The following is a 57671-nucleotide window of genomic DNA, read 5'->3' as shown; positions in this document are numbered from 1 at the left end:
GAGGCGGCGATCGCCGCCGCCCAGCAGGGCACGGTGCCGGTCGCCAAGGACATCAAGCTCGCCGCGGCCCTGCCGACCTACGAACCGGCGACGACCGTGGAGGCCGTGACGGTGGTGAGCGCCGCGCCGGCCGGCTCGGTCGTCGTGGAGTGCGTCCAGGAGGGCGGCAGGACCCGGGTGCACGTGATCTCCGAGGGCTACGAACCCTCCTGGAACGTGCAGTTCCCCCGAGCGATCCGCGAGGCCGGCGCACGGTACGTGGTCGATGCCCTGCACCCGGCCTCCGGCGGCTTCTACCGGGTCCGCGGCGACATCCGGCGCCTGCAGTGAGCGGCGGGGCGTTCGAGGCGGCGACGGGGGACGGCCCGCCGCCGCCGGCCGAGGAGGCCGAGCAGCGGTCGCGGGAGGTGCGGGCGGCCTGGGAAGGGCTGCTGCAGATCCGCCGGTTGAGCCGCCGCGACGGCGGCGAGCCGGGCGCCCTGCCCGCCGAATGGGAGCGAAGACAGCCCGTCCGCGCGATCGCCCTCGCCCTGGAGGCGGCGAAGACGCCTCCCTCGGCCGTCGACCCCGCCGGAGCGCGCGTGGCGACCGGCTACCGCGTCACCGCGGGGGAGCGGCCGGGCACGGCCGTCGTGGAGTGGCTGGGACCGCCGGCCGGCGGCGCCGCGGGAGAGGCGGAACCCGCCCTCACCCGGCTCGTCCCCGCCCTGGAGCGGTGCGGCTGGGAGGCGCTTCTCTACCGGGGACCGCGCGGCCGGCGCTTCCTGGAGGTCGAGCCGCTCGGCGGCTGACACCGGCGGAGGTGGGCGCGTCTCCCCGGCCACGGGCCGGGCGCGGGGGTCAGGCGATGGAGGCGGAGAGGATGGCGGAGACCGCCAGGTTGCACGAGGCCGTCACCCAGACCGCCGGGTGCGGCTCGGGGTCGACGAGGGTGGCGCCCAGCTTGCCGGGCGTGACCAGGTCCACCACCAGGAACGCCACGGCCATCATCACCAGACCCAGCAGACCGAACGCGGCCGTGGAGGCAAGCCCCTTGCCGAAGGAGTCGTAGGTCGTCCAGATAGACGTGAAGACGATCCCGCCGATGCCGAGCAGCGCCGAGCTGAGCAGGAGCGCGGCGTTGCGGTTGCGCTCCTCCCAGATCTGCCGCCCGAGCTTCCCCGGCGTCAGGAGGTCCACCAGGACGATGCCGAGGATCAACAGCACCACACCCAGGGCGCCGTAGGCGGTGGCCCGGCCGAGGCCGTTGACGATGTCGCTCATGGGATTCCGGCTCCGAACAGAAGTGATCGCGGATGATCGAGGGGCGGGGGACCGGCAAAATGTAGCGCACGACTCCGCCGGGCGGACCGGGCGGTCGGGAACGGACGGACGGGACGGCGCGGGCCGGGCAACCGCGGGGCGGCGTACCCCATGTGGCGCAACAACGCAGAGGCCCCGGCTCCCGGGGCGGCGAGAGTGGGTCACGGAGGGCACGCCGTACGCCCGCCCCGACCCCAGCGACCGGGAGACCCCTATGACCTGCCTCAACCGACGCGACCTCGGGCTGCTCGTGCTGCGGGTCGGCACCGGCGCCGTTCTCGCCGCGCACGGAACCCAGAAGCTCTTCGGCTGGTTCGGCGGCGGCGGGGTCGAAGGCACGACCCACGCCATGGAAGCCATGGGCTTCTCCCCGGGCCGGGAGAGCGCGATCGCCGCGGGGGCCGGTGAGACCGGCGGCGGAGTCCTGCTCGCCCTCGGCCTCGCCACCCCCGCCGCCGGGGCCGCGGCGGCCGGCGCCATGGCGGGCGCGGTCGCCGTCCACGCCCCGGCCGGCTTCTTCGCCCAGGCCGGGGGCTATGAGTACCCGGCCTTCCTCGGCTTCACCGCCGCCGCCATCGGCGTCGCCGGTGCGGGCCGCTACTCCCTCGACCACGCCACCGGGCACGTCGTCGACCGCCCCTGGGTCGTCGCCGTCGCCTTCCTCGGCAGCGCCCTCGCCGCCGCGGCCGTCGTCGGACGCCGCGGCCGGATCCAGTCCGCCCGCTCGGCCGCGGAGCCCGTGCTCGACCCGGGCCCCGACGAAGCACCCTGAGCCCGGCCGGGCGGACCCGGATGCGCGGACCCGACGTACGGGGCCGGTCCGCGGCACTCGACCCCCTTCCGCCGCTCCCGGCTGGCCCCGTCGCCCTCGCCGTCTCCGAGGAGAGGGCGGGGGAGTCTCGGACCGCCCGGGCCAGGGCGGTCGGCCGGGCCGTACGGGAAGTCAGCGGCTACCTCGGCAACACGCCCGCCGTCTGCCGCAGTTCGTACATCGACCCGACCGTCGTCGAACGCTTCGAGGCCGGGGATACGATCGCGTCCGCCCTGGACCGCCTCGGCGAGGACGGGGTGTTCGGCCGCCCCGCCACCCAGGGGGCGGTGGAGCGGGCGGTCCTGCGGCTGCTCAACTGAGGCTCGCGGGAGGGAGGTCGCGCGGGGCGGGCGCTCCTGCCGCGGTCGACCGTACCTCCGCTGTCAGGACGTGCGTCGCGGCCGTCGTCCGCATGGCCTCCAGGGCCTGGGACTGGCGCCGGGCGCGCTGGATCAGCTCGTCCAGGGCGTCCGGGTCGAGACGGGGATCCGTCCGGGCCAGCCCGCGCAGGGAGCGCCAGCAGTCGGCCTTGCCCTCGACGGCCAGCCGCATCGCCTCCAGTTCGAGGACGTCGCTGAGCGGGGAGCGGGTCAGCACCCTTCCGTTGAACTTGAACCGTCCGAGCCTCTCGGCCGCCCACCCCGCCGCGGCCCTGGAACGCCGCCGGGGGACGCCGAGCACCTCCATGAGCCGGCACAGCGTCCGGCGGTCCTCCCGCACCTCCTCGGCCAGCTCGGCGAGTTGCCGTTCGAAGGCCCTGCCGCGATGCGCCCGGGTCATCCGGCGCGCCAACTGCACACCCGCGGAGGCTCCCGCGAGGTGGTCGTTGAGATAGACGGCCACCAAGGGGGGTCCGGAACGCTTCCCGGCACCCCTGCCGTGCCTCCGCCCCGGCCCCCTCGGCTCTTCCGCTCCCGCCTCCGCCGTCGTCCTCGTGCTCGTCCTCGTCTTCACTTCGCCTCCGGCTCGTCCGCCCCGAGCGGCCGCCCGCGCGAACGGCGCGCGCGGCGTGTCCGCCGGTCATGCGGCGCGTACCCGCCGCCGTCCCGCCCAGACATCCCGTCGTCAGGGGCGCCGCCAGTCGTCGCTCTCCAGGTGCGAGCCCGCCATCGGCCCCATCCGCAGCATCCCGCCGTCCACCGACCACGAGGCGCCGGTGACGTACGACGCCTCCCGCCCCGCAAGCAGCGCCACCACGGCCGCCACCTCACGGGCGTCCCCCGGCCGGCCGAGCGGGATGCCCGGGCGGGACGCGGCGAGCACGTCGGCGTCCTCCTGGCCGGTCATCGGCGTGGCGATCTCGCCGGGCGCGACCGCGTTCACCGTGATGCCGTGCTCCGCCAGCTCCAGCGCCATGACCTGCGTCAGCAGCCCCAGGCCGCCCTTGGCCGCGCAGTACGGGCCGGCGCCGACCCGGGGCTGGTGCTCGTGCACCGACGTCACGTTCACGATCCGGCCGCCGCCACCCTGGGCGATCATGCGGCGGGCCGCGCGCTGCGAACACAGCAGTGGCCCGACGAGGTCCACGTCGAGGACGGAACGGACGGTCGCCAGGTCGAGATCGAGGAAGGGTGTGGCCGTACCGGTCCCCGCGTTGTTGACGAGGACGTCGACCCGGCCCAGCTCCTCCGCCAGCAGATCGACCACGTCGGCCGCCTCCGGCAGCCGCGTCAGGTCCATCCGCGCGACCGCCGCCCTGCGGCCCTGGGCACGCACCTCCTCGGCCGTGGCCGAGGCGCCCTCCTCATCGGTGTGCCAGGTGATGCCCACGTCCAGTCCCGCCTCCGCCAGCCGCACCGCCACGGCGCGGCCGATACCGGAGTCCGCCCCGGTGACGATCACCGTCCGGGGGTCGAAGCCGAGGGTGTCGGCCATGGCTCTCCTTCCTTCACGAGCGGTTCCGTCGGTCGGTCACGGCCCTCAGGGTTCCCCGGAAGCACGACCACAACCTCGGCGGCCGCGTCTCCCCGGCGGCACCGACAGCGTGGACCTCACCGTGTCCACCGGAGGTTCGGCCCGCGGGACCCGGCCATCGATACGGCCGGTCATGAGCGGACCTCCGCCCGCCGGGGCCCGTCCGGAGCCGTCGGGTGGAGGGAGGGCGGGCCGGCCGGGCCGCGTGGGCGGGCGGCGCGGTGGGCGACCAGGCCGCGCGCGCGGTGCCAGGTGGCGGCCGCGGGGATGACCGTGCTCGTCAGGAGCACGGTGGTGATCTCCTCCCGCGTGCGGGGGCCCGGGGCGATGCGGGCGAGAGCGAACTCGGCGGTCCCCGCGAGCCAGCCCGCCGCGCACATGGCGGCGGCGCCCCGGCGGCCGAGTGCCGCGCAGCACAGGGCGGAGACGCCGACCGCGGTCACCGCCAGGTGGCGGGGGATCCGGCCGCGGGGGGCGTCCGCGCGGGTCCACCAGTCGGGGCCGTGCAGCCGCTCCATCAGGATGTCGTCGGCGTTCCCGGCTTGTTGGCGCAGGGAGACCCAGCGGTCGGCGGGGCGTACGGGATGAGAGGTCCTGCGGGTGCCGGCCGCGAGGACCCAGCCGCCGTCGAGAAGCCGCAGCGCCAGGTCGGTGCCCTCCCGGCAGGCGCGCCGGAAGCGTTCGTCGAAGCCGCCGGAGGCAGCCAGCGCCTCGCGGCGGAAGGCCATGTCGGCGGTGATCCAGCGGGCGATGGAGAGGTCGGCCGTGCGGCGTTCCCAGTCGGTGGCGCGGCGGTCCGCCGGCAGCGGTACGTCGATGCGCGCGGAGACCGCCGCCGTGTCGGACGACGCGGTGGCGAGGTCGCGGGCCAGGTCCTCGCCCCAGGTGGCCGAGGGGATGACGTCGTCGTCGAGGAAGACGATCCACGGGGCGGAGCCAGCGGCCGCGGCGCCGGTATTGCGGGCCGCTGCCGGGCCGCGCCCTCCGCCGGGCACCAAGACGGTCCTGGCCTTCAGGGCGTCCGGGATCCGGAGCCCGGGGATCGCTCCGCCGCCCGGCCGGTCGTGGACGATCAGCACCTGGGCCGGCCCCGGCCCGGGGGAGGCGGCCAGGGCGTCGAGACAGCGGCCGAGGCTGGGCCGGCCGAGGGTCGGGATGACGACGGCGTACGAGAGTGGGGGGCGGGTGTCGTTCACCTGGACCCCCCGCCCGCGAACGGCCGGACGGAGCCGGTGCCGCCCGTGACGACCGCGTGCTGCCTGCGGGGCGCGGATGAAGGCGACATGGGTGATCTCCTCCGACGGGGTGGGGAAGACGGGCCGCGGCGCCGGTCCCGCCGGGGTCGGCGACGCCCTTCCGCCCCGGGGAGGGGGCGGTGGTCCGGCTGACCGGAGCGGAGCTTCAGCGTCCGTCATGGGGGTGCGGGCCGCCAGACGGGACAGCCTGTCCGAGTGGTCTGCGACGGTGAGCGGGACGCGGCGGCATGGATGACGGGGCGGTCCGCGTGGCGGCCCAGGACAGACGGGTCCACGCCCTCGCCGGTCGGCGTCGGACGGGCGTCGGTCACAGGCCAAAAGGGAGACCGCGAGAATTCCCGGGGTACCGGAAAGAGCAGTCGGGAGGGGGCTCGGGTCGACGAGCTGAAGGCATTCCACATCCTCCGCCCTCCGGGCCGCCCCCGTTTCCGGCCGTCCTCGCCCACCGAGCGGAGCGTGCCCCGATCCGCCCCGGGCGCCTCGCCCGTCGCAGGGGTCGCATTTCTGCCCACGCGCGGGGTGATTCTCGGGCATGCCTTTCTCCGGCCGCGGCGCTGTCCCCTGGAGCGCCGTCAGAGGCCCATGGACGCCCGGCCGCGCCGTCGCGGTGGCCGTGGGGCGGAGGGCCGCCTCGGGGGAGCCCATCGGGAAGGGGAGCCTCTTTCGCTTCGGCCCCTCTGCTCTCACCCGTTTCCCCCGACACAAGAGCACCGGCGGGGGAAAGGAATATGCCGCCACCGTGCATGAATTCGAGCAATAAGCCAGCCTGTTGGACATTTTCGAGAACCACCGGGGCACCACCGATCTGAAGGCGATCGTCGACTTCCGGAACTACGCCCACCGTTTTCCTGGTGTGCCTGGACCGAGTGATCTCCCGAAAGAGGGCTCCGGATGGAAGAGCTGCACAAGAACGGGCTGCGCGGCAACGGGCCGCACCGGAACGGGCTGCACCGGAACGGGCCGCGCGAGGAGGGGTCGCCGGGAAGCGAGTCGTCGGCAAACGGGTCGCCGGGAAACGCGTCGAGGGGGAACGAGTCGCAGGGAAGCGGGTCGCCGGGGCACGGAACGCCGTCGGCCGGAGCCGGGCTCGTCGTCGTCGCCAACCGGCTTCCGGTGAGCCTGGAGCGGGGCGCGGACGGCGCCGAACGGTGGCGGCGCAGCCCCGGCGGTCTCGTGAGCGCGCTCGAGCCGTTCCTCCGCGCACAGCAGGGGGCGTGGGTCGGCTGGCCCGGGGTCGGCGGGACGTCCCGGGGATCCTGGCAGGACGGCGAACTGCTTCTGCACCCGGTGGACTTGACCGCGGAAGAGGTCGACCAGTTCTACGAGGGCTTCTCCAACGCCACCCTGTGGCCGCTGTACCACGACGTCGTCGTGCCGCCGGAGTACCACCGCCGCTGGTGGGAGGCGTACGTCCAGGTCAACCGGAAGTTCGCGGTGGCCGCCGCCCAGGTCAGCGGGCACGGGGCGACGGTCTGGATCCAGGACTACCAGCTCCAGCTCGTCCCCGCGATGCTGCGCGACCTCCGTCCCGACCTGCGGATCGGGTTCTTCCTGCACATCCCGTTTCCGCCGGTCGAGCTGTTCATGCGGCTCCCTTGGCGCACCGAGATCGTCCAGGGACTCCTCGGCGCCGACCTCATCGGCTTCCACCGCCCGATCGGGGCACGGAACTTCCAGTGGCTCGCCCGGACGCTTGCCGAGGCGGAGACCGCACGGCCCGTGTCGGCCGTCGATGACGAGCCCGGCCTGCTGACGGTCGGCGACCGCACGGTCGGGGTGGGGGCCTTCCCGATCTCCATCGACGCGGCCGAACTCGACCGGCTGGCCCGCAGGCCCGACATCGAGCGCCGTGCCCGGCGGATCCGCGCCGACCTCGGCAACCCCCGGAAGGTCGTGCTCGGAGTCGACCGGCTCGACTACACCAAGGGCATCGACGTCCGGCTGCGCGCCCTGCACGAGCTGCTCGCCGAGGGCCGGATCTCCGCCCGGGACACCACCATGGTGCAGATCGCCACCCCCAGCCGCGAGCGCGTCGAGCACTACATCCGGATGCGCGAGGACATCGAACGCGCCGTGGGCCGCATGAACGGCGAGTTCGGCCGGGTCGGACACCCCGCCGTGCACTACTTCCACACCTCGGTCGACCGCGAGGAGCTCGCCGCCTTCTACCGCGCGGCCGACGTCATGCTCGTCACCCCGCTGCGTGACGGGATGAACCTCGTGTGCAAGGAGTACGTCGCCTGCCGCCACGACCTCGGCGGCGCGCTGGTCCTCAGCGAGTTCGCGGGCGCCGCCGCCGAACTCACCGACGCGCTCCAGGTCAACCCGTACCACCTGGAGGAGGTCAAGGCGCAGCTCGCCCGTGCCCTGGAGATCACCCCGGAGGAGGCGCGGCGCCGGATGAGCGCCCTGCGCGGCCAGGTCCTCACCCACGACGTGAGCCACTGGGCCCGCTCGTTCCTGACCGCCCTGCGCGGCGGCGCGGCGGGCGTCCCTCCGTCGGGCGCCGGCGCCGCGGTGGGCGAGCCGGTCGGCGCCGCCGGGCAGGCCGTACCGCTCTGACGCCGCCGCGCCGGCAGGTGAGGACCTCCGCCGCCCGTGCGGCCCCGGGAAGGTCGCCGTCCCGGTCGCGGGGCGGCGACCCGTCGTCGCGTAGGGGAGTACGGCGCACCCGGACGAGACCTGAACCGCGCCCGACGCCCGCGCTCCCGCGGCCCGGGCCCCGGGGCTCAGGGGTGCCCGCGCGGATCAGCCCAGGCGGACCACCGCACGGTGCACCCCCGCGAGGGTGCCCGGAGTGACGCGCAGCCTGAGGCTCGGACCGGTGGCCTGGACCGCGACCGTGGGGTCCTTCGACAGGACGGCCGGGACCGGCCGGTTCCAGGTCAGGTCGACGGCCGCTCCGTCCCGTAGGGGGCCGGAGACGCAGACGGTGGCGGTGGTGCCCGTCTCGCGGATCAGCACCGAGGCGGGCGCGCCGGCCGTCACGGCTCCGACCGTGCCGCCGAGCCAGAAGTTGATCCCGGTGAAGCCCAGGGACGGGACGCGTACGCCCTGCTGGTCGTTGCTGTTGACGAGCACCTGGAGCCAGGCCGGGTCGGCCGCGCGGGCCGCGGTCGCCGCGGTGCTCGCGCCGGGCATCAGGACGTAGGAGTACGCGGCCCAGGTCGGGTCGGTGCCGTGGTCGAACCAGAGGGTGAGGTAGCGGCGGGTGACCGGATCGGTCGCGGCGCCCCGGTTGATGTCCGACCAGGCGCCGGTGCGCGCCTCGCGCAGTGCCTTCAGCGGCGCGGCCGCGCCGCCCGGGAAGACGTACCCCGCGTGCCCGGCGAGGTGTGCCCACCGGGCGCCGGTGAGGGTGGCGCTCCAGCCGGGCGTGGTGGGCCGGGCCGAGCCGTCGACGGTGAAGGCGTGGACGCCGTTCGCGCCGAGGTTGCGGTTCTCGACCACCGACTCGACGCCGGTGCCGTCGCGGCCGTGGATCCCGGCGCCGAGACAGACGACCGCGTCGTCCAGGAAGAACCACGACTTCTTGGCGAGGAGGGTGGAGGCCGGCCCCTTGAGGTACTGCCCTACGGCCGCGTACGTGCCGTCGGTGGCCCCGCCGACCCAGCGCACGTCCGGCCGGGCGACGCCCCACGCGCCGCCCTGGCCGTCGGTGAGGGGCTTGCGGGAGGCGGTGGTGCCGGGCAGCCGGTAGGGGTCGACCGTGGGCCAGAAGTCGTCGCTGTACTGGCCGTTGGCGAAGTCGCCGCCCCACCAGTACAGCATCCCGGAGCCGCTGTGCCAGGCCCTGAGGTTCTCGCCGTTGCCGTTCTCGTAGTACGTGATCCGCTTCGACGCCATGGACAGACCGGCCGCCCAGCCCGGGCGGCGGTGCACGGCCCGGTCCATGCCGGGGAAGAGGCGGTGCCCGACCGGCTCGGCGGTCGCCGGCGCCGTACCGCCGTCGACGGTCTTCAGACGGGCGAGGGCGGCGACCCCCAGGGCGGGACTGGTGAGGAGCGGGCTGTAACGGTCCCGCGCGATCCAGCCCTTGACCATGCCGTCCCAGCGGGCCTTCTCCGCCGCGGACGCGCTCCGGGCGAGCAGGGCCACGCACGCGATGATCGCGTGGCCGCGCAGGTGGTCGTCCTGGCGGACGCCCCGGGTGTCCGCCTTCTGTACGCCCCGGCTGATCGCGCGGCCCGAGACGGCGTCCATGGCGAGGCCGTTGAAGAGGAACGGCGCGTACGCCTTCTCGACCGAGTCGAACACGACCTGCCGGCCGCTCTCCGTGACCTCCCACGCCGAGCCCTTGAGGAGGGCGAACAGCATCGAGAGGCCGCCGAGCATGACGGCGCCGTACGAGCCGGCGTACGGGACGTAGAGGTGCTGGACGAAGCTGCCGTCGGCGTAGAGCCCGTCTCCCGAGGAGACGTACGGGAAGACCGGCGACAGCGCGTCGCGCGCGAGGGCGAGCTTCGCCGGGGCCCTGCCGACGACACCGCGCAGCGCGAGGACCCGGCACAGGTCGACCCGGTTGGCGCCGGTGGAGGTGCCGGTGTAGGCCGCGACCGCGCTGTCGGGGACGAAGTGGTCGACGGCGGCGGTGTGTTCGGCGATACGGGACGCCCCGAGGTGCTCGTACAGCAGCACGTCGATGTCGAACAGGGCCTGGGGGATGCCGATCTGCCAGTTGTACCAGTTGCCGTAGCGGGCCCGGCCCGCGTGGAAGGCCTGGTCGTGGAGGTGGTCGAGCCCGCGGAGGACATCCGCGCGCAGGCCGGTGTCGCCGGTGAGGCCGGTGCCGGGCTGGGCGTACGCCTCGGCCAGGGTCCGCAGCCGGTTGAAGCCGGTGTTGAGGTTCCCGGAGTACGTGTACGACTCGGCGTCCGTGTCCGGCTCCGGGTCGAGGTAGGGCAGGTCGGGCCAGAGCGAGCCGTTCGCCGGGGACATGGCGGAGCGCAGGGCGCGGGCGGTCTCGCCGAGCGCGGCGAGCTTCGAGGCGAACGGTTCGGCGGCGGGGTCGAGGTCCGTGCCGAGGAGGAGGTCCCGCCAGGCGAGGCGGAGGGTGTCGTACGCGTCGGCCGCGGGGGCGGCCGCGGCGGAGGCGGACATCGCGAACGGCGCGACGGCCGCGGCGCCCAACGCCGCGCGGAGCAGGGCGCGTCGGGACGGCGACGCGGCGGTGACGGCGGCGGGGAGCGAGGCCGGAAGAGCGGCGGGGAGGGGTGGGCGCATGGCGAGGGACCCCCGGGAGGTGGGGTGGCGGTGCGGGAGGAACGCCCGCTAGTAAGCGGTTTCTCTCATGACGGCCGACGCGGAGTCAATGAGTCGTCCGCATGCGGGTCTTCCCATGTTTCCCGGTACCCCTGCCCGTGTCCCTCCTCGTGCTCCGCCCCGCCCTCGCTCCGGGCCGCGTGCCCGCGTTCCCCTCCGTCGTGAGGCGGGGTGGCGGCGGGCGGGCGGTCCCAGCGGCTGTCGTCGTACGGCGGCGTCGGCAGCCCGGTCGGTCCCGGCCGGCAGAGGAAGAGCCGGCCGGCGTCCGGTTCCGGCGGGCCGTCCGGAGCGGCTCGTTCCGTGCCGCGGCGCGGCCTGGCCGTGGTGATCATCAGGACGTCCAGGTCCGGGCCCGCGAAGGCGCAGCCGGAGACGTGGGCGGCGGCGACCTCCACGACGCCGGCCAGGGTGCCGTCGGGGGCGTACGCGTGGATCCCGCCGCCGCCCCACAGGGCCACCCACACCCGGCCGCCCGCGTCGACGGCCAGTCCGCGCGGTTCGGCCGAGTCGAAGAAGGCGAACGTCCTCCGGTTGGCCGGCCTGCCCGTCTCCGGGTCGTAGTCGAACGCGTCGATCCTGCGCGCGGCGGCGTCGGCCGCGTAGAGGATCCGTCCGTCCGGACTCCAGCCGAGGCCGCTCGGGGCGGAGACGTGGTGGACCAGGACGGAGACGGAGCCGTCGGGATCGAGCCGATGTATGGAGCCGCCGCAGGACCGGGCGTCGAAGGCCATGGTTCCGGCCAGCAGCCGTCCGCGGGGGTCGCACCGCGCCTCGCTCACCCAACGCCGCACGCCGTCGGGGAACGGCACCGGGAGGTCCACCCGGACGTCCGGCCCGGACCGGCTCCGGCGGACGAGCGCCGCACCTGAGCCGACGAGGAGGCCGCCCGAGGCGCACGGCACGACGGCCCCGCCCGTGTGGCCCGGCGTGAGCGTCTCCCGCAGGCGGAGGTCCGGCAGGCCGCTCGCGTCGCCCCGGCGCAAGAGGGACGCACGGCGGATGCGGCCCGCCGTGCGGTCCACCCACAGCAGCGTCTCTTCCTCCGCGTCCCAGACCGGCCCTTCGGGGAGCACGTCCGGACCGGGGGCGCACGCAACGGCCTTCATCGGCATCGGCTCCTCGATCTCCGGCTGTACACCGTCCGTCCTGACGCGGGCACCCGCCGGAAGCAGGGTTCAACATATTCCAACATTGGCGAGGGGGAGTCAATGTGATCGCCCTGCCTGGACAAAAGGTGCCAGGGCCCTGTGCGCGGCTGGACAATGTCTGTCCTTGGACGGTCGTAGAAAGCGTTTTCTTCGCACGCGGGGGCGGCGAGTGTCGGATAACAGGGGCGTATCGATCCGATACCTTCCGGCCATGCTGTTGACTTTTGATGGAAACGGCGATTTTCTGTGTCGCGTCGAGTTGATTAACGACTGACTGTGGTGACTTCAGTACCCCCCGAAGCGCCCCGGTCGCCCGCTCTCGTCACCGTCGTCGGACAGGACCGGAACCGTCGCTCCTCCCTCTCTCGACGGCCTGCCGCGAGTCCACCCGATGATCCTGTGCCTCACCGGTCGGCCGTGTGCGGCCCGTCCAAGCAAGGGGAATGACATGCTTACTGACCGAAACCGCCGACCGGCAGCGGTGGTCGTCCTGGGTCTGGCCTCCGTTCTCGCCCTGACCTCCTGCTCCAGCGGTCAGCAGGCGGCCGGTTCCGGAGGCGGTGACGTCGCCAAGGTGGACGGCAAGATCTCCCTGACGTATCTGCAGAAGCAGGGCGACCAGGAGTACTTCGTCGGTGAGGCGGCCGGAGCCAAGGCCAAGGCGGACGAGCTCGGCATCGACCTCAAGGTCGTCAACCTCGGAACCGACGCCAACAAGACCATCAGCGAGGCGCAGTCGGCGATCTCGCAGAAGAGCAACGGTCTGATCGTCGTCGTGCCCGACCCGGCCGTGGGTCCGCAGGTCGCCCAGATAGCCAAGGACGCCAAGGTCGCGCTGCTCACCTCCGACGACCAGATCTGCACCACCGGTCCTGACCCGGCCGGCTGTGCGGCCGACGCGCTGGTGCCCCGAATCGGCTTCAGTGGCGCCCAGATGGGCGGTCAGGTCGGCAAGCGCGCCGCCGAGGAGTTCAAGAAGGCAGGCTGGAACCCGGCGGAGACCCGCACCCTCTCCGCCTGGAAGCAGGACGTCACCGTCTGCACCGACCGCGTCAAGGCCTCCAAGGCCGGGTTCGCCGCCGCCGCCGGCGTCGCGGTGCAGAACATCGACGTCCCCACCGACAACAGCCCGACCGGTGCCCAGGACAAGATCGCGGCCACGATCACCGCCAACCCGGGCGTCAAGCACTGGGTGGTGTGGGGCTGCAACGACGAGAACGTCCAGGGCGGCGTGACCGCGCTGGAGAACGCCGGCTTCAAGGCCGACGACGTCATCGGGGTCGGCCTCGGCGCCTACCTCGCCTGCAAGAACTGGAGCTCCGGCAAGCCGTCCGGCATGAAGGCCGCCCTGTTCATCAACGGCAAGGACGTCGGCGCCCTGGCCGTCCAGACGATGTACGACAAGCTCAAGAACGGCAAGGCGTTCCCGAAGGAGGCCTTCGCCCCGACGAAGATGGTCGACGCCTCCAACTGGAAGGCCGCCGGCGTCACCTGCGGCTGAGCCGCGGCACTCGGCCCCGGTGCGGCGGACCGTCCCGCCCGCCGCACCGGCCCCTCCTCCCGCGCCGCGCGGCGCGGGCCCCCGGGGCCGCGCCGCCCCCGGCCCGGAAGCGCCCTCAGCCCGGGTTCCGGCCCGGAATCGCACCCGGCCCCCGGCCCGGTCTCTCGCTCGGGCCCCTGGTTCCGGCCCGGTCTCGCGTCCGGTCCCCGGTCCCGGTCCGGTGCCGCGCCGGCCCTCTGCGGCTCCCTCGCCGCCTCCACCCCGCCGGCGCTCCGTCGGCCCGTACCCGCCCCTCCAGTCCGTGAGGCCACCATGACCACACCCGGCACCCGACCCCCCGCGCCGGCAACACCCGTCCCTCCGCCAGGTGCCGGCGTCGCCGTCGAGAACATCACCAAGCGCTTCGGTGCCGTCCAGGCCCTCGGCGGTGTCACCCTGACCTTCCTCCCCGGCCAGGTCACCGCCCTCATGGGCGAGAACGGCGCGGGCAAGTCCACCCTGCTCAAGATCCTCACCGGCGACCACCAGCCCACGGAGGGGCGCGTCCTGCTCGACGGAGCCCCGGTCTCCTTCGCCTCCCCGCAGGACGCGCGCAAGGCCGGGATCCGCATCATCCCGCAGGAGCCGGAGATCATCCCGCACGTCTCCGTGGCGGAGAACGTGTACGCCGGGTCCCTGCCCCGCAAGGCCGGCCGGCGCCTCGACCGCACCGAGCTGCGCCGCCGGATCACCGCCGACCTGGCCCGCCTCGGCTTCGAGCGGGTCATCGACCCCGACCAGCTCGGCTCCGAACTGACGGCCGCGCAAAGGCAGTTGGTGGAGATCTTGCGCGCCCTCACCGGTGAGGCCAAGGTCATCGCCTTCGACGAACCGACCTCCTCGCTCGCCGAGAACGAGGCCGAGGCGCTCTTCGCCCTGATCGACCGGCTGCGCGCCCAGGGCATCGCGATCATCTACGTCTCCCACCGGATGAAGGAGATCTTCCGCCTCGCGGACCGGATCGCCGTCCTCCGCGACGGCGCCTCCGCCGGTGTGCTCGACGCCGGCACCACCAACGAGGGCGAAGTCGTCCGGATGATGGTCGGCCGTGACCTGTCCTCGCTGTTCGTACGGCAGGACGTGGCCCGCGAGGAGGTCGTCCTGGAACTGGACGGCGTCACCACCGACGACGTCAGCGACATCAGCCTCCGGGTCAGGGCCGGAGAGGTCGTCGCCCTCGCCGGGCTGATGGGCGCGGGCCGTTCGGAGCTGGCCCTCGCCCTCGCCGGCGACCGGCCCCTGCGCTCCGGACGGATCTCCCTCGAGGGCCGGCCCCTGCGGCTGCGCAGCCCGAAGGACGCGATCCGGGCCGGCATCGGCCTGGCGCCCGAGGAACGCAAGGCCCAGGCCCTCTTCCTGCAGCGCTCCATCCGCGACAACACCTCGCTCGTCAGCCTGGAGCGCCTGCGCCGGATGCGCTTCGTCCGCAGCGGCCAGGAGAAGGTCGTCGCCCAGGAGTTCTCCGACCGGCTGCGCGTCCGCACCCCGTCCATCGAGCACGAGGTGCGCAAGCTGTCCGGCGGCAACCAGCAGAAGGTCGTCCTGGCCCGCTGGCTGCTGCGCCGGCCCAAGGTCCTCATCCTCGACGAGCCCACCCGTGGCATCGACATCGGCGCCAAGGCGGAGATCTACCGGATCATCGCCGACCTGGCGCGGGACGGCGTCGCCCTGCTGGTGATCTCCTCCGAGCTGCCCGAGGTGCTCGGACTCGCCGACCGCGTCGTGGTGATGCAGAACGGCCGCGTGACCGGCGAACTCGCCCGCGCCGAGGCGACGGAGGAGTCGATCCTCAACCTCGCCATGGCCGACGACCTCGCCACCGTAGACACCGCCCCCACCCCGGCCGACCCCGCACGGCCCCGCACCGACTCCGCCCATGGAGGCTCCCGATGACCACCGCCACCAGCTCCCCGGCCGAGACCGAGAAGGCCCCGGGGCCCGCGCCGGCCCGCAAGCGCACGCCGCTGGCCGCCCTCGGCGGACAGAACCTCAGCCTCATCGGCGCGCTCGTCGTGGTGCTGGCGCTGTTCGGAGCCCTCAACGAGAACTACCTCAGCTGGTCCAACATCCAGGTCATCGGCGAGGCCGTCACGATCACCGGCCTGCTGGCCATCGTCCAGACCGTCGTCATCATCTGCGGCGGCCTCGACATCTCCGTCGGATCGCAGGCGGGCCTGGCCTCCGTGGTCAGCGCGATGGCGTTCACCTCCGCCGGCTCCAACCCGTACCTGGGGATGGGCGCCGCACTCCTCATCGGCGCCCTCGTCGGCGTCGTCAACGGCGTGGCCATCGTCTACGGCCGGGTCAACCCCACCATCGCCACCCTCGCCGGCCTCGCCGCGTACAAGGGCGTCGCCCAGCTCGTCTCCGACGGCCGCGCGCAGGGGTACGTCCTCAACGACCCGGTCTTCGTCTTCCTCGGCCGCGGCAAGATCGCCGGGCTGCCGGTGATGATCTGGATCCTCATCGTCGTCGCGGTCGCCGTGCACGTGATGCTCAAGTACACGGACATCGGCCGCAATCTCTACGCGATCGGCGGCAACGACACCGCCGCCCGCCTCGCCGGCATCAACATCAACAAGTACCTGGTCGCGGTCTACGCCCTCATCGGGGTCGTCGCCGCCATCGCGGGCATCCTGCTCACCGCCCGTACCGGTTCCGGCCAGCCCGTCTCCGGCAGCGAGGGCCTGGAACTCAAGGCCATCACCGCCGCGGCCCTCGGCGGCTGCGCGCTCAAGGGCGGCAAGGGCGGCGTCGGGGGCACGCTGCTCGCCGTCGCCCTGCTCGGAGCGCTCGAGAACGGACTCACGGTCGAGGGCATCAACACCTTCTGGCAGAACGTCGCCCAGGGCGCCCTGTTGGTGGCCGCGGTGGTCATCCAGCAGCGCCGCAGCGGCGAACGGGCCGTGGGACTGCCGCACTGACCCGGCTCCCCACCCACCGCGGCAGGACCGAGGCCCGTCCCCCCGAGGGGACGGGCCTCGCTCGTGTGCCGGACCCCTGCACCGCTCACGGACGCGACCCGAGGGTGGTCCGGGGTGGCACGGGGGACGGCCTGGGAAAGGCCCGCGCGGCGCCCACGGGAAACGCGGAGCGCCGCCGGTCTCCTGCACAGGAGACCGGCGGCGCCGAGGGGATGTACGGGCCCGCCCGTCCGGTTCAGTACGACCGGAAGGACGCCCCGACGACCGACGCCGTACGCGTCACCACTCCGCCTGGGAGCCGTCGTCGCGGCGCCACACCGGGTTGCGCCAGCGGTGGCCGGTCTCCGCGGCGCGCTCCACCGCCTTCTCGTCGATCTCGATGCCCAGGCCCGGGGCGGTGAGAAGGCCGACGTGACCGTTGTCGTAACGGAAGACGGACTGGTCCACGAGATAGTCGAGGAGGTCCGACCCCTCGTTGTAGTGGATGCCCAGGCTCTGCTCCTGGATGAGCAGATTGGGTGTGGCGAAGCCGACCTGGAGGCAGGCCGCGAGCGCGATGGGCCCGAGCGGGCAGTGCGGCGCCAGCGAGACGTCGTACGCCTCCGCCATGGCCGCGATCCGCCGCACCTCGGAGATGCCCCCGGCGTGCGAGAGGTCGGGCTGGGCGACGGCCACCCCCGCCTCCAGGACGCTCTTGAAGTCCCAGCGGGAGTACAGGCGTTCGCCGGTCGCGATCGGGATGCTCGTGGAGCGCACGATCTCGCCGATGCGGTCGCTCAGCTCGGGGACGACCGGCTCCTCGACGAAGAACGGCAGGTACTCCTCCAGGAGCGGTACCACCCGCCGGGCCATCGGGAGGGTGAGCCGGCCGTGGAAGTCCACGGCGATGTCGAAGCCGTTGCCGACCTCCTCGCGGACGCTCGCCACCCGCTCGACGATGTCGTGCACCGCGTCCGGCGTGTCGATCAGCCGCAGTTGCGCCGAGGCGTTCATCTTGATCGCCGTGAAGCCCTCGTCCCGGCGCGCCGCCGCCTCCGCGGCGACATCGGTCGGACGGTCGCCGCCGATCCAGCTGTAGACCCGGACGCGGTCACGGACATGGCCGCCGAGCAGCTGCCACACCGGCACGCCCAGGGCCTTGCCGGCGATGTCCCACAGCGCCTGGTCGATGCCGGCCACCGCGCTGGAGAGCACGGGACCGCCGCGGTAGAAGCCGCCCTTGGTGAGGACCTGCCAGTGGTCCTCGATCCGCAGCGGGTCCTGGCCCACGAGGTAGTCGGAGAGCTCCTCGACGGCGGCCGCGACGGTGTGCGCCCGGCCCTCGACGACCGGCTCGCCCCAGCCGGTGATGCCCTCGTCGGTGTCGATGCGCAGGAAGCACCAGCGGGGGGCCACCAGATAGGTACGCAGTGAGGTGATCTTCACTTGGACTCCTTCTTCACGGTCCAGCCGCCGTCCACGGTCAGGCTCGTTCCGGTGATGTACGAGGCCTCCTCGGAGGCCAGGAAAGCGACGGCGGCGGCCACTTCCTCGGGGCGGCCGAGCCGGCCGAGGGCGGTCGCCCGGGCGGACAGCTCGCGGCCGTCCTCCTCCACGCCGTCCCAGGTCTCGGTGAGGATCGGGCCGGGCAGCACCGAGTTGAAGCGCACGTCGGGTCCGTACTCGACGGCGAGCTGGCGGACGAGCGCGCACATGCCGCCCTTGGCCGCCGCGTACACGGGGTAGCCGGGCAGCCCGAACAGCGCGTGCACGCTGGAGGTGGCGATGAACGAGCCGCGTGCGGCGCGCAGATCGTCGATGAACGCGCCGACCGCGAAGAAGACCGCGGTGAGGTTGACGGACATCTCGCGGTTCCAGTCCGCGAGGGTCATCTCGTGCAGGGCCGCGTCCCGGTGGACGAACGCGTTGCTGTGCACGATGTCGACGGGTCCGAACAGCGCGTGCGTACGGTCGCGCAGGGCGGTCCAGTCCCGCTCGTCGGAGACGTCGCAGCGGCTGAACGCGGCCCGTCCGCCGACTCCGCGGATCCTCTCCGCGAGGGCCTCGCCGGGCTTCTCGGCGATGTCGGCGAGGACGACGGCCGCCCCTTCGGCGGCCAGGCGGACGGCGACGGCCGCGCCGATGCCGGAGGCCGCGCCGGTGACGACGGCGGTCCTCCCGTGGAAACGGTTCATGGTGAGGGTCCTGTAGGGGTGGGGAGAGAGAGGGGGAGGGGAGGCGAGGGAGGCGCCCGGTCAGCGGGTGACGTCCTCGCCGTGGACGAGGGCGAGTTCGGCGCGGCGGGGCAGACCCTCCCAGTCGCCCCGGACCGCGACCGTGAACGCGCCGCACGCGGCGCCGGTCCGCAGCCGTTCGCGCACCGGCGCGTCGTCGAGGAGGGCGGCGAGATAGCCGGCGACGAAGGCGTCGCCCGCCCCGATGGGATCGACCCGCGTGACGGGGACGATGTCCTGGAAGACGACCGCGTCGCCGACGGCCGCGAGGGCGCCGCGCGACCCGAGCTTGAGGACGGCCTCCCGCGGGCCGAGTCGCAGCATGGCCTGGGCCATGGCGGCCGCCTCGGCCTCGGCGACGACGAGCGTGGCCTCCTCCGGGCCGGCGAAGACGATGTCGGCCTCGGAGACGAGACGGGCGAGTTCGACGGCGGCCTCTTCGCGGGACCACAGCAGGGAACGGAAGTTGAGGTCCAGGGAGACCGTGACGCCGGCCGCCCGGGCGATCTCGACGGCCCGGCGCACCGCCGCCCGGGGGCCGTCGCCGAGCGCGGGCGTGATGCCCGTGACGTGCAGGACCCGCGCCCCGGCGACGAGCCGCTCGTCGACGTCCCCCGGCGAGAGGCGGGAACCGGCCATGCCGCGGCGGTAGTACGTGACGCGGGTGTGGTCGACGGTGCGGCGCTCCCGCAGCATGAGCCCGGTCGGGACGGTGTCGTCCTCGATGGCGCGGGTGACGTCGACGCCCTCGGCGCGCAGTCCGCCGAGGATCATCGCGCCGCCGGAGTCGGCGCCGACCCGGCCGGTCCAGGAGGCGGTGTGGCCGAGGCGGCGCACGCCGATCGCGACGGTCGCCTCCGCGCCGGCGAAGGCCAGCCGCAGCGGCGCGCCGCCGGCGAGCGGGCCGGGATCGGTCGCGGCGGCGACGATCATCGCCTCGCCGAGGGTGACCAGTGACGCCGGGGCCGGGCCGTCGGCCGCGTGCACGGGCGGGACCAGTGACGCCGGGGCCGGGCCCCCGGCCGCGCGGGCGGGCGGGACCAGTGACGCAGGGGCCGGGCCGCCGGCCACGCTGTCGGGCGCGACCAGCGACGCCGGGGCCGGGCCGTCGGCCGCGTGGGCGGGCGCGACCAGCGACGCGGGGGTCGGGCCGCCGGCCACGCTGTCGGGCGCGGTCACGAGCCGATCCCGTCCAGGAGTACGGCGGTGCGCTCGCGCAGGGCGGCCAGGCTGCCGCCCTCGCAGGCGTCGCCCACCAGGGGGCCGCCCATGCCGAGGGCGGCGGCGCCGGCATCGAGGTAGGCGGGCGCCTGGTCGAGAGAGATCCCGCCGGTCGGCACCAGGGGGATCGAGCCGAGCGGCGCGCGGACGGCACGGAGGTAGTCCGGCCCGCCGGCCGACGCGGGGAAGAGCTTCACCATGGTGGCACCGGCGTTCCGGACGGAGAGGATCTCGCTGGTCGTGAACGCGCCCGGCAGCACCGGGACTCCGAGCCGCCGGCCTTCGGCGACGACGTCGAGACAGGTCGCCGGGGTGATGAGGTACGTCGCGCCCGCCGCCACCGCCGCCTGTGCGTCGGCCGGGGTGATGACCGTGCCGGCGCCCAGCGCGAGCCCCTCGGGCTTGGCACCGGCGTACTCGCGCAGCGCGTCCAGGACGCCGGGGGTGGTGAGCGTGAACTCCACGGCCCGCACGCCCGAGTCGTGGAGGCAGTCGGCGACTTCGGGGAAGCGGCGGGGCGACGCGGAGCGGAGGATGGCGATCACCGGCGTGGCGGCGAGCGCGTCGGTCAGATCCGTCATGACGGGGTTCCCTGCTGGTCGGGGGCGGAGGTCGGGCAAGCGGAAGGGGCGGCGGAGGCGAGCGTGGCGGGGGTAGCCAGGGCGGGGCCCCCGCCCGCCGGGGAGCCGGCGGAGGCGGGACCGGGGACCGGCGCCCCGTCACCGGAGGTGTCGGCGAACGGCGCGACGGGCAGGCCCGTGGCGCCCGGGCGGCAGACGAAGAGCCGCCCGGCGTCCGGTTCGCCGCGCAACTGCTCCGGGCTGCGCCCCTCGGAGGCGGTGGTGATCACCAGCACGTCGAGCTCCGGTCCGATGAAGGCGCAGCTGGAGACGTGCGCGGCGGCCACGTCCACGACCGCGTGGGGCTCGCCCTCCGGCGTGAACGCGCGCACCTGGCCCGCTCCCCAGACGGCGACCCAGACCCGGCCCTCGGTGTCGACGGCCAGCCCGTCCGGCTCCTCGCCCTCGCCGAACGCGGCGAAGAGGCGGCGGCCGGAGAGGGTTCCGGTGGCGAGGTCGTAGTCGAAGACGTCGACGCGTCGCGTCGGGCTGTCGGCGTAGTAGAGCAGCCGGCCGTCGGGGCTCCAGCCGAGTCCGTTGGAGATGGTCACCGCGTCGAGCAGGGTGACGACCGTCCCGTCCGGATCCAGGCGGTACAGCGCGCCGGCGCCCTCGATGACGTCGTAGGCCATGGTTCCGGCCAGCAGCCGCCCCTGGGGGTCGCACGCGGCGTCGTTCATCCTGCGGCGCACTCCGTCGTCGGCGATGACCGGCGCGGCGAGCGGCCGCCGGCCGCCGTCCTCCGTGAGGATCCAGAACTCCGTCCCGGCGGCCGCGACCAGAGCCCCCGAGGCGCACGGCGCCACCGCTCCGACCGGCCGGTCGAGGGTCAGGGCGACCAGGGGGGCCACATCGGGCAGACCGCTTCCGTCGCCCCGGTCCACGAGGTCGCCACGGTGGACCAGGCCCGCCGTGATGTCGACCCAGAGGAGTTCCTGTCGATCCCTGTCCCAGACCGGCCCCTCGGACAAGTGTCCGGGCTCGGGGGTGCAGGGGACCGCGTTCCATCGCATGTCGTTGCTCCTTGTCGGGTCCCGCCCCTCGACTCTAGGACTTCGTATAACCCGTGTAAATACTCTTCCTCCAACGAATGGAATAAGGTCGGCCGCATCCATCCACCCCGACCAGGAGGACGCGACCGATGGTCAAGCGGACCGCCCAGGACATCCGGCGCGGCAACCGGTTCGACGCCCTGCGGCAGGTGTACGCGGCACCCGGGCCGGTGAGCCGGCAGGACATCGCGGCGGCCACCGGCCTCTCCTTCGCGACGGTGGCCAACCTCGCCGCGGAGCTGCTGGAGGCCGCCGTGCTCGTCGAGGCCGGCCACGAGGACTCCGGCGGCGGGCGCCCCCGGGCCCGTCTCGCGGTCAACGCCGGGCGCGGCGCGCTGCTCGGCATCGACATCGCCGAGACGGCGATCCAGGCACAGCTCTTCGACCTGGAGCTCCGGGTCCTGCACGGCGTCGAACTGCCCCTGCCCCGCGAGGAGGTCCGGCCCGCCGACGTCGTCGACACCATCGCGACCGCCGTCGCCGACCTGCTGGCGGGCTCGGGCACTCCGTCCTCGCGGGTGCTCGGTGCCGGCGTCAGCGTGCCCGGCCTGGTCGAGCGGGAGGGCGGCGTGTCGGTCTTCTCGCCGTACTGGTCCTGGCGGGAGGTTCCGCTGCGCGACCTGCTGGCCGAACGGCTCGGCATGCCGCTCTACCTGGACAACCCGCTCAAGGCCGGCACGGTCGCCGAGATGTGGTTCGGCGCGGGCCGGGACGTCGACGACCTTGTGGTGGTGACGTTGCGCGGCGGCGTGGGCGCCGGCATCGCCGTCGGCGGGGCGCTCTACCGCGGGGCCACCAACAGCGCGGGGGAGTGGGGCCACACGTGCCTCGTCCTCGAAGGCCGGGAATGCCGCTGTGGGAAGCGGGGGTGCGTCGAGACGTACGTCAGCACCTCCGGCATCGCCCGGACGGTGCGGGAACTGGCGCCGGACAGCGGCCCGCCGGGAGGCGGGGACGACGCGGCGGTGGTCGAGGCGGTCGCCCGCGCCGCCGCCGGGGGCAACCCCGCGGCCGTCGAGGCGATCGACATGACCGCCCGCTATCTGGGCGCGGCCGTGGCCAACCTCCTCAACCTCTTCAACCCCCAGGCCCTGGTCATCGCCGGGTCGACCGCGGAACGGCTCGGTGAGGGGTTCCTGAACCGGATCCGCGAGGCGGCGGCCGACCACGCCCTGCCGCAGTCCCTGCGCGCGGCGGAGCTGCGCCTGAGCACCGTCCCGGACAACCCCGTCACCCTGGGCGCCGCGACCTTCGCCCTGGAGGGGTTCCTCGACGACCGCGAGACCTTCGGACCGGTGAAGGCCGGCCGCCGCGCCGCCCGGAGCCGTACCCCTTCCTGACGGAACGCGGCGGCGAGGGCCTGCACCTGGAGGCCCTCGCGTCCACACGGGCGGCCCGGGCCGGGGCGTACGCCGGTTCCGTGCCCCGGCTCATGCGCCGCGTCTACTCCTCGGTGGGGCCCAGGTTCGCCGTCTCGCGGAAGTCGACGGTACGGGCCCGGTGCCCGGCGTGGAGTTCCAGGACGACGATCTCGTTCGTCCCGGCACGCAGGACGGGCGCGGGGACGTACAGCGAGCGCTGCGGGCCCCGGGACCAATAGCGGCCGAGCGCGAAGCCGTTGACCCAGGCGTTGCCCTTGGTCCAGCCGTCGAGGTGCAGGAAGGTGTCGGCCGCCTCCGCGATGTCGAACGTGCCGCGGTGGAAGGCCGGTCCGACGGGCGACGCCGTCGTCGTGGCGAAGGGGACGTCCTCCAGCACGGTGAGCGGGAGCGGACGATTCGTCCAGTCCAGGAGCTCGGCCCCGTCGAGGAGCACCGCGCCGAGCAGCCCCTTGCGGTCGTGGATCCCCTGGCCGTAGTTCACCCGGCCCTGGTTCTCCACCAGGATCGAGAGGACGCTGCCGGCCCGGGGGACCGTGAAGGCCAGGGCGTGCTCGTGGCTCTCCCGCTCCAGGACGCCCACCGGCTGACCGTCCACGAAGACCTGGGCGCGGTCGTGCACCCGGTCGACCTCGAGCAGGGCCGGACCGCGCAGCGGCAGGGTGGTCTCGTACAGGACGAAGCCGAAGTCCTGCTCCAGCTCCTCCATGGTCAGCGGCCGGCGGGAGGCGATCCCCGTCGCGAGAGCGGCCGCGTGCGGCAGCAGCTCGGCGCTCTCCGTCAACGCCACCGAGGGAACGGACAGTTTGGCGCCGGGGGAGGGGACGGGTCCGCTCGGTACCGGCGCGTACGTGGCGATGACGTCGCGGAAGGCGGTGTACTTCGCCGTCGGGTCCCCGGCCTCGTCGAGCGGGGAGTCGTAGTCGTAGGAAGTGATGGTGGGCCGGTAGGTGTGCTTGTCGTTGGCGCCGTTGGTGAAGCCGAAGTTGGTGCCGCCGTGGAACATGTAGAAGTTGACCGAGGCGCCGGTGGCGAGGAGTTCGTCCAGCTCGCACGCGGCCTGCTCCGGCTCCCGTACGACGTGGTGCGCGCCCCAGCGGTCGAACCAGCCGATCCAGAACTCCGTCGTCATCAGCGGCCCGTCGGGGCGCTCCGCGCGCAGGGCGGCCAGGTGGTGGGCCGAACGGCTGCCGAAGTTGGCGGTGGCGAGGACTCCGGGCAGGGAGCCCCGCTCCAGGTCGACCGGCTGGTCGCAGGTGAAGAGGGGGACGTCCACTCCGCAGCGGCGCAGGGAGTCGGCGATGTGCTCCAGATACGCGGTGTCGTCGCCGTACGCCCCGTACTCGTTCTCCACCTGGACGGCGAGGACCGGGCCGCCCTGGGAGGCGAGGTGGGGCCGGAGCGGGGTGAGGAGGCGGGTGAAGTAGTCGTCCACCGCCGCCAGGAACCGCGGATCGCGGGAGCGCAGCCGTATGTCCGGTTCCGCGAGCAGCCAGGAGGGCAGGCCGCCGCCCTCCCACTCGGCGCAGATGTACGGGCCGGGGCGGAGGATGACGTACAGCCCCTCCTCGTCCGCGAGTTCGATGAACCGGGCCAGGTCGAGCCCGCCGTCGAGGACGAAGCGGTCGGGCCGGGGCTGGTGGAGGTTCCACGGCACGTACGTCTCGACCGTGTTGAGCCCCATGAGCCGCGCCTTGCGCAGCCGGTCCCGCCACTGGTCCGGGTGGACCCGGAAGTAGTGCAGCCCGCCGGACAGGAACCGGAAGGGTTGACCGTCGAGCAGGAATCCGGCCTTGTCTGTCTGGAGAACGGGCATGCGCTGCTTGCTCCTGTACGTGAGGGTGGTGCGGATAGAGGCATCGCCACCCCCGTATGTTTGCGCAAACATACGGGGGAGGGCAAGCCCTTGCTGCGGAAGCCGGCGGGTACGGCTACTTGTTGACGCTGAAGCCCTGGTCGTTGCCGTACTTGACGGTGGTCTCCTGCCAGGTCTTCAGGCCGTCGGAGAGCTGCGTCGAGGAGACGTACGCCTTGCCCACGGTGTCGTTGAAGACCGAGTTGGCGTACACCTGGAAGGGCAGGTACGACCAGTCGGTGGCGACGTTGCGGGCCGACTCGGCGAAGACCTGGTTCGCCTTCTGGCCGCCGAAGTAGGGGAACGGGGTGTCGAGGAACGCCTTCGACTCGAGGTCGGCGCGGGTGGCGGGGAAGGCCCCCGCGGCCACGCGGGAGGTCGCCCCGGCGCCGGTGGTGGCGAACTCGGCGAAGGCGTAGGCCAGTTCCTTGTTCTTGGCGACCTTCGGGATGGCGAGGGAGCTGCCGCCGTTCTCGGCGCTCGCCTTGTCGCCCTTGGTCCACTGCGGCAGCGGTGCCACCCGCCAGTCGCCGGAGGCGGACGGGACGCCGGAGGTGAAGTTGGCGGGCATCCAGGCGCCGATGGAGAGGGTGGCGATGGAGCCGTCGGCCAGACCCTTGTACCAGGCGTCGCTCCAGGAGGCGACGGGCGCGACGAGCTTCTCGTCGAGGAGCTTCTGCCAGGTCTCCGTGTATGTGCGGGAGCCCTTGTCGGTGAAGTCGACGGTGACCTTCGTACCGTCCGTCTTGTAGGGGCGGCCGCCCGCCTGCCAGATGAGGCTGGTCGTGGCGCCGGCGTCGCCGAGGTCGTTGGTGATGAAGAGCTCGGGGTCCGCCTTGTGCAGGGACCGGGCCGCCTCCACGTACTCGTCCCAGGTGGCGGGCACCTTGATGCCGTGCTTGTCGAAGACCTTCTTGTTGTAGAAGAAGGCCATGGGGCCGGAGTCCATCGGCAGGGCGTGGATGGCCTTGCCGTCGGCGACCGCGTTCCACGGGCCGGGGGTGAAGGTGCTGCCGAACTTCTCGGCGCCGTAGTCGGCGAGGTTCTCGACGGAGCCGCCGATCGCGAACTGGCCGAGGGCGTAGTACTCGACCTGGGCCACGTCCGGAGCGCCGGAGCCGGCCGCCATCGCGTTCTGCAGGGCGGTGTACTGCTTCTCGTTGGTACCGGCGTTGACCAGCTCGACGTCGACCTTCGGGTACTTCTTCTCGAAGTCCTCCGCCACCTTCTTGAGCGTGGGCTCCCAGGCCCACACGGTGACCTTGCCCCCCTTCTCGAGCGCGGCCTTGACGTCCTTCGGGCCGTCCGCCCCGCCGCCGTCCGAGGAGCCGGAGCCGCAGGCCGTGGCGGTCAGTGTGAGCGTGGCGAGTACGGCGAGGGCGCCGATCAGTCTGCGGGAGGTGTGCGTTCGCATGGGAGGTGCTCCTGGTGGGTGGTGCGGGTGGGGAGGGACTTCCGGAGGAGGAGGTACGGATCGGATGGTGCGGATCGCGTCGTACGGATCGGATGGTGCGCATCGGGTGGTGCGGATCAGGGGTGGGCGGTCATTCCTTGACGCTGCCCGCGGCCAGGCCGGACTGCCAGTACCGCTGCAGCAGCAGGAACACGGCCACGATGGGGACGATCGTCAGCAGCGAACCGGTGACGATCAGGTCGAAGACCGCCTCGCCGCCGGCCGTCTGCGCCTGCGCGTTCCAGGCGTTGAGGCCGAGGGTGAGGGGGTACCAGTCGGGGTCCTTGATCATGATCAGCGGCAGGAAGTAGTTGTTCCACGTCGCGACCATCGAGAACAGCAGCACGGTGACGGTGCCCGGCATGAGCAGCGGCAGCGCGATCCGGAAGAAGGTGCGCAGCTCGCCGGACCCGTCGATCCGCGCGGCCTCCAGCAGCTCGGTGGGGACCGCCTCGGAGGCGAAGACCCACATCAGGTAGAGCCCGAAGGGGGAGATGAGGGACGGGATAATGATGGCCCACGGGGTGTTCGTCAATCCCATGTTGCTGAACATCAGGAAGGTCGGGACCGCCAGGGCGGTGCCAGGCACGGCCACGGCGCCGATGACGACCGCGAAGACCGCCTTGCGGCCGGGGAAGTCGTACTTCGCCAGGGCGTAGCCGCCCAGGACGGCGAGGACCGTGGCGCCGCCCGCGCCGGCGGCGACGTACAGCAGCGTGTTGAGCAGCCAGCGGACGAAGACGCCGTCGTCGTAGGTGAGCGTCCGGGTGATGTTGTCCCACAGGTTGAGGTCCTCGGCGAACCAGAGCCCGAAGGAGTCGAGGAGTCCCCGCTGGCTCTTGGTGGCGTTGATGACCAGCCAGGCCAGGGGGAGCAGGGTGTAGACGAGGACCAGGCCGGTGACGAGGGTCAGCGGGATGCTGGGGCGGGGGTGGAGTGGGGTGTGCGGGAGCCGCTTGCGGCGGCCGGCGCCGGTGGTGCGCGCGCCGCGCGTGGCGGCCGGGGCGCCGGTGGTGCGCGGCTGCGTGGGAGGCGTGGTGGGCTCGGCGGCCGCGGTGGTCAGGGGGGTGGTCATGGCTCAGCCCTTCCGCATGCCGCGCAGCTGCACCGCGTAGGCGATGATCGCGGTGATCACGCCCATCACGATCGCCACGGTCGCCGCGTAGTTGTGCTGCTGGCCCGCGAAGGACAGCGAGTACGTGTAGAGGTTCGGGGTGAAGTCGCTGGTGATCGCGTTCGGGGCGAGCTTCTGCAGGATGCTCGGTTCGTTGAAGAGCTGGAAGCTGCCGATGATCGAGAAGATCGTGGCGATGACCAGCGCGCTGCGGATGGCCGGGAGCTTGACGGAGAGCACGATCCGCCACTCCCCGGCGCCGTCGATCGCCGCCGCCTCGTAGAGCGAGCGGGGCACGACCTTGAGGGCGGAGTAGAAGATGAGCATGTTGTAACCGACGAACTCCCAGGTGACGATGTTGCCGATCGAGGCGAGGACCAGCGAGGGGGAGAGCGGATCGGGCAGGGTGACCCCGAGGGCGTCGTTGACGTTGCCGACGAGGCCGAACCGGCTGCCGTACATGAAGCCCCAGATGAGGCTGGCGACGACGGCGGGCACGGCGTAGGGGAGGAAGATCGAGACGCGGAAGAACGTCTTTCCGTAGAGCCGGCCGCTGTCGATCGCGAGGGCGACCAGCAGCGCGATGCCGAGCATGACCGGCACCTGGATCAGCAGGAACAGGCCGACCCTCACCAGGCCGTCCCAGAAACGGGGATCCGTGAGGGCCTCGCCGTAGTTGTCGAGACCGACGAAGGAGGTGCCGCCGATGAGCCGGTCCTGGAAGAGGCTCAGGTACACGGCGTACCCGATCGGTGCGAGGAAGACGAGGCCGAAGACCGCGACGAACGGGCCGGCGAATCCCCAGCCCACGAGGGCCTCTTTGCGGAGGCGGAAGCGTGCTCGTGGGCTGGGCGGTGGTGCTGCCGTAGCGCGCGTCGACAGGAGCGTCATGGCTGGGGTCCTTGCGTCGGTGACCGAACGGTCCGGAGACGGGGAGCGAGGTAGGGGCAGGGGACCGGCCCGGAGGCCTGAGGCCGAAAACCGGCTCTGGGAGAAGGCTGGCCGACGAGAAATGTTTACGTAATCATCGGTAGCGTGATGGTGACATTCCCGGTGGGGGGCGTCAAGCACGAAGTGACGGCGAATGAAAGGGATTCGGGTGACGGAACAGCACACGACCGGTCGGTCGGCGGTGACCGCGGACGGCGGCCGACGGGGGGAGAGGGGCAGGCCACGACGTGTGTCCATGGCGGACGTCGCCCGGCTGGCCGGGGTCTCCTCGCAGACGGTATCGCGTGTCTCCAACGGCGATGCGGCCGTCGTCGAGACCACCCGCCGGAAGGTCCTCGACGCGATGAAGGAGCTGGGGTACCGTCCCAACAGCGCGGCTCGCGCCCTCAAGCGGGGTGAGTTTCGAGCCATCGGGGTCATCACCATGGGACTCACCAGCACGGGCAACGTCCGGACCCTGGACGCCCTGGCGAACGCGGCATCCCGCGCGGGCTACGCGGTCACCCTCATCCCGCTCGACGCGCCCACGCAGGACAATGTCAAGGGGGCGTTCACCCGCCTCGACGAGCTGGCGGTCGACGCCGTCGTCCTGATCATGGAGGTCCATCTGCTGGACACCGCGGCCCTCACCCTGCCGCCGCACGTCAAGGTGGTCGTGGTGGACTCCGACGCCACGGGCCGCTTCCCGGTGGTGGACACCGACCAGCGCCAGGGCACCCGCCAGGCGGTGCGGCACCTGCTCGGCCTCGGCCACGGCACGGTGTGGCACCTCGCGGGACCCGAGGAGTCCTTCGCCGCGGGCCGACGGGCCGCCGCGTGGGAGGAGTTGCTGCGCGAGGAGGGGCGGGCGGTGCCTCCGCTCCTGCGCGGGGACTGGACCCCCGCATCCGGTTACGAAGCGGGCCTGCGGCTCGCCGCCGAGGCCGACTGCACGGCGGTGTTCGCGGCCAACGACCAGATGGCCCTCGGCGTGCTGCGGGCGCTGCACGAGCGCGGCGTACGCGTCCCCGAGGACGTCAGCGTCGTCGGTTTCGACGACATCCCCGAGGCGGCCTCCTTCATCCCGCCGCTCACGACGGTCCGGCAGGACTTCGCCCAGGTCGGCGAGTGGTGCGTCGAGGCCGTCCTGCGGGAGCTGGCCGGCGAAGAGGTGTCGGGCGTACGGCTCGTCCCGACCGCCCTGGTGGAACGCGCGAGCACCGCCGCGCCCGCTCCGGGCGGACGGGGGCGCTGACGGGGGAGGGGCGCGTCGGGAGTCGGAAAGGGAGAGGCGAGGGGCGTGGGGTCCGGCGGCTCAGGTCCCGTCGCCCGCGCGCGGCGGGGCCGTGCTCGAGCGCACCACGAGGACGGGTTCCACCGCCCTGCGCCGTGGACCGTCCGTCCGGCCCTCGATCTGGTCGAGCAGGAGCGAGACGCAGTGCTTGCCGACCACCTCGAAGTCCTGGTGCACGGTCGTCAGCGGAGGGTGGAGGTACGCCGCCTCGGCGATGTCGTCGAAGCCCGCCACGCTCACGTCCCCCGGCACGCTCAGCCCCGACTCGTGCAGGGCGCGCATCAGCCCCATCGCCATCTGGTCGTTGGCGGCGAAGACGGCCGTGACGTCCTGCCGGCGGGCGATGTCGAGGCCGGCGCGGTAGCCCGACCTCGCCGACCAGTCGCCGTGGACCACCGGCGGCACGGGCGCGCCCGCGTCGGTCAGGGTCCGGCGCCAGGACTCGGCGCGCCGGCGGGCGGCGAAGGAGTCGTGCGGGCCGGCGAGGTGCCAGACCGTGCGGTGGCCCAGGGAGAGCAGATGGGACACCACGCTGTGGGCGCCGTGGGCCTGGTCGAAGTCGACGTTGGGGTACCGGTGTCCGGTGTCGCCGTCGGCGACGACCACGGGCATGGACGGCGGCAGCCGTAGCGAGGGGGTGTCGAGCATCTGCGACTCGACCAGCACGATGCCGTCGACGGACTGCAGCATCAGATGCTGGAAGGCGTGCCGGACGGCGGCCTCGGTCTGGGCCCGTACCCCCATGAAGTTCACGGAGAAGTCGGCTTCGCGGGCGGCGTCGGCGATCGCGCCGAGCGTCCGGGCGTTGCCGTGCGCGCCCACGTCGAAGCTGACCACGCCCAGCGCCCCGAACCGGCCCGTGACGAGGGCCCGGGCCGCCGTGTTGGGGCGGTAGCCGAGCGCCTGCATGGCCGAGAGCACCTTCTCGCGGGTGGCGGCGTCGACGTTCTGCCGGTTGTTCGCCACCCGGGACACCGTCTGCGAGGAGACGCCCGCCATCGTGGCGACGTCCGCCATGGACGGCCACTGCCGAGCCGGCCGTGAGCGTGGCGACCGTGTCCTGTTCTCCGTCGCCATACGCACGACCTTCCCTCGGAGCGCTACCGAAGGCCGACCGCGCGCCGGCGGGCAGCCGTATGCATGTTGGCGCAAACATACCGTTCGGTCAAACCGCGACGGATCTTGTCCTACTCCTTGACAGCCTCTTTCGCCCCTCCCAAACTCTCCTCCCAAGCGCTCGTGTTAACGCGAACATCGAGGGCCGACACCTCCTTGTCACACGGTCGTCACCTCCGGTCAGCGGCGCCGGACCCCACCCGGCGCGTCGCCCTCCGCATGCCCTGCGGTTCTCACGAGTGCCCGCTTCACCCCGTACCAGCGCACGATCCCCGCGCGACTTCCCCCGTTCCGCAGGCTCCCCGTGCCGCATCGTCGGCGCGCTTCCGCCTGCCCATCCGCCACGTCAGTCACTCCACCCCCTCCAGCCACGAGGTACGCGATCATGCGACGCACACCCTCGGGGACGGCCACCGTGCTCACCGCGCTCTGTGCCGTACTCCTGTCCCTCCTCGGTGCCGTCGGCACCGCGCACGCCGCGACAGTGACCGTCACCAACGCCACCCAGTTCACCGACCCGGCGGGCAACCCCGTCCACGCCCACGGCGGCGGGGTCCTCAAGGTCGGCACGTACTACTACTGGTTCGGCGAGAACCGGAACGCCGACAACAGCTTCCGGTACGTCTCCGCCTACCGCTCCACCGACCTGAAGACCTGGGAGTTCCGCAACCACGTCCTCGAGCAGAGCAGCGATCCCGAGCTCCAGGGCGCCAACATCGAGCGGCCCAAGGTCATCTACAACGCCTCGACCGGCCAGTTCGTGATGTGGATGCACAAGGAGGGCAGCGCCACCGACTACTCCGAGGCGCGCGCCGCGGTCGCGGTCTCCTCGACCGTCGACGGTGACTACTCCTGGCGCGGCAGCTTCCGGCCGCTCGGCCACATGTCCCGTGACATCACCACGTTCGTCGACACCGACGGCACCGGCTACATGATCTCCGCCGCCAACGAGAACGCCGACCTGCACGTTTACCGCCTCACCCCCGACTACACCGCCGTCGCCGCGCAGGTGCAGAAGCTCTGGTCGGGCCAGTGGCGGGAGGCCCCCGCGATGTTCAAGCGCAACGGCGTCTACTTCCTGCTCACCTCCGGTGCCACCGGCTGGGCGCCCAACCAGCAGAAGTACGCCACCGCCTCCAGTGTCACCGGCACCTGGACGGGCCTGAAGGACATCGGCGACGGGTACACCTACGGCTCGCAGACCGCGTACGTCCTTCCGGTGCAGGGCACCCACGGGACCGACTACCTCTACATGGGCGACCGCTGGGGCAACTCCATCGGCGGCATGGTCAACGACTCGCAGTACGTCTGGCTGCCGCTGACGTTCCCCACCAGCACGACCATGACCATGGACTACCACCCGCAGATCACCGTCGACACGGCGACCGGAGCGGTGCGGGGTCTCGGCACCTGGGAGACGCTGACCGCCTCGCACAGCGGCAAGTGCGCCGACGTCCCCGGCTACTCGACCGCCGAGGGTGCCGCCCTCATCCAGTGGGGCTGCGGCACACGGGCCGTCAACCAGCAGTTCTGGTTCAAGGCCGCCGGCAACGGCCGGGTGCAGATCGTGGCCCGGTACAGCGGCAAGTGCCTCGCCGCGCAGAACGGGTCCACCGCCGACGGCGCCGCGATCGCGCAGTACCCCTGCGACGGAACGGCCGCCCAGCAGTGGAGCGTCACCGGGTCCGGATCCACCGTGCAGCTGGTCGCCGCGAGCGGCAAGTGCCTGGACGTCACCAACCAGTCCACCGGAGACGGCACGCCGCTCGTGCAGTGGAGCTGCAACGGCGGCGCCAACCAGAAGTGGCTCCGCACGGCTGCCTGACAGCCGCCCGGACCGCACCGGGCAGGCCCCGCGCCCCGCGCGCCGGGGCCTGCCCCACCCACGAGCCTCCGCCCCCGCCCGGCCGCCCACCGGCAGCCGCCCGCGTCGGGGCCTGCCCCACCCACGAGCCCCCGCCCGGCCGCCTAACCGGCAGCCGCCCGCGTCGGGGCCTGCCCCACCCACGAGCCCCCGCCCGGCCGCCTAACCGGCAGCCGCCCGTCCCACCGACGCCCCACGAGCAGGGAGACCCACCATGCGCTCCACCCGTGAACGACCCGCCCCGACCCGAACGCGCGGCGGCGCGGTACGCAGGAGCGGCACCGTCCTCGGAACCGCCGCCGTGGCCGCGCTCCTCGCCACCGGCCTGACGCCCGTGACCTCCGCGGCGGCCGAGGGCCCCGTCCAGGCCGTGACCGTACGCCCCGACCCCAGCTACCAGCAGCAGCCGTTCGAGGGGTGGGGCACCGCGCTGGCGTGGTTCGCCAACGTCACCGGAGGCTGGCCGGACGCCCAGCGCAACCGGCTCGCCGACGACCTCTACGGCGCCGATGGCCTCGGCCTCACCGTCGCCCGTTACAACATCGGCGGCGGCGACAGCCCCGAGACCGCCCCCTATCTGCGGGCCGGCGCCGCCGTCCCCGGCTACTGGAACCGGCCAGGACCCGAGTCCCCCGACTGGTGGGACCCGGCGAACCCCACCCACTGGAACGCCGGCGCCGATGCCAACCAGCGCTGGTGGCTCACCGCCGCCAAGGCCCGCGGCGCCGACACCTTCGAGGCCTTCTCCAACTCCGCGCCCTACTTCATGACGAACAGCGGTCTCGTCTCCGGCGCCCACAACGGGGCGCACGACAACCTGCGCTCCGACCAGTACGACCGGTTCGCCGCGTATCTCTCCGGTTCGCTCCAGCGCGTGCAGAGCTCGACCGGCGTCACCTTCGACTCCCTCTCGCCGGTCAACGAACCCGGCACCGACTACTGGCACGCCGGCGGCCGGCAGGAGGGCTCCCACTGGGACCCCGCCTCGCAGGCCCGCATGATCACCACCCTGCGGGCCAAGCTCGACGCGGACGGCATCACCACGCCCATCGCCGCCATGGACGAGACCAACCCGAATGTCTTCCGCGCCAACTGGGACTCTTACGACGCCTCCGTGAGGGCCTCGATCGGCCGGCTCAACACCCACACGTACGGAACCGGCGGCCGCACCGGAGCCCGTGACATCGCCAAGGGCGCGGCCACCCCGCTGTGGATGTCGGAGGTGGACCTCGGCGGCAGCGTCCCCCAGAGCTTCACCGACATCAGCCCCGCCCTCGACCTGACCCAGCGCATCAACGAGGACTTCCGGGAGCTGGAGCCGCGCGCCTGGGTGCTGTGGCAGGCCGTCGAGGACTACGAGAACATGACCCCCGGCCGCGAGAACTCCAACTGGGGCCTCATCCAGACCGACTTCACCCCGGAGGACGCGGCCACCGAGCCGCTGCGCAAGAACAAGAAGTACTGGGCGATGGCGAACTACACCCGGTTCATCCGCCCGGGCGCCCGCATCATCAACACCGACAACGCCGACACCCTCGCCGCCCTGCGGCCGGCCGGCCAGGGCGCGGTCGTCGTCCACACCAACCCCACCGGCGAGCCGCAGCGAATCACCCTGAACCTCGCCGGGTTCCAGAACGTCGGCACCGGCGCCGTCCAGCGCTACACCACCGACGGCACCAAGAACCTCCAGCGCGAGAGCGACGTCACCCCCGCGGGCCGGACGCTCACCACCACCGTCGGCGCCGGCTCCGTCACCACGTTCGTCCTCCCCGGCGCGACGGGCGTGAACCTCGCCGGCGTGACCGCCCCCACCGGCGCCGCCCGGCAGATCCTCAACGACAACAGCGGCAAGGCCCTGACCGTCGCCACCGCCAACGGCCAGACCTCCCTGGTCCAGCGCACCTCCGACCCGGCCGGCCCGGCGCAGCAGTGGAAGTTCACCAAGCTCGCCTCCCACGACTGGAACAACACCGCGGCCTACCGCGTGACGAGCGTCTCCCACGGCAAGGCCCTCGCCGCGCAGGGGAACGCCCTCACGCTGGTGAACTCCGGCACCTCAGCCGACCAGAAGTGGCTGCTCTCCACCACCGGTGAGGGGCACTACACCCTGGTCAACAGCGCCACCGGCACCCTCCTCGACGTCGGCGGCGAGTCCACGAGCGACGGCGCGGCCGTCGGCGTCTACCGTCCCACGACCGGATCCAACCAGTCCTGGACATTCCGCTCGGTGGCGGCCGACAGCTGGACGCCCCTGCGCATGCGCCACAGCGGCAAGTGCCTGGACGTGACCGGCGCTTCCCCGGCGGACGGCGCCCAGGTGGTGCAGTACGGCTGCGGGGGAGCGACCCACCAGCAGTGGTCCATGCGCCCGACGGGCGGTGGTTACGTCACCATCGTCGCCCGCCACAGCGGCAAGTGCCTCGACGTCACCAACGCCTCCACCGAGGACGGCGCGATCGCCTTCCAGTACGCCTGCAACGGCGGCCCCAACCAGGAGTGGTCGGCGCACAAGTCCTCCGACGGTTTCGTCACCCTGCTGGCCCGCCACAGCGGAAAGTGCCTGGATGTGAGCGGTGTCTCCACGGCGGACGGCGCCGAGGTCGTCCAGTACGCCTGCGGCACGGCGGCCAACCAGCAGCTCACCACCTCCTGACCGGACGCGTCTCCGGAGGGCCGGTGAGGCCCTCCGGATCAGGCCGTTTCCCACGGGCGGGAATGTATTCTGTTCGAATGTGATGACTTCGGTGGACCTCGCGTCGACCGGTTCCCACACACCACGCACGGACGAGACGGGGACGGGGAGCGGATGCTGGCACCGCAGCGGCGAGCGCTGATCCTCGACCTCGTGCGCCGCGAGGGGGCGGTCCGGGTGGCCCACCTCGTCGATCAGCTCGGGGTCTCCGACATGACCGTCCGGCGGGACCTGGACGCGCTGGCCCGGGCCGGCTCCCTGGAGAAGGTGCACGGCGGAGCCGTCGCCACCTCCGCCACCACCTCCGAGGAACCCGGCTTCGAGGCCAAGGCCAAGCTCGAGTCGACGGCCAAGGCCGCGGTCGCCACGGCGGCCGCGGAGCTGGTCAAGCCCGGCAGCGTCGTCGCCGTCTCCGGCGGTACGACCTCCTACGCCGTGGCCTCCCGGCTCCGCGACACCCCCGGCCTCACCGTCGTCACCAACTCCCTCCCCGTCGCCGAGCTGCTCCGCGGCTACGCCCAGGAGCCCGGCGCGTCCGCCCCCGCGGTGCTCCTGACCGGCGGAGCCCCCACGCGGTCGGCCTCGCTGGTCGGCCCCCTGGCCGACCAGGCGATCCGCTCCCTGCAGGTGGACCTGCTGATCATCGGCGCCCACGGCGTGTCCGAGCGGGCCGGCGTCACCTCCCCGAACCTCGCCGAGGCGCAGACCAACCGCGCGCTGATCGCCTCCGCGACGCGGGTCGCCGTGGTCGCGGACCACAGCAAGTGGGGCGTGGTGGGGCTGAGCCGCTTCGCCACGCTCTCGGAGATCGACTACTTCGTCTCGGACGACGCGCTGGACGAGGACGCCCGGACGGTGCTGGGTCACGAGGTCGGCCGACTGATCCTGGCCGACACCACCCACGCCTGACCCCCGCCGCTACCCCGGCCCACCGCTGTCCCGGGCCCGCGCCCCCGGTCCACCACTGCCCCCGGTCCCCTGCTGTCCCCGGGCCCGCACCCTCCCCCCGGCCCCCGTTCCGCCTCCTCTCGTCCCGGCCGGCGCCCCGCTGCGTGCCGCCCCGCCCGGCGCCGTCCTTGCCAGGCACTCATCACAACGGGTCAAATATGGGACATGAGCGGAGAAACCGGCGAAGAGTCGGGTGAACGACGCGCGACCCCTCTCAGCGGCCCGCAACGCATCCGGGCCTGGCTGACCACGCGCAGCGTCGCCCGCGAGGTCTTCCTGCTCCAGCTGGCACTCGTCGTCCTCCTCGTCGCGGCCGCCGTGGCGGCCATCGTCGTCCAGGCCCAGCGCGACACCATGAACGACGCCCGGCACCGAACCGTCGCCGCCGCCCAGTCCTTCGCGCACGCCCCGGGCCTCGTACAGGCCCTGGAGAGCCCCGACCCCACGGCCGTCCTCCAGCCGCTGGCCGAAGGCGCCCGCAAGGCATCCGGCATCGACGCCCTGATCGTGTACAAGCTCGACGGCATCACCCTCACCCACAGCGACCCGGGCCAGCTGGGCAAGCACGTCATCGGCCCGTACGCCGAGGCGGCCGAGGGCCGGCCCTTCACCCGGACCTTCCAGGGCGCCCTCGGCCTCTCCGTCATCTCGGCGGCCCCGGTCAGGGACGCCCAGGGCCAGGTGGTCGCCATCGTCTCCGCCGCCGTGACCGTCGAGAAGGTCCAGGACTCGGTGGACCAGCAGCTGCCCGTCTTCCTGGGCAGCGCGGCGGCCGCCCTCCTCCTCGTCGCCGTCGGCACCGGCCTGGTCAGCCGCCGGCTGCGCCGCCAGACCCACGGCCTCGGCCCCGCCGAGATGACCCGGATGTACGAACACCACGACGCGGTCCTGCACGCCGTCCGCGAGGGCGTGCTCATCACCGGGCGGGACCGCCGGCTGCTGCTCGTCAACGACGAGGCGCGCCGCCTGCTCGACCTGCCGGCGGACGCCGAAGGCCGCCGCGTCACCGACCTCGGTCTGGATCCCTCCCTCACCTCTCTCCTGACCTCGGAGCGGATCGCGACCGACGAGGTGCACCCGGCGGCCGACCGCCTGCTCGCCCTCAACAAACGCCTCACCCCTCCCCTCGGAGGCCGGCACGGCAGCGTCGTCACCCTCCGGGACACCACCGAGCTGCGCGCGCTCTCGGGCCGGGCCGAGGTGGCGCGCGAGCGGCTGCGGCTCCTCTACGACGCCGGTGTGCGCATCGGTACCACCCTGGACGTCGTACGGACCGCGGAGGAACTGGCGGAGGTGGCGGCCCCGCGCTTCGCGGACGTCGTCACGGTCGAACTCCTCGACCCCGTCCTGCGCGGCGAGGAGCCGGCCGGGGCGAGCACCGAAATGCGCCGCACGGCCATCGCGGGCCTCGCCGAGGACCACCCCCTGTACCCCGCGGGCGAGCTGATCCGCTTTGTTCCCGGCACGCCGGTGGACACCAGCGTCAACGAGGGCCGCTCCGTGGTGGTGACCGACCTCGCCGCCTCGTCCGGATGGCGCGCCCAGGACGAGGAACGTGCCCGGCGCATCCTGCACTACGGCATCCACTCCCTGGCCGTCGTACCCCTGCGCGCCCGGGGAGTCGTCTTGGGCGTGGCGAACTTCTGGCGCGCCGACGCCTCCGCGCCGTTCACCGACGAGGACCTGTCCTTCGCCGAGGAGCTGGCGAGCCGGGCCGCGGTCTCCATCGACAACGCCCGCCGCTACACCCGCGAGCACACCATGGCCGTCACCCTGCAGCGCAGCCTGATGCCGCGCGCCCTCCCCGACGACGAGGCGCTGGAGGTGGCCTCGCGCTATCTGCCCGCCGAGTCCGGCGTGGGCGGAGACTGGTTCGACGTGATCCCGCTGCCCGGCGCCCGGGTGGCGCTGGTCGTCGGCGACGTCGTCGGCCACGGCCTGCACGCGGCCGCCACCATGGGCCGGCTGCGCATCGCCGTCCATAACTTCTCCGCCCTCGACCTCTCCCCGGACGAACTGATCGGCCACCTGGACGAGCTGGTCGCCCTCATCGACGTCCAGGACGAGGAGTCGGCGGACGAAGCGGAGATGATCACCGGCGCCACCTGTCTGTGCGTCGTCTACGACTCCGTCTCCGGAGCGGTGAGCGTGGCCTCGGCCGGCCACCTGCCGCCGGCGGTCGTCCGGCCCGACGGAACCGTGGAGTTCCTGCGGGCCCCGGTCGCCCCGCCGCTCGGCCTGGGCGCCGGCATGCCCGTGGAGACGACCGAGGCGACCCTGCCCGAGGGCTCCCGGCTCGTGCTCTACACCAACGGCCTGCTCGAGGACCGCGACCGCGACCTCGACCTCGACCAGAGCCTGGACGCCCTTCGCGAGGCCCTCACCGGGCCCGAGCGCACCCCGGAGGAGACCTGCGCCGCCGTCATCGACACGCTGCTGCCCGCCGGATCCGGCGACGACGTCGCCCTCCTCGTGGCGCGCACCCGGCGGCTGGACCCCGCCAAGGTCGCCGAGTGGGACGTGGCGCGCGACCCCGCGGCCGTCGGGCCGGTCCGCAACGCGTGCGCCCGCAAGCTGGCCGAGTGGGGCTTGGAGGACATCGCCTTCGGCACCGAACTGATCCTCAGCGAACTGATCACCAACGCCGTCCGCTACGGCATCGAGCCGATCCACGTGCGGCTCCTCCACAGCCGCACCCTGATCTGCGAGGTCTCCGACGGAAGCAGCACCTCGCCCCACATCCGGCGCGCGAGCGACACCGACGAGGGCGGCCGCGGCCTCTTCCTCGTCGCCCAGTACGCGGAGAAGTGGGGCACCCGCTACTCCCCGCGCGGCAAGACCATCTGGGCCTCGCAGGCGACCGGCCCCGGCGCGGGTCCCGACCCCGACCGGCTGGGGGAGATGCTGCTCAGCCAGTGGGACGACGTGGAGCTCTGAGACACCGAGGGGAGATGGGATTCATCCGGAAATGCCGGTGGTGTCCGAGTAGGCTGGTGCACACCCTCACCCTGGGGGAAGCGGACCGGCCCTGCCCTCCCGGATCCCTGCCGGCCCTTGAGGAGGCGTCGTGGTCGGACCTCCCCGGATGCGCCCGATCGCCCTCCTCGGCTGCCTCTGCGTCATGGCGCTCGGCCTCGGCGCCTGCGTGGAGGACGAACAGCCCGTGCGGACGGTGGCCCCCGCCGTGGCCCGCTCCGCAGAAGAGGCCGGCGGCATGGACGCGCTGGTCAGAGCGGCGAAGAAGGAGGGCACGCTCCACACGACCACCCTGCTGCGCCACTGGGCGAACTACGGCGGGCTGATGGACGGTTTCCAGAAGAAGTACGGAATCAAGATCGTCAACAGCAACCCGTTCGGCAACAGCCAGCAAGAGATCGACGACATGAAGCGCAGCCGCGGCAAGCCGACCGCCCCCGACGTCCTCGACCTCGGTGACGCCTTCGCCCAGTCGGCAACCCGCCAGGGCCTGCTGTCGGTCTATCGCGTGACCGAATGGAACGCCATCGCGGCGAACCAGAAGGCCCCGGACGGCACCTGGTTCAACAGCTACGGCGGTTACGTCTCCATCGGCTGCGACCAGACCCGCGTCAAGGTCTGCCCCGTCTCCTTCGCCGACCTGCTCGAACCCGCGTACGCCGGCATGGTGGCGCTGAACGGCAACCCGACCACGGCCGGATCCGCCTTCGCCGGCGTGTACGCGGCCGCCCTCGCCAACGGCGGCTCGTTCGACGACATCCAGCCCGGCATCGACTTCTTCGCGGAGCTCGACGAGGTCGGCAACTACAACCGCGGCAACCCCAACCCGGCGGCGATCGCCCGGGGTGAGACCCCGATCAGCATCGAGTGGGACTTCCTGAACCTTCGGCACGTCGACGAGCTGCGCGGTACCGACGTGAACTGGAAGGTGTCCATCCCCTTCGACGGCAGCTTCTCGCAGTACTACGCCCAGGCGGTCAACAAGTTCGCCCCGCACCCCGCCGCCGCCCGCCTCTGGCTGGAGTACCTCGCCAGTACGGAGGGGCAGAACCTGCGGCTGGCCGGTGACGCCCGCCCCGTGCTGATGGACGTCATGGCCAAGGACGGCACCCTCGACAAGGCGATGGCCTCGCACCTGCCGACGGTCGAGGGGACCCCGACCTTCCCCGACGACGCCCAGCTGGCCAAGGCGCTGCGCGTGGTGCGGGAGAACTGGGCCCGCTACATGGACGGTTGAGCCCATTTTTCGGACGCGGTGACAGCCGGGGCACGGCATCGTCCGGGAGGTGAAAGGCGGGCCTTGACCATGGATTGTCAGGCCGCCGTCACCTGAACCAGCGGTAACGCCGACCGCTCCGGCCGCGGCGGGAACAGCACGGCCGCCCCCGTGCGGGAGGGGGCGTGACACGTCTCTTGACACGCTCCCGCGGGGCTTTCAGACTCTCTCCCAACACCCCGAGTTAACGTAAACATGGAGGGGCGACACGCAGCCGTAACACGGCGGCCACCTCCCCTCCGCGCCACGGGCCGCGATGCCCGACCGCACACACCCCGCCACACAGGCCCGGTCGGCCGGCGCCTTCGCGTACCGCCGCTGCCGTACGCACTCCTCACCCCACCCCGCACGGACACGTCCGGCGCGCGCCGCGAGCGCACGACCGGATGTGCCGGTTCCGCACAGCAAGAGGTAAGTGACCATGTCGCGTAGAAGACCCGGGGCATCGGCGATCGTCGCCGCTCTGTCCGCTCTCCTCCTGTCCCTCCTGGGCGCCGTCGGCACCGCCCACGCGGCCCCGGTGAGCGTGAACAACGCCACCCAGTTCACCGACCCGGCGGGCAACCCCGTCCACGCCCATGGCGGCGGCGTCGTCAAGGTCGACCAGTACTACTACTGGTTCGGCGAGAACCGGAACGCCGACAACAGCTTCCGCTACGTCTCCGCGTACCGCTCCACCGACCTGAAGACCTGGGAGTTCCGCAACCACGTCCTCACCCAGGCGACCGACCCGGAACTGGCGGGCGCCAACATCGAGCGGCCCAAGGTCGTCTACAACGAGACCACCGGCCAGTTCGTGATGTGGATGCACAAGGAGGGCAGCGCCACCGACTACAGCGAGGCGCGCGCCGCCGTGGCCGTGTCGGACACCGTCGACGGCGACTACTCCTGGCGCGGCAGCTTCCGCCCGCTCGGCCACATGTCCCGTGACATCACCACGTTCGTCGACACCGACGGCACCGGCTACATGATCTCCGCCGCCAACGAGAACGCCGACCTCCACGTCTACCGCCTCACCGCCGACTACACCGGCATCGACACCCAGGTGAAGAAGCTCTGGGCCGGTCAGTCGCGCGAGGCTCCGGCGATGTTCAAGCGCAACGGCGTCTACTTCCTGCTCACCTCCGGTGCCACCGGTTGGGCGCCCAACCAGCAGAAGTACGCCACCGCCTCCAGCATCACCGGAGCGTGGAGCGGCCTGAAGGACATCGGCAACTCCACGACCTACCGCAGCCAGACCGCGTACGTCCTTCCGGTGCAGGGCACCAAGGGGACCGGTTACCTCTACATGGGCGACCGCTGGGGCAACTCCATGGGCGGTATGGTCCAGGACTCGCAGTACGTCTGGCTCCCGCTGACGTTCCCGACCAAGACCACTATGACCATGGAGTACTCGCCCAGGATCACGATCGACACCGCGGCCGGCAAGGTGAGCGGAATGAACGTGATCTGGGAGACCCTGTCGGTCCGCAGCAGCGGCAAGTGCGCGGACGTCTCCGGCTTCGACTCCGCGGACGGCGCGCGGATCGTCCAGTGGGGCTGCGGCGGAGACATCAACCAGCAGTACCAGTTCAAGAACGTCGGCACCAGCGGATACGTCCAGATCATCGCGCGCAACAGCGGCAAGTGCCTGGAGGTGAGCGGCGCGGCCACCGCGGACGGTGCCCTCGTCGTCCAGAAGACCTGCGGCAGCGCGAAGAACCAGCACTGGAAGATCGAGGCGAGCGGCGACGCCGGGCACGTCCAGCTCGCCGCCCGGCACAGCGGCAAGTGCCTGGACGTCGCGAACTACTCGTACGCCGACGGCGCCGAGCTCGACCAGTGGACCTGCAACGGCGGGCAGAACCAGCAGTGGGAGCGCACCCTCGTCTGACGGGACCGATCCTCAGGAACGCCTCTCCACCCCCGCGGTGGAGGGGCGTTCCGCCGTGCGCACAGGGAAGAACCCCAACATCACGCCACGATAACGGGTCTGAACCATCTGTCGTGTGCTGTTCATCCATGAGGGGTTCCGCGTGCATCTGTTGATCCCTGCCCGGGCCCAGGCTCGTCAACGCCCGGCCAGACGGCCGCGCACCCCATGCCCCCACAGGTCTTCCCAGGGAGATTCCGTGCACCTGTCCCGTTCCCTTCGGGCCGCCCTCGCGGTCACCGTCGCGGCCGCCGTCCTGCCGCTCGCCGCCGCCGCCCACGCCGCGGACCCCGTCGCCGGCAAGGGCGCCCCCGCCGCCGGCCAGAAGAAGGTACGGCCCTCCGGCGCCCCCGCCACCACCGCCGCCAAGCAGCCCAAGTCGCTGGTCATCGGCGTCGACGGAGCCACCTTCGCCACGTTCGACAAGGCGAGGATGCCCCGCGTCAAGGGCCTCATGACGGGCGGCATGACCGCCACCAGCAACCTCTACGCCCACCCGATGGCCCCCACCTCCTCCGGCCCGGGCTGGTCGTCCATCGCCACCGGCGCCTGGCCGGACAAGCACAAGGTGGTCGACAACACCTTCGCCGGCGCCCGCTACGACCTGTACCCGGACTACGCCACCCGCCTGGAGAGCTCCGACCCGGCGCTCGACACCCTGGTCGTCGGCACCTGGAGCCCGATCCGCGACACCGTCTTCGGCCCCGCCGTCGACACCCGCCTCGGCGGCGTCAACGACGCCGACACCACCGCGACCGCCGTCTCCAAGCTCACCACCACCGACGCGGACGCCACCTTCGTCCACCTCGACGAGGTCGACGGCGCCGGCCACTCCCACGGCACCGAGCACCAGGCCTACCGGGACGCCCTCAACGTCGCCGACGGCCAGATCGGCCGGATCCTCGACGCCGTCACCTCCCGCCCCGGCTACGCCGACGAGGACTGGCAGATCATCGTCACCGCCGACCACGGCCACAAGCCCGGCGGCAACCACGGCGGCAACACCCCCGGCGAGCGGCAGACCTTCGTCATCGCCAAGGGCACCGGCTTCACCCCGGGTTCGGTCCGCCACGACGTCAAGATCACCGACATCGCCCCCACCGTCCTCGCCCACTTCGGCATCGCCGCCGACCCGGCCTGGCAGCTCGACGGCCGGCCGATCGCCGCCCTGACCCCCGACGCCTTCGACACCCTGCGCCCCACCCTGAACACGCGCGTCGACGAACTCGGCCTGCCCTCCACCCTCAAGGGCTGGAAGACCACCCCGCCCGCCGGCTGGTCCGTCGACAACTCCGCCCTGCCCACCGGCGGCGTGACCGAGTGGCGCGGCTGGTCCTTCGCGACCGACGAGTTCTGGAGCAACACCGACCTGGGCCAGAGCCGCGAGACCAACGTCCGCGCCCGGAACGTCTTCGCCGTCGCCGACTCCGACGAGTGGGACGACAAGGCGCACGGCGCCGGACAGTTCGACTCCACCCTCGTCAGCCCCGCCTTCCCGGTGACCGGCGGCGCGTCCGCGACCGTCTCGTACGCGACGAACTACAAGATCGACGGCCCGCAGACCGGGGACACGTACATCTCCTTCGACGGGGGAGCCCCCCAGCTGCTGAAGTCCTACCGAGCCGACCGCAACGCCTTCGAGAAGCTCACCGTCGCCGTCCCGGCCGGCGCCACCAGCGCCCGGCTGCGCTTCCGCTACACCGGCACCAACAGCGCGTTCTGGACGGTCGACCAGGTCACCGTCACGCACTGACCCGGCACACCGGACCGGACACCGGGAGCGGACCGCGGCCGCTCCCGGCACCGGCACGACCCGACACGCTCACGGGCCCGCGAGGCCCGCCGGGCGCGCGGTGTCTCCAAGGTACGGGCGGTTCACAGCGCGACCACCGTCACCTCGGTCGCCTTCACGCTCGTCCACACCGACGTCCCGTCGGCCAGGGCGAGTTCGGCCGCCGCCTCGGGCGTGATCTCGGCGACGAGGTCGGGGGAGCGGTCCGAGGTGACGAGGACCCGCAGCCGGCTGCCCGAGGCGGTGATTTCCCGGACCGTGCCGGGCCAGACGTTACGGGGGCTGCCGGCGGGCTTGTCGCGGTGGAGGGAGACGGCCTCGGGGGCGATGATCGCGAGGGCCTCCGTCCCGGCCGGAAGGGAGTCCGCGACCACCAGCCGGCCGCCGCCGGCAAGCCGCAGGCCGTCGTCCGTCGACGTACCGGGCCAGGCGTTGCGGCCGAGCATGCGCGCCACCCAGGGGGAGCGGGGGTGCCGGGTGACCTCGGCGGGCGGGGCGTCCTGGAGGGGGCGGCCGTCGTCGAGGACGAGGACGCGGTCGGCGAGCGAGACCGCCTCGACCGGGTCGTGGGTGACGATCAGACAGACCCCGCCGAAGCCGTCGAGATGCCGGCGCAGGGTGTGCCGTACGCGCGCGCGGGTGGTCTGGTCGAGCGCGGCGAGGGGTTCGTCGAGGAGCAGCAGCCGGGGCCGGGCGGCGAGGGCGCGGGCGAGGGCGACGCGCTGTGCCTGTCCGCCGGAGAGCTGGGCCGGCTTTCGGCGCGCCAGGTGCCCGACGCCGAGCCGGTCGAGCCACCGCTGTGCCTCGCGACGCGCCTCCGCCCGGGCGACCCCGTGCGCGCGCAGGCCGTACGCGGTGTTGGCGAGCGCGGTCAGGTGGGGGAAGAGCGCGCCGTCCTGGGGGACCCAGGCGACGCCACGGCGGTGCGGCGGCCGCGCGGTGACGTCCGTGTCGCCCAGGCGCACGGCCGCGTGGGCACGCGGGGTGAGGCCGAGGAGGGCGCGCAGGAGCGTGGTCTTGCCCGCGCCGTTGGCGCCGACCACCGCGATGGTGGTGCCCGGTTCGGCGTCCAGCGTCAGTTCGGTGAAGCCTGTGACGTCGGCGTGCAGGGGCCAGCGCTCCCGCGCCGTGACGGGCTCGGCAGGGACCGTCACGGGTACGGGCCCCGGCTCATCCACGGCGGGCGGGGCGGAACGGGCCCGGTCGCTCGGCGTCCCGGTCCAGCGGCCGCGCAGCGCGATGAGGACGAGCAGGGCGATGGCCAGCAGCAGGAGCGAGACGGACGTCGCCGCCTCCGGCTCCTCCTGGAGGAGGAGGTAGACCTGGAGGGGCAGGGTCTGCGTGGTGCCGGGGAGGTTGCCGGCGAAGGTGATGGTGGCGCCGAACTCGCCCAGCGCCCGCGCCCAGGTGAGGGCGGCGCCGGCGATCAGTCCCGGGGCGACCATGGGCAGCGTCACCGTGAGGAACACCCGCAGGGGCGAGGCGCCCAGAGAGGCGGCGGTCTCCTCGTACCGCGGCCGGAGCCCGCCGAGCGCGCCTTCCAGGCTGATGACGAGGAACGGCATGGCGACGAACGTGGCGGCCAGGACCGCGCCCGAGGTGTGAAACGGCAGGGTGATGCCGAACGACTCCTCCAGCCACGGGCCGAGCAGGCCGCGGCGGCCGAACGCCAGGAGGAGCGCGACCCCGCCGACGGTGGGCGGCAGGACCATCGGAAGCAGCACCAGGGAACGGACGAACGCCTTGCCCGGGAACGGCACCCGGGCCAGCAGCCAGGCCAGCGGGACGCCGAGCAGCAGCGACAGGCCGAGGGCCCAGAGCGAGACGACGAGAGAGAGTCGCAGCGCCCGGGTCGTGCCGGGACTCGTCAGATGGGCACCCAGTTCGCCCCAGGGCGTGCGGGCGAGGATCCCGACGAGCGGGAGCATGAGGAACGCGATGGCCAGCAGCGCGGGCACCGCCAGGGCGAGCGGCGCGCGGGCGCGCGGTGTCCGCGGGGCCCGGGGCTTCTCCGTCGGGGCCGGGGCGAGGGGGCTGGGGCGTGTCATCGGTGGTTCCCGGGCTCGGAGGGGGAGGGCTCGGCGGGGGAGGGAGTGGGAGGGGGGCAGGGGGAGGGGGTGCGTGGCGCGGAGCCGTACGCGTGCCGCCGTTCGCGGGCACCCGTACGAGAGTGCCCGTACGAGAGTGCCCGTACGGGCGCGGCGGGGAGCCGCAACGCGCCCTGCCGCGGGGGAAGATCCGTACAAGTGTGGCGGGGAGCCGCAACGCACGCTGCCCGCAGGGAAGGTCCGGTCCACGCGCGGCAGGGAGTCGCAATGCACGTTGCCCGCAGGGAAGATCCCGTACACGCGCGGCGCGGAACCGCAACGCACGCTGCCCGCAGGGGAGATCCCGTACGCGTGCGGCGCACGGCCCCGCGGGGCTGCCCGGCCCCCCGGCCCGGGCAGCCCCGCGACACGGTTACGGCTGCTGGAAGCCGGCGTCCCGCAGGATCTTCTGGGCCTCAGGGGTGCCGAGCCAGGCGACGAAGGCGGCCGCGGCCGCGGAGTTCTTCGACGCCTTGAGCGTGGCGGCCGGGTATTCGGCGATCGCGTTCTGGTCGTCGGGGATGGCGACCGCGTCGACCTTGTCGGCCGACTTCTCGGCGTCGGTCTTGTAGACGAGACCGGCGTCGGCCTCGCCCAGCTCGACCTTGCTGAGCACGGCGCGGACGTTCGGCTCCTGCGAGACCGGCTTCACCGTGATCTTCTGGGCGTCGAGGATCTTCGCGCTGTAGCGCCCGGCGGGCACCTCGGGCGCGGCGAGGACGACCTTCAGCCCGCTGTCGCCGAGGTCCTTCAGCTCGTCGATCTTCTTCGGGTTGCCTTCGCCGGTGGCGATGACCAGACGGTTCTTGGCGATGACGGCCGGCGCGCCGGTGTCCGCCTTCAGGCCGTCCATCGTCTTGGTGTCGGCGGTGACCAGGGCGTCGGCGGGGGCGCCCTGCTTCACCTGGGCGGCCAGTTCCTGCGACCCGGCGAAGGAGAAGGTCACCGTGGTGCCGGGGTGCTTCTTCTCGTACGCGGCGCCCGCGGTCTTGAACACGTCGGTCAGGGACGCGGCGGCCAGCACCGTCAGGTCGGCCTCGGGGGCGCCGGTGGCGGACGCGGTGGCCTTGCCGCCGGAGTCCTTGGTGCCGTCGCCGTCGCCGCAGGCGGCCAGCGGTACGAGGAGGGCGGCCGTCAGGACGGCGGCGGTGCGGCGTCTGGTGAAGCGGGATGCGAGAGACATCAGGCGGTTCTCCTGGGGACGACGGCCGGTGGGGCCGTCCGAGCGGATGGCGGTGAGCCGCGCCGGAGAGGTGGCGCCGCTGGTGTGCGTGAGGGGGTCAGGTGCGGTCGATGTGCACGCTGGTCGACTTCACGCGGGCGGTGGCCTGCATGCCGACTTCGATTCCCAGCTCCTCGACGGCCTCCCTGGTGAGGAGGGAGACCAGGCGGTGCGGACCGGCCTGGATCTCGACCTGCGCCGCCACGTCGCCGAGTTTGACGGCGGTGACGATGCCGGGGAACGCGTTGCGCGCCGAGGTGTACGAGGCGTCGTCCTCACCGTGGCCGCCCTGGGCGACCTCGACGGAGAAGGCGGCCAGATCGCGGCCGTCGATCAGACGGCGGCCGCCTTCGTCGCGATGGGTGGCGACGCGGCCGGCGTCCGCCCAGCGGCGGGCCGTGTCGGGGCTGACGCCGAGCAGACGCGCGGCCTGTCCGATGGTGTAGGACTGCATGTGCGTCACCGTATGGCCCTTCGCCTCTCAGATGCAATTGATTCGTGGCTTCATAGCAGCAGATGCCAGATCGCATGGAGGAAAGGACGAGGCGAGGCGTCAGGCGTCGGTACGGGCGTCAGCCCGCGCCGCACGGCGTTGAGATGGCACGTCGTTGAGACGGCACGGCCTGGTGATGGCACGGCGTGGTGGCGGCGTGGTGGCGGTGCGGCGGTGGGCCCCGGGAGGCGCCGGTGGTCGCGGCGGAGGCGTCAGCGGGCCGGGATCGCCGCCTCGGCGGCCGCCTTGATCCGGCCGCCGAAGGCCGGTGCGTCCTTACGGGCGGCGGAGAGCGCCACCCCGACGAGGAGCTTGCCCAGCCCGTGGCCTTCGAGCACGTTGTGGATCCGGACCCGGGTCCCGCCTCCGGGCAGCGCCTCCAGGTCGTAACCGCCCTCGCGCGCGGTCACCAGGTTCTTCGACACCTCGGCCCAGCGGATCGTCGAGGGCGCTTCGAGGGCGGTGATGCGGAACTCCCTGCCGGTCTTCATTCCGGCGTCCTTCACGGTGCTCCGGAACACGGTGCCCACGGCGGTCGGGGCGTCGGGGGTCCGCTCGATCCGCAGGACCCGGGGGCTGAACTGCGGGTCGTTGCGCCCGTCGGCGAGATAGGCGAAGACCTCCTCGACGGGCCGGTCGACGTCCACCGACGCTTCGAACTGTCCTGACATGGGCCACTCCCTGTCGTTCGCCGGGGGGCGAGGGCGAGGTCACGCGCAGTCAGCCGCGGACCGCCGGTCAATCGCGCGCAGTCAGCCGCGTACCCCCGGTCAATCGCGCGCCCGCAAGGCCTTGGTGAGCAGGACACCGGCCACGATGAGGAGCACGCCCAGCCACCACACGTTGTCGAAGATCAGGACGGCGATCCCGACGGGAATCAGCAACCCGGCGAGGGGCACGAGTATCCCGGTCAGGGACGGCCCCTTCTCCCCGGACCGGCCCGCCGCGCTCATCGCGTGCGCCCGCGCGACGTCCGGGTACCAGACGGTGAATCGCAGCGCGATGATGATCGCCAGGACCTGGATGATCCAGCCCGTCCAGATGTTGTTGGGGTTGCGGAGCACCAGGTCGCCGTAGCCGCCCGCGATGGCCGCGACCAGGAAGGCCAGGCCCCACACCCCGGTGATGAGGTAGTTCGTCCGCAGGAACGTCGGCGTGTGCCAGTAGGCCGGATCGACCTGCTCGCGTGCGTACTGGAGGGTGAACGGCATCCGGATCGCCATGGATCCGAAGGCGATCACGACGAGGGCGATGTTGGAGACCTCTCCGGCGTAGGTCTCCAGCCAGCGGCGGGTGCCGTCGCTGGCGAACCCGCCGATGACGGCGAGTACGGCGAAGAACACCAGGTCGGAGAGTTCCAGCAGCTTCCAGGACGTGCCCCGGTTGACGATCCGTCCGCCCACGATCAGCGCGATCGTCGCCACCAGGGCGAGAGCGACGGAGATCTCGAACCTGCCGGGACCGACCAACAGCGAAAAGATGATCCACGGCGCCATGCCGACAACCGGATTCTCGAGAATTCCGGCGGCACGGCCGCGGCCTTTGACGGGCGCCTCGGTCTTCACCCTTCCAGATTGCACGCCCCAGGGGGGCCGGTCCATTCGAGCGGCGGTGTGGGGAGCGGGGCGGGCCGCGGTACGGAGGGCGGCGCGGGGAGCGGGGCGGGGCGCGGCGCGGGCGGCCCGGGGGAGCCGACCGCCGGGGGAGCCGACCGTACCGCCGGGAAGCGGGCCACCGGCCGGACGTGCCGACGTGCCCCACGTCGGCGCGCTCGCACGTCCCGGCGGTACATCCGCCTTACGCTGCGTTTGTCCGAGGCCCCCTTCGAAAGCGCGGATGGACTTGCTTGCCGTAACCGTCATCGCGGGCATCCTGTTCGCGTGGTGCGTCCTGTCGCACCGGCTCGCGCGATGGAGCATCACCGCGCCGATCGCCATGCTGGCGGCGGGCATCGCCCTTACCAGCGGCTCGAAACCGCCCCTCGTCTTCGACTTCGGCGACATGGCCGGCTTCGAGCACGCGGTGGAGGTCGTGCTCGCGCTCCTGCTCTTCGTCGACGCGACCGAGGTGCCCGCGGGGGTCATCCGGCGCGAGCGGAGCGTCGTCGCCCGGCTGCTCGGCGGGGCGCTGCCGCTCACCCTCGCCGCCGCCTTCCTGACCGCGCTCGCCTTCTTCCCCCACCAGCCCGGATGGGTCCTTGCGGCGCTGGCGACCGTCGTCGTCCCCCTCGATCTGGCACCCACCGCGGCCGTGGTGCGCGACAAGCGGATCCCGGCGCGCCTGCGGGAGGTGCTGAACGTCGAGGGCGGTCTCAACGACGGCATCGTCTCCCCGGTGTTCCTGCTCTGCGTCGCCGCCGCCGTCGAGTCCCGTGCGGCGAGCGACGACTATGCCGAGGCCGTCCTCGACGCCATCGGAGCGGCGTCCTGGGCGCTCCTGGCCGGAGTGCTCGTCGGCTACTCCTGCGGCTGGGTGCTGAGCCGCGCCTGGGCGAGGGGCTGGACGCAGTCCGCCGCGACCCGACTCGCGGTACTGAGCGTGCCCATCGCGGCCTACACCCTGTCCTCGGCCCTCGGCGGCAACGGCTTCGTCGCCTCCTTCGTGGCCGGGGTCTGCATCGCCCCCGCCATGCGGCGGCTCCCGGAGGACGCCGTGCGGATGACGGACGACCTGGTCACGCTGCTGACGCTCGCCCTCTGGTTCCTCTTCGGACAGATCGTCAACGACGAGTTCTGGGACGGCTTCCACCTCTCCGTCATCTTCTACGCCCTCCTCGCCGTCACGCTGGTGCGGATGGTGCCCGTGATGCTCGTGCTCATCGGCACGAACTTGTCCCTGCGGGACAGGCTCTTCCTGGGGTGGATGGGGCCCCGGGGCGTGACCTCGGTGGTCTTCGGCCTCCTCGCCACCCTCCAACTGCCTGCCACAAGCGGTGACTTCATCTCCCGGGTGATGGTGATCACCGTCATGGTGAGCATCGTGCTGCACGGCCTGAGCAGCGAACCCCTTGCCCGCCTCTACGGCCGCCGTCGCCCCACGCCCCCCGAGCCACCCGGGCCCAAGACGCCGGCGCCCCACAGTGCGAAGTGAGGCCCGAGGCGTCGGTGCCCCACGGTGCGAACTGAGGTACGGGAACCACGGGGCCCCGTCGAACGTCGCACAAGGCAGGGCGATCGCCGCCGACGCGTGCACCACTCAGGGAAGAGAGCCGCCGATGCCGTCGAGAGAAGCCGCCACCTACGAGACCAGCCTTTCCGACGGCCGTCGGATGACGCTGTCCATGCCCTCGCTCGACGCGCCCTGGGCCGCCGGGGGAGTGGCCGGCCTGCGGCCCGTCCCCGCGCTGTACGAGGGACGGGGTGAGGAGGCGCACGAGCTGCCTCCCGTCCCGGACCTGCGGGCGCTGAACCTCGCGGTCCTGGGGATGGGCGCCTGAGCGAGGCGCGCGCCCGCAGGGCACGGGCTGATCCGGTCCGCCCGGCCCGGGACACCGGCGCGCTCGGTTGGAGCGCGCCGGGACCGGGCCGGGCCGCCGTGTCACTTCCAGATCTCGGCGACCCATTCGGGATGGTCGACGAAGGGGTTCCGGTTCTTCTGGATGGCGAAGATCTTGTCGTTGCGGGACTTCTCGAAGGCGTCCGGCGGGTCTTGGTCGTTCCACTGCCGGAGCACCGAGAGACGGCCCATCGCCGGTGCGGAGCCGTTGTCGACCTGGTCGTTGGGCTCGAGGTCGGGGAAGCCCTCGCTGCCGTCGTAGCGGACGGCCATGTAGAGGATCATGCGGGCGACATCGCCCTTGACCGCGTCGCGCGGCTCGAACGAGTCGCCGTCGGAGAGGCTGTCGGGGGCCTCGTCGACCGGGTCGCCCCCGTTGTCGAAGTCCAGGTTGCCCCGGGTGGCGTTGACGGAGACGTCCTCGGGCCGCAGGTGGTGGATGTCGGTGCCCGGGCCGGTGGCGGTGCCGAAGTCGCCGTGCGACTTGGCCCAGACGTGCTCACGGTTCCAGTCGTTCGCCTCGCCGCCGTTGGCGTCCTTGGCCTGGGAACGCCCGGAGTAGAGCAGTACGACGTTGTCCGCGTTCGCCGGATCCTCGTCGGTGGTCTTCAGCGCGTCCCAGACCTGGTCGTACGAGAGCTTGGTCTGCTCGCTGACGATCGTGTGGACGGCGCTCTTCAGCTCGGGCCCGGTCTTGCCGAGGGCGCCTTCGTAGTACGTGTCGTCCAGCGGCGCGGCCGCGGGGGCGGCGCTGTCGGGGGAGGGCTGGGCGCCGGAGGCGTAGGCCGCGGTGGACGCGACGACGGCGGTGGTCGCCGCGATGCTCAGGAGGGAACGCCGCCAGGGGCGCTGCCTGTGGTGAGCGGACATATGTGGGGGGTGTCCTCTCGCTGGGCGGGCACGTCGCCTCGTTCCGGCGGTCGGCAGGCCCGGACGCGGTGCCCTACGGACGGGTGGTGGTAGGTGGTTCGAGCCCGAGCTTGGCATGTTCAAGCCACCGAGAAGTGGACACCCCGTACCCGTCCTGTGGCGACACCGTGGAGAGCGCGCGGAATGACGACAGGGCGCCCGGTCGGGCGCTGAACCGCCCGCCCGAACGCCCTGCCGTCCCCGCCCTCGTGCTAGGGGGCGTCCACCAGGACCCGGCCGTCGGTGGGAACGCGCGCGGCGGCGCCGGAGGCGTAGGCGGAGTTGACGCGGGCCCGCTCGGTGGCGTTCGGGACCGCGTTCGCGCAGCTCGTACCCGCGCTCGACCCCGACATCAACTGTGAGCACGGACCGGGCTTGGTGTCCGGCAGGCCGAGGCTGTGGCCGAGCTCGTGAGCGGCGATACGCGTCTTGTCGTACCCCTGGCTCACCGCCTGACTCCCCAGCTCCACCCGCACCTGCCGCCCCGGCCGCACGGGCCCGAGGTTCGCCTGGGGCCACCCGGTCGTGGCCACGATCACGATCTCGGCCCTGGTGCCGGGCGCGGCCTCGACCAGCTTGACGTTCCCGACGTTCGCGTTCCAGGAGGCGACCCCGTCCGCGATCGCCGCCTCCCAACCGCCGGCCCGGCTGTCGTCGTAACGAAGCGTCACCACAGCCGCCGCGCCCGACGGGGACGGCGCGGAGACGGGCGAGGGGCCGGTCGCGGCGCTCGCCGCCGTCGCGGTGGCGAGGACGACCACCGCGGCGGTGGTGCCCGCCTTGAGCCATGTGCAGAGCGGCATTGCTGCTCCTTCACTCGTGGGGGACTCGGGTCCGTAGGGAACCGAGAGTGCGGGAGGAGTGCAACTCTTCGGCTGGGTAGGCCGGTTGGCGTTCCTCCCGATCCCCGACGGTATGCCCTCACCCCCTCCACCCGCCATGCACCTGTCACGATTTCCATCGTGCGGGACGGAGAGTGCCCGCCTGACGGCACCGAGCCGGCGAACGCGCCGCCGGCCGGGAACCGCCGGAGTCCCACCCCGAAGGCTCAGCCCCGCGCCAACCCGCCGAGCAGCTTCCAGGTGCGGCGCCGGTCGCCGCCGCCGAGTCCACCGCTCACGCGCAGGACCTCCGGCCCCATGGCGGCGCCCAGCACCGCCGCAGGACCTCCGGCCTTATGGCGGCGCCCAGCGCCGGCCCCGTTGGCTAGGCGCCCCGGACCGCCACCGAGTACGGAGTGGCCGCGGTCGGGTCCGGCTCGGAGGACCGTCCGCTTCATCCTCCCGGCCCCGCCGGAGTGCCCCTCGGTCCCGCAGTACGCAGGCTGGTGCCTCGGGACCGGGCTCGCGGCCGGGCACGGCACGGAGAGGAACCATGGGCGGAACACACCTGACGGGCCCCGACGGGAGCGGCGCCGCACGGCTTCTCGCGCGTCTGGCCGTGCTCGCGGCGGTCGGTTCGCTGGTCGTGCTCGGGCTCGCCCTGGGCGAGGGTGGTCTCCTGGTCGTCGGAGCCGGGCTCCTCGGGCTGGCCCTCTGTGCCGTCGGCGCGTGGTGGTTCGTGGCGCACCGGGGCCTGGTGCGGCTGGCCGGGGCGGTCCTCACCGTGGGAGCGCCCGTCGCCGTCCTGGTCCTGTTCGCGCACGACGGCCTGTGGCTGACGGCGCTGGTACTGCTCCTGTGCTGGGGCGCGGCGCTGGCCCTCGCCCGGGCGGCGCTGCGCAGGTCACGTCCGCGGCGGTCGACGCCGGCGAGAGCCGCGCCCCGGCCACGGCGGCCGGTCCTGATCATGAACCCGAAGTCCGGGGGCGGCAAGGTCGGCCGCTTCCGGCTGGTGGAACGGGCGGAAGAGCTGGGCGCGCGGGTGATCCTGCTCGACCCGTCCGCCCCGGCCGATGTCGCCGAACTGGCCCGGGAGGCCGTGGCCGGGGGCGCGGACCTGCTCGGCGTCGCGGGCGGCGACGGCACGCAGGCGCTGGTCGCGGCGGTCGCGGCCGAGCACGGCCTGCCCTTCCTCGTGGTCTCCGCCGGCACCCGCAACCACTTCGCCATGGACCTGGGCCTCGACCGCTCCGACCCGTCCCGCTGTCTCGACGCGCTGACCGACGGCGAGGAGCTGCGGATCGACCTCGGTGACGTCGCCGGCCGGGCCTTCGTGAACACGGTGTCCTTCGGGGTGTACGCCGATGTCGTGCAGCGGCCGGAGTACCGCGACGACAAGGCGGGCACGGCGCTGACCCTGATGCCGGACCTGCTGCTCGGGGAACGGGTGCGGCTCGACGCACAGGCCGACGGCACCGCCCTCTCGTCCCAGCAGGCCCTCCTCGTCAGCAACAACCCGTACGTCTCTCCCGACGCGCTGAGCGGGGGCGGCCGCCGCCCCCGGCTGGACGACGGCGTACTGGGAGTGCTCGGCATCCGGGTGGCGGACGCGGCACAGGCCGCCGACCTGGCCCTGCGGGGTTCACAGTCCCCGGCCCTGACCGTCCTGACCGCCCGCCGCGTCGAGGTGACCGCCGACGCGGAGGACATCCCCGTCGCGGTCGACGGCGAGGCCCTGCGCCTGCCCACCCCGGTGGTCTGCACGCTGCACCCGGGCGCGCTGCGGGTGCTGGTCCCGCGCGAACGCCCGGGCGTCGTCGTGCCCGCGCCGCCGGTGCGATGGCGACGCATCTTCGAGCTCGCCTTCACCCGCACGGAGGCAGCCGACAGACGACCGGCCGACCGCCGAGCGAACGCGTCCATGAACCGATGACCGCCGACACGCCCTGATGGCCTTCCGAACGCCGCCGCCATAGGACGGGCCGCATTCGCCGCGGCCGCCGGCCCCGCGGCGCTGCTCCGGCTGCAGGGTCCCGCGGCCACGAGCCGAGGGCTGTGGCGCCGCATCCTTGCAGGCGCAAGGGTCCTGAACCGGTTCGAAAATTGGCGCTGATGGAGTGATCACGCTGTTACGCTCCTTACGCCCGCGCCGGGGGGTTCGAGCGGGCCGGACAGCAGCAGCACAGGCCCGGGGATACCGCCGGGGAAACGGGGAGGGAACCACGTGGTTCGTCATGCCCTCGCGCGGAGGGCTTCCATCGCCGCGCTCGGACTCGTCATCGGATCGGGAACGCTGATACCGCTCGCGTCACCGGCCGTGGCCGACGAGCCGGGAGCGTCGCAGGAGCTGGTGATCCCGGCCGCCGTCAAGAAGACGCCCGGTTGGGACCGGGTGTACCGCTACGGGCAGGCGGAAGAGGGAGACTCCGACAGTGTCGGAGCCGAGGGGGTCTTCCTCAGCGAGGACGGTCCGCATCCGGTGTGGACGCGCTACCAGGACGGCAAGACCTTCGAGGTCCCCGGTCTCGGCGACGCCCCCGGTTTGGGCCGCGGCACCGGGACCGACGCCCTCGCCTACGTGGCGGCGGACCGGGTCGAACTGCGCCACGCCGACGGCGCCGTGGGCACCCTGACCCTGGCGGCGGGGCTGAAGGAGCCGAACGTCTACGGGCTGCGCGCCGTCGCCGACGACCCGGCCACCGGTCGCACCCACATCCTGTCCGCCAAGGCCGGCGGCGGCACCGCCGACGTCACCGTCGAGGAACCGGAGGGCACCGACCTCGGAGCCGCTGTCGCGGGCGACGGGTCCTCACTGGTGCTCCGGGGCGCCGCCTCGGGCGGCAAGCGGCGCTACACCCTGGTCGACGCCGCGACCGGCAAGGCCGAGGGCTCCCTGCCGCTCGTGCCCGAGGGCTACACACAGGCCAAGCTCTCGCCCACCCACGTCCTCCTCTTCGGCGACCACAAGAACGAGACCGTCTTCGTCGCCTCCCGTACGAACCCCTCCGCCCCGCTCGTCACGGTGCCGTTCGTCGCCATCGGCTCGACGCTGTCCCTCGTCGGCGACTGGATCGTGCACGCCCCGTACGACAGGATCGAGGCCGTCCCGATCAAGGGGGGCGACCCGGTCGACATCTTCACCGGTCAGACCCGGGGCCTCGCCTCAGGCACCGACGGCACCGCCGTCACCGTCGGCGGCCCCAGCACCGCCGACTGGGCGGTGCGGCGCATCGCGCCGGGTGCCGACGGCAAGCCGGTGGTCACGACGGTCAAGAAGATCCCCGGCACGACCGTTCCGGTGGAGCGCCTCGCGCTCGCCCAGGGGCAGTTGGCGGTCGTCGACCACAGCGACGACAACTCGTCGTACACCCGGGCGTGGAGCCGCGAGCTCAGCACGAGCGGCGCCCTCGCCTACGGCGAGCGGTCCACCGAGAGCCTCATGGCGGACCAGTGCCCGGCGGGCGACCAGGCGTGCACCGAATACTGGCCCACGGGCGACGGCCGCTTCCTGACGCACATCGGCGGCAGCGACGGCTACGTCGTCGTCCAGGGCTGGGAGAAGGGCGGATTCCTCTCCGCCCACGCGCGCGGCGACTCCCGTGTCCGCGACCTGAGCGGGCCGTACCTGGTGATGGACGTCACCACGCGCTCGGGTACCGAGCAGCGCGTCCTGCTGCTGGCGCAGGACGACGAGAAGACGCAGGTGCTCGAGGAACGCGCCCCCGTCGCGTCCGCCCTGTGGGGTTCCTGGCTGTGGAGCGCCGACGCCGAGAAGGGCGCCGTGACCGCGAAGGACCTGAAGACCGGAAAGACGGTCGAGACCCTGAACACCGGTGCCGCGTGCGTGCCGCAGGAGCTCCAGGCCGCCGGACGCTGGCTCTACTGGTCCTGCGGCGCGGGCGGTCCCGCCGGCGTCTACGACCGTACGGCGAAGAAGTCCCAGGCCGTCCCGTCCGACGAGGCCCTGCTCGGTGACGGCTACGTCGTCACCCACGACAAGGCCGCAGGCAAGCTCGTTCTCACGGGCACCGACGCCTCCCAGCCGGCTGTCAGCCGTGTCGTCGGCGACCTGCCCGACACCGGCACCTCCCAGCGCCGGGTCCGCTGGTCCGTCGACAGGTTCGGCGGGCACCTCGCCTACGCGGACGCCGAGGAACGGATCCACGTCGTCCCCAGCGGCATCGCACCGCAGCCGCTGACCGTCCTCTCCCGTGAGGACGCCCCGCTCGTACGGGCCCGCGACACCGCGAACCCGACCGTCCTCACGGCGGTGACCCCGTCCCGGCCCGTCGACGCCTGGACCCTGACGGCCCGCCACCTCCGCACCGGCAAGGTCAGCGAGCTGGCCTCCGGCAACGACGGCCGTTGGCTGAACCTGACGTGGGACGGCACGGACAAGGCCGGAACGCTGCTGCCCAACGGTGAGTACGCCTGGACGCTGACCGCACGGCCCGACGGCGCCGCGGGCGCCGAGCTGAAGCTGACCGGCAGCACCGTCCTGCGCGGCGGCGCCTCCCCCGCGAACAGCTCCTTCACGAGCCTGCCGCCCCAGCGCGTGCTCGACACCCGCTCCGGCACCGGTGCCGCGCAGGGCAAGGTGGGCCCGAAGGGCACGATCACCGTCGACGTCTCGGACGTCCCGGGCGTGGACGTGTACACCACCACGTCCGTGGCGCTGCACGTCACCGCGACCAACGCGACGGCGGCCACGTTCGTCTCCGCGTACGCGGACGGCACCCCCCGCTCCTCCGCGTCGAACCTCAACGTGCCCGCCGGGAAG

The 57671-nt window shown here is 72.9% G+C and carries 43 protein-coding genes and 1 pseudogene (2 of these 44 cut by a window edge); 21 read left to right on the top strand and 23 right to left on the bottom strand.

The features are described 5' to 3' along the window. Positions 1-330, top strand: partial view of a WGR domain-containing protein gene (locus ACZ6RC_RS11725; protein WP_469581355.1) — the end only. Its footprint begins 1107 nt before the window's first position; only the last 330 of its 1437 coding nucleotides appear in the window; the start codon falls outside the window, past its left edge; its stop codon occupies positions 328-330. After that, positions 327-791: a hypothetical protein gene (locus ACZ6RC_RS11720; protein ID WP_391134724.1), complete on the top strand. Its 465-nt coding sequence runs from the start codon at positions 327-329 to the stop codon at positions 789-791. Before ACZ6RC_RS11725 ends, ACZ6RC_RS11720 begins: the two co-directional genes overlap by 4 nt. A gap of 49 nt (positions 792-840) precedes the next feature. Here the strand turns inward: ACZ6RC_RS11720 and ACZ6RC_RS11715 are convergent, their stop codons facing one another. Continuing rightward, on the bottom strand, positions 841-1263 hold the full coding sequence (locus ACZ6RC_RS11715) for a DUF350 domain-containing protein (protein WP_391134721.1): 423 nt from the start codon (positions 1261-1263) through the stop codon (positions 841-843). Positions 1264-1516: 253 nt separating this feature from the next. Here ACZ6RC_RS11715 and ACZ6RC_RS11710 point away from each other — a divergent pair, with 253 nt between their 5' ends. Beyond that, a complete protein-coding gene (locus ACZ6RC_RS11710; protein ID WP_391134718.1) occupies positions 1517-2074 on the top strand; it encodes a DoxX family membrane protein in 558 nt (185 codons plus the stop codon). An 89-nt stretch (positions 2075-2163) separates the two neighbouring features. Continuing rightward, positions 2164-2433 (top strand): annotated as a pseudogene (locus ACZ6RC_RS11705) (DNA topoisomerase IB); the annotation flags it as partial. On the opposite strand, the gene ACZ6RC_RS11700 reads toward ACZ6RC_RS11705, so the two are convergent. From ACZ6RC_RS11700 to ACZ6RC_RS11690, 3 genes are all read right to left on the bottom strand, one after another. Then, on the bottom strand, positions 2426-2956 hold the full coding sequence (locus ACZ6RC_RS11700; protein ID WP_469581351.1) for a hypothetical protein: 531 nt from the start codon (positions 2954-2956) through the stop codon (positions 2426-2428). The pseudogene ACZ6RC_RS11705 and the gene ACZ6RC_RS11700 overlap by 8 nt on opposite strands. Positions 2957-3178: 222 nt before the next feature. Further along, positions 3179-3988 carry an SDR family oxidoreductase gene (locus ACZ6RC_RS11695; RefSeq protein WP_469581348.1) on the bottom strand — a complete coding sequence of 270 codons (810 nt, stop codon included), beginning with the start codon at positions 3986-3988 and terminating at the stop codon, positions 3179-3181. A gap of 170 nt (positions 3989-4158) precedes the next feature. Continuing rightward, positions 4159-5223: a glycosyltransferase family 2 protein gene (locus ACZ6RC_RS11690; protein ID WP_469581345.1), complete on the bottom strand. Its 1065-nt coding sequence runs from the start codon at positions 5221-5223 to the stop codon at positions 4159-4161. Positions 5224-6174: 951 nt separating this feature from the next. Between ACZ6RC_RS11690 and ACZ6RC_RS11685 the strand changes: the two genes are divergently transcribed. Further along, on the top strand, positions 6175-7845 hold the full coding sequence (locus tag ACZ6RC_RS11685) for an alpha,alpha-trehalose-phosphate synthase (UDP-forming) (RefSeq protein ID WP_469581342.1): 1671 nt from the start codon (positions 6175-6177) through the stop codon (positions 7843-7845). Between the two features lie 186 nt (positions 7846-8031). Here ACZ6RC_RS11685 and ACZ6RC_RS11680 read toward each other — a convergent pair whose 3' ends face one another. Both ACZ6RC_RS11680 and ACZ6RC_RS11675 read right to left on the bottom strand, forming a co-directional pair. After that, positions 8032-10506 (bottom strand): polysaccharide lyase 8 family protein, encoded by a 2475-nt coding sequence (locus tag ACZ6RC_RS11680; RefSeq protein ID WP_469581339.1) that lies wholly within the window; start codon positions 10504-10506, stop codon positions 8032-8034. A 65-nt stretch (positions 10507-10571) separates the two neighbouring features. Next, positions 10572-11651, bottom strand: a complete 1080-nt coding sequence (locus ACZ6RC_RS11675; protein WP_469581335.1) for an SMP-30/gluconolactonase/LRE family protein — start codon at positions 11649-11651, stop codon at positions 10572-10574. Positions 11652-12141: 490 nt separating this feature from the next. Here ACZ6RC_RS11675 and ACZ6RC_RS11670 point away from each other — a divergent pair, with 490 nt between their 5' ends. The 3 genes from ACZ6RC_RS11670 to ACZ6RC_RS11660 all read left to right on the top strand — a co-directional run bounded on the left by ACZ6RC_RS11670 (position 12142) and on the right by ACZ6RC_RS11660 (position 16157). Further along, positions 12142-13194, top strand: a complete 1053-nt coding sequence (locus tag ACZ6RC_RS11670; protein WP_469581333.1) for a substrate-binding domain-containing protein — start codon at positions 12142-12144, stop codon at positions 13192-13194. A 312-nt stretch (positions 13195-13506) separates the two neighbouring features. Beyond that, on the top strand, positions 13507-15126 hold the full coding sequence (locus ACZ6RC_RS11665) for a sugar ABC transporter ATP-binding protein (RefSeq protein WP_469581330.1): 1620 nt from the start codon (positions 13507-13509) through the stop codon (positions 15124-15126). Continuing rightward, a complete protein-coding gene (locus ACZ6RC_RS11660; RefSeq protein ID WP_469581328.1) occupies positions 15123-16157 on the top strand; it encodes an ABC transporter permease in 1035 nt (344 codons plus the stop codon). Before ACZ6RC_RS11665 ends, ACZ6RC_RS11660 begins: the two co-directional genes overlap by 4 nt. Before the next feature lie 279 nt (positions 16158-16436). On the opposite strand, the gene dgoD is transcribed toward ACZ6RC_RS11660, so the two are convergent. Genes dgoD through ACZ6RC_RS11635 form a run of 5 tightly spaced genes read right to left on the bottom strand, consistent with a single transcriptional unit; the run spans position 16437 to position 21224 of the window. Continuing rightward, positions 16437-17582 (bottom strand): galactonate dehydratase, encoded by a 1146-nt coding sequence (gene dgoD, locus ACZ6RC_RS11655; protein WP_469581325.1) that lies wholly within the window; start codon positions 17580-17582, stop codon positions 16437-16439. Further along, on the bottom strand, positions 17579-18331 hold the full coding sequence (locus ACZ6RC_RS11650) for an SDR family NAD(P)-dependent oxidoreductase (protein ID WP_469581322.1): 753 nt from the start codon (positions 18329-18331) through the stop codon (positions 17579-17581). The genes dgoD and ACZ6RC_RS11650 overlap by 4 nt, the downstream gene beginning before the upstream one ends. Positions 18332-18391: 60 nt before the next feature. Further along, positions 18392-19549: a sugar kinase gene (locus ACZ6RC_RS11645; protein WP_469581319.1), complete on the bottom strand. Its 1158-nt coding sequence runs from the start codon at positions 19547-19549 to the stop codon at positions 18392-18394. Continuing rightward, the gene (locus ACZ6RC_RS11640) at positions 19546-20172 is read right to left on the bottom strand and encodes a bifunctional 4-hydroxy-2-oxoglutarate aldolase/2-dehydro-3-deoxy-phosphogluconate aldolase (protein ID WP_469581316.1); all 627 of its coding nucleotides are present in this window, start codon (positions 20170-20172) and stop codon (positions 19546-19548) included. Before ACZ6RC_RS11640 ends, ACZ6RC_RS11645 begins: the two co-directional genes overlap by 4 nt. Next, complete coding sequence (locus ACZ6RC_RS11635) at positions 20169-21224, bottom strand: SMP-30/gluconolactonase/LRE family protein (protein WP_469581313.1); 1056 nt, start codon at positions 21222-21224, stop codon at positions 20169-20171. Before ACZ6RC_RS11635 ends, ACZ6RC_RS11640 begins: the two co-directional genes overlap by 4 nt. A gap of 128 nt (positions 21225-21352) precedes the next feature. Between ACZ6RC_RS11635 and ACZ6RC_RS11630 the strand changes: the two genes are divergently transcribed. Further along, complete coding sequence (locus ACZ6RC_RS11630) at positions 21353-22603, top strand: ROK family protein (protein WP_469581310.1); 1251 nt, start codon at positions 21353-21355, stop codon at positions 22601-22603. 103 nt (positions 22604-22706) lie between these two features. On the opposite strand, the gene ACZ6RC_RS11625 is transcribed toward ACZ6RC_RS11630, so the two are convergent. The 4 genes from ACZ6RC_RS11625 to ACZ6RC_RS11610 form a co-directional block, all read right to left on the bottom strand. Then, complete coding sequence (locus tag ACZ6RC_RS11625) at positions 22707-24458, bottom strand: glycoside hydrolase family 35 protein (RefSeq protein ID WP_469581306.1); 1752 nt, start codon at positions 24456-24458, stop codon at positions 22707-22709. A gap of 115 nt (positions 24459-24573) precedes the next feature. After that, a complete protein-coding gene (locus ACZ6RC_RS11620) occupies positions 24574-25911 on the bottom strand; it encodes an ABC transporter substrate-binding protein (protein ID WP_469581303.1) in 1338 nt (445 codons plus the stop codon). A gap of 130 nt (positions 25912-26041) precedes the next feature. Beyond that, positions 26042-27025 (bottom strand): carbohydrate ABC transporter permease, encoded by a 984-nt coding sequence (locus tag ACZ6RC_RS11615; RefSeq protein ID WP_469581301.1) that lies wholly within the window; start codon positions 27023-27025, stop codon positions 26042-26044. A gap of 3 nt (positions 27026-27028) precedes the next feature. Beyond that, positions 27029-27955, bottom strand: a complete 927-nt coding sequence (locus tag ACZ6RC_RS11610; protein WP_469581299.1) for a carbohydrate ABC transporter permease — start codon at positions 27953-27955, stop codon at positions 27029-27031. A gap of 295 nt (positions 27956-28250) precedes the next feature. On the opposite strand from ACZ6RC_RS11610, the gene ACZ6RC_RS11605 reads away from it, so the two are divergent. Further along, on the top strand, positions 28251-29249 hold the full coding sequence (locus tag ACZ6RC_RS11605; RefSeq protein WP_469581296.1) for a LacI family DNA-binding transcriptional regulator: 999 nt from the start codon (positions 28251-28253) through the stop codon (positions 29247-29249). A gap of 60 nt (positions 29250-29309) precedes the next feature. Here ACZ6RC_RS11605 and ACZ6RC_RS11600 read toward each other — a convergent pair whose 3' ends face one another. Then, positions 29310-30305 carry a LacI family DNA-binding transcriptional regulator gene (locus tag ACZ6RC_RS11600; RefSeq protein WP_469581293.1) on the bottom strand — a complete coding sequence of 332 codons (996 nt, stop codon included), beginning with the start codon at positions 30303-30305 and terminating at the stop codon, positions 29310-29312. 484 nt (positions 30306-30789) lie between these two features. On the opposite strand from ACZ6RC_RS11600, the gene ACZ6RC_RS11595 reads away from it, so the two are divergent. From ACZ6RC_RS11595 to ACZ6RC_RS11565, 7 genes are all read left to right on the top strand, one after another. Beyond that, positions 30790-32229 carry an RICIN domain-containing protein gene (locus tag ACZ6RC_RS11595; RefSeq protein ID WP_469581290.1) on the top strand — a complete coding sequence of 480 codons (1440 nt, stop codon included), beginning with the start codon at positions 30790-30792 and terminating at the stop codon, positions 32227-32229. A 253-nt stretch (positions 32230-32482) separates the two neighbouring features. After that, positions 32483-34921 carry an RICIN domain-containing protein gene (locus ACZ6RC_RS11590; protein ID WP_469581287.1) on the top strand — a complete coding sequence of 813 codons (2439 nt, stop codon included), beginning with the start codon at positions 32483-32485 and terminating at the stop codon, positions 34919-34921. Positions 34922-35074: 153 nt separating this feature from the next. Further along, entirely contained in the window at positions 35075-35869 is a 795-nt protein-coding gene (locus ACZ6RC_RS11585) for a DeoR/GlpR family DNA-binding transcription regulator (protein ID WP_469581284.1), read from the top strand. Between the two features lie 204 nt (positions 35870-36073). After that, positions 36074-38845: a SpoIIE family protein phosphatase gene (locus tag ACZ6RC_RS11580; protein ID WP_469581281.1), complete on the top strand. Its 2772-nt coding sequence runs from the start codon at positions 36074-36076 to the stop codon at positions 38843-38845. 148 nt (positions 38846-38993) lie between these two features. Beyond that, positions 38994-40121 carry an ABC transporter substrate-binding protein gene (locus ACZ6RC_RS11575; protein WP_469582800.1) on the top strand — a complete coding sequence of 376 codons (1128 nt, stop codon included), beginning with the start codon at positions 38994-38996 and terminating at the stop codon, positions 40119-40121. Between the two features lie 460 nt (positions 40122-40581). After that, entirely contained in the window at positions 40582-42033 is a 1452-nt protein-coding gene (locus tag ACZ6RC_RS11570) for an RICIN domain-containing protein (RefSeq protein WP_469581278.1), read from the top strand. A gap of 238 nt (positions 42034-42271) precedes the next feature. Next, the gene (locus ACZ6RC_RS11565) at positions 42272-43825 is read left to right on the top strand and encodes an alkaline phosphatase family protein (protein ID WP_469581275.1); all 1554 of its coding nucleotides are present in this window, start codon (positions 42272-42274) and stop codon (positions 43823-43825) included. Positions 43826-43947: 122 nt separating this feature from the next. Here the strand turns inward: ACZ6RC_RS11565 and ACZ6RC_RS11560 are convergent, their stop codons facing one another. The 5 genes from ACZ6RC_RS11560 to ACZ6RC_RS11540 form a co-directional block, all read right to left on the bottom strand. Then, positions 43948-45912, bottom strand: a complete 1965-nt coding sequence (locus tag ACZ6RC_RS11560) for an ABC transporter permease (RefSeq protein ID WP_469581272.1) — start codon at positions 45910-45912, stop codon at positions 43948-43950. A gap of 412 nt (positions 45913-46324) precedes the next feature. After that, positions 46325-47134, bottom strand: a complete 810-nt coding sequence (modA, locus tag ACZ6RC_RS11555) for a molybdate ABC transporter substrate-binding protein (protein WP_469581270.1) — start codon at positions 47132-47134, stop codon at positions 46325-46327. Between the two features lie 97 nt (positions 47135-47231). Beyond that, positions 47232-47627 (bottom strand): TOBE domain-containing protein, encoded by a 396-nt coding sequence (locus ACZ6RC_RS11550; protein WP_391134657.1) that lies wholly within the window; start codon positions 47625-47627, stop codon positions 47232-47234. A gap of 251 nt (positions 47628-47878) precedes the next feature. Beyond that, positions 47879-48337 (bottom strand): SRPBCC family protein, encoded by a 459-nt coding sequence (locus ACZ6RC_RS11545; RefSeq protein WP_391134655.1) that lies wholly within the window; start codon positions 48335-48337, stop codon positions 47879-47881. A 99-nt stretch (positions 48338-48436) separates the two neighbouring features. Continuing rightward, positions 48437-49162 carry a hypothetical protein gene (locus tag ACZ6RC_RS11540; RefSeq protein WP_469581266.1) on the bottom strand — a complete coding sequence of 242 codons (726 nt, stop codon included), beginning with the start codon at positions 49160-49162 and terminating at the stop codon, positions 48437-48439. Between the two features lie 340 nt (positions 49163-49502). Between ACZ6RC_RS11540 and ACZ6RC_RS11535 the strand changes: the two genes are divergently transcribed. Both ACZ6RC_RS11535 and ACZ6RC_RS11530 read left to right on the top strand, forming a co-directional pair. Beyond that, on the top strand, positions 49503-50756 hold the full coding sequence (locus tag ACZ6RC_RS11535) for a cation:proton antiporter (protein ID WP_469581261.1): 1254 nt from the start codon (positions 49503-49505) through the stop codon (positions 50754-50756). 124 nt (positions 50757-50880) lie between these two features. Next, positions 50881-51102, top strand: a complete 222-nt coding sequence (locus tag ACZ6RC_RS11530) for a hypothetical protein (protein WP_391134646.1) — start codon at positions 50881-50883, stop codon at positions 51100-51102. Between the two features lie 101 nt (positions 51103-51203). Here the strand turns inward: ACZ6RC_RS11530 and ACZ6RC_RS11525 are convergent, their stop codons facing one another. Both ACZ6RC_RS11525 and ACZ6RC_RS11520 read right to left on the bottom strand, forming a co-directional pair. Further along, positions 51204-52031: an endonuclease I family protein gene (locus ACZ6RC_RS11525; protein ID WP_469581257.1), complete on the bottom strand. Its 828-nt coding sequence runs from the start codon at positions 52029-52031 to the stop codon at positions 51204-51206. Positions 52032-52282: 251 nt separating this feature from the next. After that, positions 52283-52873 (bottom strand): snapalysin family zinc-dependent metalloprotease, encoded by a 591-nt coding sequence (locus ACZ6RC_RS11520; protein ID WP_469581255.1) that lies wholly within the window; start codon positions 52871-52873, stop codon positions 52283-52285. A 571-nt stretch (positions 52874-53444) separates the two neighbouring features. Between ACZ6RC_RS11520 and ACZ6RC_RS11515 the strand changes: the two genes are divergently transcribed. Beyond that, positions 53445-54824 carry a diacylglycerol/lipid kinase family protein gene (locus ACZ6RC_RS11515; RefSeq protein ID WP_469581252.1) on the top strand — a complete coding sequence of 460 codons (1380 nt, stop codon included), beginning with the start codon at positions 53445-53447 and terminating at the stop codon, positions 54822-54824. Between the two features lie 291 nt (positions 54825-55115). Then, a protein-coding gene (locus ACZ6RC_RS11510) for a flagellar hook assembly protein FlgD (protein ID WP_469581249.1) crosses the window boundary here: on the top strand, positions 55116-57671 show its 5' portion. It continues 858 nt past the right edge of the window; only the first 2556 of its 3414 coding nucleotides appear in the window; the start codon lies at positions 55116-55118; its stop codon lies beyond the right edge, outside the window.

The sequence above is a fragment of the Streptomyces sp. NPDC048353 genome (assembly GCF_055587165.1).
The sequence above is the reverse complement of the archived record's forward strand: the minus strand, read 5'-3'. Positions and strand labels throughout refer to the sequence as shown.

What these genes read in the sequence shown, in the direction of transcription:
- ACZ6RC_RS11560 (WP_469581272.1), bottom strand. Translation starts at nt 45,912, where the DNA reads ATGACACGCCCCAGCCCCCTCGCCCCGGCCCCGACGGAGAAGCCCCGG.
- ACZ6RC_RS11710 (WP_391134718.1), top strand. Translation starts at nt 1,517, where the DNA reads ATGACCTGCCTCAACCGACGCGACCTCGGGCTGCTCGTGCTGCGGGTC.
- ACZ6RC_RS11615 (WP_469581301.1), bottom strand. Translation starts at nt 27,025, where the DNA reads ATGACCACCCCCCTGACCACCGCGGCCGCCGAGCCCACCACGCCTCCC.
- ACZ6RC_RS11685 (WP_469581342.1), top strand. Translation starts at nt 6,175, where the DNA reads ATGGAAGAGCTGCACAAGAACGGGCTGCGCGGCAACGGGCCGCACCGG.
- ACZ6RC_RS11660 (WP_469581328.1), top strand. Translation starts at nt 15,123, where the DNA reads ATGACCACCGCCACCAGCTCCCCGGCCGAGACCGAGAAGGCCCCGGGG.
- ACZ6RC_RS11605 (WP_469581296.1), top strand. Translation starts at nt 28,251, where the DNA reads ATGGCGGACGTCGCCCGGCTGGCCGGGGTCTCCTCGCAGACGGTATCG.
- ACZ6RC_RS11535 (WP_469581261.1), top strand. Translation starts at nt 49,503, where the DNA reads ATGGACTTGCTTGCCGTAACCGTCATCGCGGGCATCCTGTTCGCGTGG.
- ACZ6RC_RS11525 (WP_469581257.1), bottom strand. Translation starts at nt 52,031, where the DNA reads ATGTCCGCTCACCACAGGCAGCGCCCCTGGCGGCGTTCCCTCCTGAGC.
- ACZ6RC_RS11585 (WP_469581284.1), top strand. Translation starts at nt 35,075, where the DNA reads ATGCTGGCACCGCAGCGGCGAGCGCTGATCCTCGACCTCGTGCGCCGC.
- ACZ6RC_RS11675 (WP_469581335.1), bottom strand. Translation starts at nt 11,651, where the DNA reads ATGAAGGCCGTTGCGTGCGCCCCCGGTCCGGACGTGCTCCCCGAAGGG.
- ACZ6RC_RS11545 (WP_391134655.1), bottom strand. Translation starts at nt 48,337, where the DNA reads ATGTCAGGACAGTTCGAAGCGTCGGTGGACGTCGACCGGCCCGTCGAG.
- modA (WP_469581270.1), bottom strand. Translation starts at nt 47,134, where the DNA reads ATGTCTCTCGCATCCCGCTTCACCAGACGCCGCACCGCCGCCGTCCTG.
- ACZ6RC_RS11570 (WP_469581278.1), top strand. Translation starts at nt 40,582, where the DNA reads ATGTCGCGTAGAAGACCCGGGGCATCGGCGATCGTCGCCGCTCTGTCC.
- ACZ6RC_RS11695 (WP_469581348.1), bottom strand. Translation starts at nt 3,988, where the DNA reads ATGGCCGACACCCTCGGCTTCGACCCCCGGACGGTGATCGTCACCGGG.
- ACZ6RC_RS11670 (WP_469581333.1), top strand. Translation starts at nt 12,142, where the DNA reads ATGCTTACTGACCGAAACCGCCGACCGGCAGCGGTGGTCGTCCTGGGT.
- ACZ6RC_RS11650 (WP_469581322.1), bottom strand. Translation starts at nt 18,331, where the DNA reads ATGAACCGTTTCCACGGGAGGACCGCCGTCGTCACCGGCGCGGCCTCC.
- ACZ6RC_RS11625 (WP_469581306.1), bottom strand. Translation starts at nt 24,458, where the DNA reads ATGCCCGTTCTCCAGACAGACAAGGCCGGATTCCTGCTCGACGGTCAA.
- ACZ6RC_RS11635 (WP_469581313.1), bottom strand. Translation starts at nt 21,224, where the DNA reads ATGCGATGGAACGCGGTCCCCTGCACCCCCGAGCCCGGACACTTGTCC.
- ACZ6RC_RS11520 (WP_469581255.1), bottom strand. Translation starts at nt 52,873, where the DNA reads ATGCCGCTCTGCACATGGCTCAAGGCGGGCACCACCGCCGCGGTGGTC.
- ACZ6RC_RS11595 (WP_469581290.1), top strand. Translation starts at nt 30,790, where the DNA reads ATGCGACGCACACCCTCGGGGACGGCCACCGTGCTCACCGCGCTCTGT.
- ACZ6RC_RS11590 (WP_469581287.1), top strand. Translation starts at nt 32,483, where the DNA reads ATGCGCTCCACCCGTGAACGACCCGCCCCGACCCGAACGCGCGGCGGC.
- ACZ6RC_RS11620 (WP_469581303.1), bottom strand. Translation starts at nt 25,911, where the DNA reads ATGCGAACGCACACCTCCCGCAGACTGATCGGCGCCCTCGCCGTACTC.
- ACZ6RC_RS11530 (WP_391134646.1), top strand. Translation starts at nt 50,881, where the DNA reads ATGCCGTCGAGAGAAGCCGCCACCTACGAGACCAGCCTTTCCGACGGC.
- ACZ6RC_RS11600 (WP_469581293.1), bottom strand. Translation starts at nt 30,305, where the DNA reads ATGGCGGACGTCGCCACGATGGCGGGCGTCTCCTCGCAGACGGTGTCC.
- ACZ6RC_RS11665 (WP_469581330.1), top strand. Translation starts at nt 13,507, where the DNA reads ATGACCACACCCGGCACCCGACCCCCCGCGCCGGCAACACCCGTCCCT.
- ACZ6RC_RS11540 (WP_469581266.1), bottom strand. Translation starts at nt 49,162, where the DNA reads ATGGCGCCGTGGATCATCTTTTCGCTGTTGGTCGGTCCCGGCAGGTTC.
- ACZ6RC_RS11580 (WP_469581281.1), top strand. Translation starts at nt 36,074, where the DNA reads ATGAGCGGAGAAACCGGCGAAGAGTCGGGTGAACGACGCGCGACCCCT.
- ACZ6RC_RS11680 (WP_469581339.1), bottom strand. Translation starts at nt 10,506, where the DNA reads ATGCGCCCACCCCTCCCCGCCGCTCTTCCGGCCTCGCTCCCCGCCGCC.
- ACZ6RC_RS11550 (WP_391134657.1), bottom strand. Translation starts at nt 47,627, where the DNA reads ATGCAGTCCTACACCATCGGACAGGCCGCGCGTCTGCTCGGCGTCAGC.
- ACZ6RC_RS11640 (WP_469581316.1), bottom strand. Translation starts at nt 20,172, where the DNA reads ATGACGGATCTGACCGACGCGCTCGCCGCCACGCCGGTGATCGCCATC.
- ACZ6RC_RS11515 (WP_469581252.1), top strand. Translation starts at nt 53,445, where the DNA reads ATGGGCGGAACACACCTGACGGGCCCCGACGGGAGCGGCGCCGCACGG.
- ACZ6RC_RS11610 (WP_469581299.1), bottom strand. Translation starts at nt 27,955, where the DNA reads ATGACGCTCCTGTCGACGCGCGCTACGGCAGCACCACCGCCCAGCCCA.
- ACZ6RC_RS11630 (WP_469581310.1), top strand. Translation starts at nt 21,353, where the DNA reads ATGGTCAAGCGGACCGCCCAGGACATCCGGCGCGGCAACCGGTTCGAC.
- ACZ6RC_RS11715 (WP_391134721.1), bottom strand. Translation starts at nt 1,263, where the DNA reads ATGAGCGACATCGTCAACGGCCTCGGCCGGGCCACCGCCTACGGCGCC.
- ACZ6RC_RS11575 (WP_469582800.1), top strand. Translation starts at nt 38,994, where the DNA reads ATGCGCCCGATCGCCCTCCTCGGCTGCCTCTGCGTCATGGCGCTCGGC.